The 56,263-nt window shown below is 74.8% G+C and carries 48 protein-coding genes (1 of these 48 cut by a window edge); 24 read left to right on the top strand and 24 right to left on the bottom strand.

Going from position 1 to position 56,263, the window contains the following annotated elements; all coding sequences use genetic code 11:
• The 4 genes from ACZ4VL_RS23515 to ACZ4VL_RS23500 form a co-directional block, all read right to left on the bottom strand.
• On the bottom strand, positions 1–408 hold the 5' end (the start) of the coding sequence (locus ACZ4VL_RS23515) for an acetyl/propionyl/methylcrotonyl-CoA carboxylase subunit alpha (RefSeq protein WP_468203189.1). It extends 1,677 nt beyond the left edge of the window; 408 of the gene's 2,085 nt are visible here — the first part of the coding sequence; it begins with the start codon at positions 406–408; its stop codon lies beyond the left edge, outside the window.
• A gap of 7 nt (positions 409–415) precedes the next feature.
• Positions 416–2,014, bottom strand: a complete 1,599-nt coding sequence (locus tag ACZ4VL_RS23510; protein WP_468203186.1) for an acyl-CoA carboxylase subunit beta — start codon at positions 2,012–2,014, stop codon at positions 416–418.
• Positions 2,011–3,702 carry an acyclic terpene utilization AtuA family protein gene (locus ACZ4VL_RS23505; protein ID WP_468203225.1) on the bottom strand — a complete coding sequence of 564 codons (1,692 nt, stop codon included), beginning with the start codon at positions 3,700–3,702 and terminating at the stop codon, positions 2,011–2,013. Before ACZ4VL_RS23505 ends, ACZ4VL_RS23510 begins: the two co-directional genes overlap by 4 nt.
• Positions 3,703–3,854: 152 nt before the next feature.
• The gene (locus ACZ4VL_RS23500; RefSeq protein WP_468203183.1) at positions 3,855–4,658 is read right to left on the bottom strand and encodes a TIGR03084 family metal-binding protein; all 804 of its coding nucleotides are present in this window, start codon (positions 4,656–4,658) and stop codon (positions 3,855–3,857) included.
• Positions 4,659–5,035: 377 nt separating this feature from the next.
• Here ACZ4VL_RS23500 and ACZ4VL_RS23495 point away from each other — a divergent pair, with 377 nt between their 5' ends.
• Positions 5,036–6,649 carry an alpha/beta fold hydrolase gene (locus tag ACZ4VL_RS23495; RefSeq protein WP_468203181.1) on the top strand — a complete coding sequence of 538 codons (1,614 nt, stop codon included), beginning with the start codon at positions 5,036–5,038 and terminating at the stop codon, positions 6,647–6,649.
• A 388-nt stretch (positions 6,650–7,037) separates the two neighbouring features.
• On the opposite strand, the gene ACZ4VL_RS23490 is transcribed toward ACZ4VL_RS23495, so the two are convergent.
• Both ACZ4VL_RS23490 and ACZ4VL_RS23485 read right to left on the bottom strand, forming a co-directional pair.
• Complete coding sequence (locus tag ACZ4VL_RS23490) at positions 7,038–7,982, bottom strand: EamA family transporter (protein ID WP_468203179.1); 945 nt, start codon at positions 7,980–7,982, stop codon at positions 7,038–7,040.
• A 57-nt stretch (positions 7,983–8,039) separates the two neighbouring features.
• Positions 8,040–10,847, bottom strand: a complete 2,808-nt coding sequence (locus ACZ4VL_RS23485; protein ID WP_468203176.1) for an FAD-binding and (Fe-S)-binding domain-containing protein — start codon at positions 10,845–10,847, stop codon at positions 8,040–8,042.
• Between the two features lie 84 nt (positions 10,848–10,931).
• On the opposite strand from ACZ4VL_RS23485, the gene serC reads away from it, so the two are divergent.
• Both serC and ACZ4VL_RS23475 read left to right on the top strand, forming a co-directional pair.
• Positions 10,932–12,050 carry a phosphoserine transaminase gene (gene serC / locus ACZ4VL_RS23480; protein ID WP_468203174.1) on the top strand — a complete coding sequence of 373 codons (1,119 nt, stop codon included), beginning with the start codon at positions 10,932–10,934 and terminating at the stop codon, positions 12,048–12,050.
• A 94-nt stretch (positions 12,051–12,144) separates the two neighbouring features.
• Positions 12,145–15,327 (top strand): sacsin N-terminal ATP-binding-like domain-containing protein, encoded by a 3,183-nt coding sequence (locus ACZ4VL_RS23475; protein WP_468203172.1) that lies wholly within the window; start codon positions 12,145–12,147, stop codon positions 15,325–15,327.
• 79 nt (positions 15,328–15,406) lie between these two features.
• Here ACZ4VL_RS23475 and ACZ4VL_RS23470 read toward each other — a convergent pair whose 3' ends face one another.
• Complete coding sequence (locus ACZ4VL_RS23470; RefSeq protein WP_468203170.1) at positions 15,407–17,839, bottom strand: HAD-IC family P-type ATPase; 2,433 nt, start codon at positions 17,837–17,839, stop codon at positions 15,407–15,409.
• 138 nt (positions 17,840–17,977) lie between these two features.
• Positions 17,978–18,262: a DUF2530 domain-containing protein gene (locus tag ACZ4VL_RS23465; protein WP_468203167.1), complete on the bottom strand. Its 285-nt coding sequence runs from the start codon at positions 18,260–18,262 to the stop codon at positions 17,978–17,980.
• A 160-nt stretch (positions 18,263–18,422) separates the two neighbouring features.
• On the opposite strand from ACZ4VL_RS23465, the gene ACZ4VL_RS23460 reads away from it, so the two are divergent.
• Positions 18,423–19,883: an NCS2 family permease gene (locus ACZ4VL_RS23460; protein WP_361095773.1), complete on the top strand. Its 1,461-nt coding sequence runs from the start codon at positions 18,423–18,425 to the stop codon at positions 19,881–19,883.
• Here the strand turns inward: ACZ4VL_RS23460 and ACZ4VL_RS23455 are convergent.
• Positions 19,876–20,058 carry a ribbon-helix-helix protein, CopG family gene (locus tag ACZ4VL_RS23455; protein ID WP_360634584.1) on the bottom strand — a complete coding sequence of 61 codons (183 nt, stop codon included), beginning with the start codon at positions 20,056–20,058 and terminating at the stop codon, positions 19,876–19,878. The genes ACZ4VL_RS23460 and ACZ4VL_RS23455 overlap by 8 nt on opposite strands.
• Positions 20,059–20,269: 211 nt before the next feature.
• On the opposite strand from ACZ4VL_RS23455, the gene ACZ4VL_RS23450 reads away from it, so the two are divergent.
• Together ACZ4VL_RS23450 and ACZ4VL_RS23445 are read left to right on the top strand one after the other, a co-directional pair.
• Positions 20,270–20,707 carry a MarR family winged helix-turn-helix transcriptional regulator gene (locus ACZ4VL_RS23450; RefSeq protein WP_385680965.1) on the top strand — a complete coding sequence of 146 codons (438 nt, stop codon included), beginning with the start codon at positions 20,270–20,272 and terminating at the stop codon, positions 20,705–20,707.
• Positions 20,708–20,732: 25 nt separating this feature from the next.
• Positions 20,733–22,109: an MFS transporter gene (locus tag ACZ4VL_RS23445; RefSeq protein ID WP_468203161.1), complete on the top strand. Its 1,377-nt coding sequence runs from the start codon at positions 20,733–20,735 to the stop codon at positions 22,107–22,109.
• A gap of 573 nt (positions 22,110–22,682) precedes the next feature.
• Here the strand turns inward: ACZ4VL_RS23445 and ACZ4VL_RS23440 are convergent.
• On the bottom strand, positions 22,683–23,750 hold the full coding sequence (locus ACZ4VL_RS23440; RefSeq protein WP_468203158.1) for a WD40 repeat domain-containing protein: 1,068 nt from the start codon (positions 23,748–23,750) through the stop codon (positions 22,683–22,685).
• 76 nt (positions 23,751–23,826) lie between these two features.
• Between ACZ4VL_RS23440 and ACZ4VL_RS23435 the strand changes: the two genes are divergently transcribed.
• Positions 23,827–24,519, top strand: a complete 693-nt coding sequence (locus tag ACZ4VL_RS23435) for a GDSL-type esterase/lipase family protein (protein ID WP_468203155.1) — start codon at positions 23,827–23,829, stop codon at positions 24,517–24,519.
• Between the two features lie 68 nt (positions 24,520–24,587).
• The gene (locus ACZ4VL_RS23430) at positions 24,588–25,577 is read left to right on the top strand and encodes an aldo/keto reductase (RefSeq protein ID WP_468203152.1); all 990 of its coding nucleotides are present in this window, start codon (positions 24,588–24,590) and stop codon (positions 25,575–25,577) included.
• A gap of 259 nt (positions 25,578–25,836) precedes the next feature.
• Here the strand turns inward: ACZ4VL_RS23430 and thpR are convergent, their stop codons facing one another.
• From thpR to ACZ4VL_RS23410, 4 genes are all read right to left on the bottom strand, one after another.
• Positions 25,837–26,412 carry an RNA 2',3'-cyclic phosphodiesterase gene (gene thpR / locus ACZ4VL_RS23425; RefSeq protein ID WP_468203149.1) on the bottom strand — a complete coding sequence of 192 codons (576 nt, stop codon included), beginning with the start codon at positions 26,410–26,412 and terminating at the stop codon, positions 25,837–25,839.
• 364 nt (positions 26,413–26,776) lie between these two features.
• Entirely contained in the window at positions 26,777–28,228 is a 1,452-nt protein-coding gene (locus tag ACZ4VL_RS23420) for a flotillin family protein (protein ID WP_468203146.1), read from the bottom strand.
• A gap of 157 nt (positions 28,229–28,385) precedes the next feature.
• Positions 28,386–28,589, bottom strand: coding sequence for a hypothetical protein (locus tag ACZ4VL_RS23415; RefSeq protein WP_468203221.1), 204 nt, complete (start codon positions 28,587–28,589; stop codon positions 28,386–28,388).
• 109 nt (positions 28,590–28,698) lie between these two features.
• Positions 28,699–29,607 carry a DUF3027 domain-containing protein gene (locus ACZ4VL_RS23410; protein WP_468203143.1) on the bottom strand — a complete coding sequence of 303 codons (909 nt, stop codon included), beginning with the start codon at positions 29,605–29,607 and terminating at the stop codon, positions 28,699–28,701.
• A 382-nt stretch (positions 29,608–29,989) separates the two neighbouring features.
• Here ACZ4VL_RS23410 and ACZ4VL_RS23405 point away from each other — a divergent pair, with 382 nt between their 5' ends.
• From ACZ4VL_RS23405 to ACZ4VL_RS23390, 4 genes are all read left to right on the top strand, one after another.
• Positions 29,990–31,360 (top strand): MFS transporter, encoded by a 1,371-nt coding sequence (locus ACZ4VL_RS23405; RefSeq protein WP_468203140.1) that lies wholly within the window; start codon positions 29,990–29,992, stop codon positions 31,358–31,360.
• 182 nt (positions 31,361–31,542) lie between these two features.
• A complete protein-coding gene (locus ACZ4VL_RS23400; RefSeq protein WP_468203138.1) occupies positions 31,543–32,028 on the top strand; it encodes a DUF2771 domain-containing protein in 486 nt (161 codons plus the stop codon).
• A 16-nt stretch (positions 32,029–32,044) separates the two neighbouring features.
• The gene (locus ACZ4VL_RS23395; protein ID WP_468203135.1) at positions 32,045–32,791 is read left to right on the top strand and encodes a futalosine hydrolase; all 747 of its coding nucleotides are present in this window, start codon (positions 32,045–32,047) and stop codon (positions 32,789–32,791) included.
• Positions 32,757–33,638, top strand: a complete 882-nt coding sequence (locus ACZ4VL_RS23390) for a 1,4-dihydroxy-6-naphthoate synthase (protein ID WP_468203132.1) — start codon at positions 32,757–32,759, stop codon at positions 33,636–33,638. The genes ACZ4VL_RS23395 and ACZ4VL_RS23390 overlap by 35 nt, the downstream gene beginning before the upstream one ends.
• A 68-nt stretch (positions 33,639–33,706) precedes the next feature.
• Here ACZ4VL_RS23390 and ACZ4VL_RS23385 read toward each other — a convergent pair whose 3' ends face one another.
• Positions 33,707–34,090 (bottom strand): cold-shock protein, encoded by a 384-nt coding sequence (locus ACZ4VL_RS23385; protein WP_125548056.1) that lies wholly within the window; start codon positions 34,088–34,090, stop codon positions 33,707–33,709.
• Between the two features lie 189 nt (positions 34,091–34,279).
• On the opposite strand from ACZ4VL_RS23385, the gene ACZ4VL_RS23380 reads away from it, so the two are divergent.
• Positions 34,280–34,573 carry a hypothetical protein gene (locus ACZ4VL_RS23380; protein WP_468203127.1) on the top strand — a complete coding sequence of 98 codons (294 nt, stop codon included), beginning with the start codon at positions 34,280–34,282 and terminating at the stop codon, positions 34,571–34,573.
• 22 nt (positions 34,574–34,595) lie between these two features.
• Here the strand turns inward: ACZ4VL_RS23380 and ACZ4VL_RS23375 are convergent, their stop codons facing one another.
• Positions 34,596–35,258: an HAD family hydrolase gene (locus ACZ4VL_RS23375; RefSeq protein WP_468203121.1), complete on the bottom strand. Its 663-nt coding sequence runs from the start codon at positions 35,256–35,258 to the stop codon at positions 34,596–34,598.
• 153 nt (positions 35,259–35,411) lie between these two features.
• Complete coding sequence (locus ACZ4VL_RS23370; RefSeq protein WP_468203118.1) at positions 35,412–36,386, bottom strand: hypothetical protein; 975 nt, start codon at positions 36,384–36,386, stop codon at positions 35,412–35,414.
• 96 nt (positions 36,387–36,482) lie between these two features.
• Here ACZ4VL_RS23370 and ACZ4VL_RS23365 point away from each other — a divergent pair, with 96 nt between their 5' ends.
• The 3 genes from ACZ4VL_RS23365 to ACZ4VL_RS23355 all read left to right on the top strand — a co-directional run bounded on the left by ACZ4VL_RS23365 (position 36,483) and on the right by ACZ4VL_RS23355 (position 41,351).
• Positions 36,483–38,990: a helicase-associated domain-containing protein gene (locus ACZ4VL_RS23365; RefSeq protein WP_468203115.1), complete on the top strand. Its 2,508-nt coding sequence runs from the start codon at positions 36,483–36,485 to the stop codon at positions 38,988–38,990.
• Positions 38,991–39,093: 103 nt separating this feature from the next.
• Positions 39,094–39,726 (top strand): DUF4291 domain-containing protein, encoded by a 633-nt coding sequence (locus tag ACZ4VL_RS23360; RefSeq protein ID WP_468203111.1) that lies wholly within the window; start codon positions 39,094–39,096, stop codon positions 39,724–39,726.
• A gap of 350 nt (positions 39,727–40,076) precedes the next feature.
• Entirely contained in the window at positions 40,077–41,351 is a 1,275-nt protein-coding gene (locus tag ACZ4VL_RS23355; RefSeq protein ID WP_468203107.1) for a hypothetical protein, read from the top strand.
• A gap of 91 nt (positions 41,352–41,442) precedes the next feature.
• Here ACZ4VL_RS23355 and ACZ4VL_RS23350 read toward each other — a convergent pair whose 3' ends face one another.
• The gene (locus ACZ4VL_RS23350) at positions 41,443–41,910 is read right to left on the bottom strand and encodes an N-acetyltransferase (RefSeq protein WP_468203102.1); all 468 of its coding nucleotides are present in this window, start codon (positions 41,908–41,910) and stop codon (positions 41,443–41,445) included.
• A gap of 162 nt (positions 41,911–42,072) precedes the next feature.
• On the opposite strand from ACZ4VL_RS23350, the gene ACZ4VL_RS23345 reads away from it, so the two are divergent.
• Complete coding sequence (locus ACZ4VL_RS23345; RefSeq protein ID WP_468203099.1) at positions 42,073–43,716, top strand: DNA repair helicase XPB; 1,644 nt, start codon at positions 42,073–42,075, stop codon at positions 43,714–43,716.
• On the opposite strand, the gene ACZ4VL_RS23340 is transcribed toward ACZ4VL_RS23345, so the two are convergent.
• Positions 43,674–44,594, bottom strand: coding sequence for a glycosyltransferase 87 family protein (locus ACZ4VL_RS23340; RefSeq protein WP_468203096.1), 921 nt, complete (start codon positions 44,592–44,594; stop codon positions 43,674–43,676). The genes ACZ4VL_RS23345 and ACZ4VL_RS23340 overlap by 43 nt on opposite strands.
• A gap of 153 nt (positions 44,595–44,747) precedes the next feature.
• The gene (locus ACZ4VL_RS23335; RefSeq protein WP_468203093.1) at positions 44,748–44,942 is read right to left on the bottom strand and encodes a hypothetical protein; all 195 of its coding nucleotides are present in this window, start codon (positions 44,940–44,942) and stop codon (positions 44,748–44,750) included.
• 500 nt (positions 44,943–45,442) lie between these two features.
• Between ACZ4VL_RS23335 and ACZ4VL_RS23330 the strand changes: the two genes are divergently transcribed.
• Positions 45,443–47,434 (top strand): HelD family protein, encoded by a 1,992-nt coding sequence (locus tag ACZ4VL_RS23330; protein WP_468203217.1) that lies wholly within the window; start codon positions 45,443–45,445, stop codon positions 47,432–47,434.
• 146 nt (positions 47,435–47,580) lie between these two features.
• On the opposite strand, the gene ACZ4VL_RS23325 is transcribed toward ACZ4VL_RS23330, so the two are convergent.
• Positions 47,581–48,276 carry a copper homeostasis protein CutC gene (locus tag ACZ4VL_RS23325; protein WP_468203091.1) on the bottom strand — a complete coding sequence of 232 codons (696 nt, stop codon included), beginning with the start codon at positions 48,274–48,276 and terminating at the stop codon, positions 47,581–47,583.
• Positions 48,277–48,396: 120 nt separating this feature from the next.
• Between ACZ4VL_RS23325 and ACZ4VL_RS23320 the strand changes: the two genes are divergently transcribed.
• Entirely contained in the window at positions 48,397–49,128 is a 732-nt protein-coding gene (locus tag ACZ4VL_RS23320) for an HD domain-containing protein (RefSeq protein ID WP_468203214.1), read from the top strand.
• A 98-nt stretch (positions 49,129–49,226) separates the two neighbouring features.
• Positions 49,227–50,477: a Cmx/CmrA family chloramphenicol efflux MFS transporter gene (locus ACZ4VL_RS23315; RefSeq protein ID WP_468203088.1), complete on the top strand. Its 1,251-nt coding sequence runs from the start codon at positions 49,227–49,229 to the stop codon at positions 50,475–50,477.
• A 64-nt stretch (positions 50,478–50,541) separates the two neighbouring features.
• On the opposite strand, the gene ACZ4VL_RS23310 is transcribed toward ACZ4VL_RS23315, so the two are convergent.
• Complete coding sequence (locus ACZ4VL_RS23310; RefSeq protein WP_452938946.1) at positions 50,542–50,808, bottom strand: DUF4031 domain-containing protein; 267 nt, start codon at positions 50,806–50,808, stop codon at positions 50,542–50,544.
• Positions 50,809–50,815: 7 nt separating this feature from the next.
• Positions 50,816–51,208: a hypothetical protein gene (locus ACZ4VL_RS23305; protein ID WP_361094827.1), complete on the bottom strand. Its 393-nt coding sequence runs from the start codon at positions 51,206–51,208 to the stop codon at positions 50,816–50,818.
• Between the two features lie 230 nt (positions 51,209–51,438).
• Here ACZ4VL_RS23305 and murQ point away from each other — a divergent pair, with 230 nt between their 5' ends.
• The 3 genes from murQ (at position 51,439) to ACZ4VL_RS23290 (ending at position 54,430) form a co-directional block, all read left to right on the top strand.
• A complete protein-coding gene (gene murQ, locus ACZ4VL_RS23300; RefSeq protein WP_468203084.1) occupies positions 51,439–52,401 on the top strand; it encodes an N-acetylmuramic acid 6-phosphate etherase in 963 nt (320 codons plus the stop codon).
• A 117-nt stretch (positions 52,402–52,518) separates the two neighbouring features.
• Positions 52,519–54,027 (top strand): PTS transporter subunit EIIC, encoded by a 1,509-nt coding sequence (locus ACZ4VL_RS23295; RefSeq protein WP_468203081.1) that lies wholly within the window; start codon positions 52,519–52,521, stop codon positions 54,025–54,027.
• Between the two features lie 28 nt (positions 54,028–54,055).
• Positions 54,056–54,430, top strand: coding sequence for a hypothetical protein (locus ACZ4VL_RS23290; RefSeq protein WP_468203074.1), 375 nt, complete (start codon positions 54,056–54,058; stop codon positions 54,428–54,430).
• 357 nt (positions 54,431–54,787) lie between these two features.
• Here the strand turns inward: ACZ4VL_RS23290 and ACZ4VL_RS23285 are convergent, their stop codons facing one another.
• Positions 54,788–55,387 (bottom strand): phosphoribosylanthranilate isomerase, encoded by a 600-nt coding sequence (locus tag ACZ4VL_RS23285; protein ID WP_468203071.1) that lies wholly within the window; start codon positions 55,385–55,387, stop codon positions 54,788–54,790.
• Positions 55,388–55,577: 190 nt separating this feature from the next.
• On the opposite strand from ACZ4VL_RS23285, the gene ACZ4VL_RS23280 reads away from it, so the two are divergent.
• Positions 55,578–56,153 (top strand): Uma2 family endonuclease, encoded by a 576-nt coding sequence (locus ACZ4VL_RS23280; protein WP_468203067.1) that lies wholly within the window; start codon positions 55,578–55,580, stop codon positions 56,151–56,153.
• The last annotated feature ends 110 nt before the right edge of the window (positions 56,154–56,263 follow it).

Genomic DNA, 56,263 nt, shown 5'->3' with positions numbered 1-56,263 from the left:
CTTGGAGGCCATGGCCTCGATGGCCGCGGGCGGCGGCCCGATCCACGCCAGGCCGGCGGCGAGGACGTCCCGGGCGAAGTCGGCGTTCTCGGAGAGGAAGCCATAGCCGGGGTGGACCGCGTCCGCCCCGGCGGCCAGGGCGGCCTCGATGACGAGGTCGCCGCGCAGGTACGTGTCCGCGGGGGCCGCACCGGGCAGGCGTACGGCCGCGTCGGCCTCGCGGACGTGCAGCGCGTCGGCGTCGGGGTCGGAGTGGACGGCGACGGTGGCCAGGCCCAGGGCACGGGCCGTACGGAAGACGCGGACGGCGATCTCCCCGCGGTTGGCCACCAGGACCGAAGTGATCGAGGGGGGCGGGGAGCCGGCCGGGGTGGGGGCGGTGGACGGTGTGGAAGCGGTCGTGGTCATGGCGGGCTCACATCCGGAAGACGCCGAAGCCGCCGCGGGCGCCCTCGACGGGGGCGTTGTGGACGGCCGAGAGGCACAGGCCGAGGACGGTGCGGGTGTCGCGGGGGTCGATGACCCCGTCGTCGTACAGCCGCCCGGACAGGAACATCGGCAGGGATTCGGACTCGATCTGCGCCTCGACGAAGGCGCGCATCCCGGCGTCCGCCTCCTCGTCGTACGGCCGGCCCTTCGCGGCGGCGGACTGGCGGGCCACGATCGACAGCACGCCGGCCAGCTGCTGGGGGCCCATGACCGCGGACTTGGCGCTGGGCCAGGCGAACAGGAACCGGGGCTCGTAGGCGCGGCCGCACATGCCGTAGTGGCCGGCCCCGTAGCTGGCGCCGATGAGCACGGACAGGTGCGGTACGCGGGAGTTGGAGACCGCGTTGATCATCATCGAGCCGTGTTTGACGATGCCGCCCTGCTCGTACTCCTTGCCGACCATGTAGCCGGTGGTGTTGTGGAGGAACAGCAGCGGGATGTCACGCTGGTTGGCGAGCTGGATGAACTGGGCGGCCTTCTGCGACTCCTCGCTGAACAGCACGCCCTGGGCGTTGGCGAGGATGCCGACCGGATGGCCGTGCAGGGCGGCCCAGCCGGTGACCAGGCTGGGTCCGTAGAGGGGCTTGAACTCGTCGAAGTCGGAGCCGTCGACGATCCGGGCGATGACCTCGCGCGGGTCGAAGGGGGTCTTGAGGTCCTCGGGGACGATGCCGAGGAGCTCCTCCGGGTCGTACAGGGGCTCCGGCGCGCGGGGCGGGGCGGGAAGGGCGCGGCGGTGGCCGAGTCGGGCCACGATCCGGCGGGCCTGGCGGACCGCGTCGTACTCGTCGACGGCGTGGTGGTCGGCGAGGCCGGAGGTGCGGGCGTGCATGTCGGCGCCGCCGAGGGACTCGTCGTCGCTCTCCTCGCCGGTGGCCATCTTGACCAGCGGCGGGCCGCCGAGGAACACCTTCGACCGGTCCTTGATCATGACGGTGTGGTCGGACATCCCGGGGATGTACGCGCCTCCGGCGGTGGAGTTGCCGAAGACGACGGCGACGGTCGGGATACCGGCGGCCGAGAGCCGGGTCAGGTCGCGGAAGACCGCACCGCCCGGGATGAAGATCTCCTTCTGCGAGGGCAGGTCGGCGCCGCCGGACTCGACGAGGCTGACGAGGGGCAGGCGGTTCTGCCGGGCGATCTCGTTGGCCCGCAGGGCCTTCTTCAGCGTCCAGGGGTTGGATGCGCCGCCGCGGACCGTCGGGTCGTTGGCGGTGATCACGCATTCGACGCCCTCGACGGTGCCGATGCCGGTGACGATCGACGCGCCGACGGGGTAGTCGCTGCCCCATGCGGCGAGCGGGGACAGCTCCAGGAACGGGGTGTCCGGGTCGAGGAGCAGCTCGACCCGTTCCCGGGCGAGGAGTTTGCCGCGGGCACGGTGGCGGGCCGTGTACTTCTCGCCGCCGCCGAGGAGGGCCTTGGCGTGCTCCGCGTCGACGGCGGCGAGGCGTTCGAGGGCGGCCGTGCGGGCGGCCCCGTATGCGGGGGAGCGGGGGTCGAGGGCGGTGCCGAGACGGGTCATGGGCCGGTCTCCTCCGGGGTGGGCAGGAGGTGGGCGGGGATGTCGAGGTGCCGGGCGCGCAGCCATTCGCCGAGGGCCTTGGCCTGCGGGTCGAAGCGGTGGGCGGAGGCGACGCCGGCGCCGAGGATGCCGGTGACGGTGAAGTTGAGGGCGCGGAGGTTCGGCAGCACGTGCCGGGCGAGGGGCAGACCGCGGGTCTCGGGGAGCAGTTCCCGGAACCGCTCCACGGTGAGGGTGGTGTGCAGCCAGTCCCAGGCGGCGTCGGACTCCGCCCAGACGCCGACGTTGGCGTCGCCGCCCTTGTCGCCGCTGCGGGCTCCGGCGACCAGGCCGAGCGGGGCCCGGCGGGTGGGCCCGGCCGGGCTGCCGACCGCCCCGCCGCTCCCGGGATCCGGGGGGCCCGCATCCGGGGGGCCGGGGTCCGGGGCTCCTGCCCCGGCTGCCGCGTCCGGGGCGGGGCCCGGCGGGCCGCCCGGCGGGACCGGGGTGCGGGAGCCGTCCGGGAGGACCGCGACCGCGGCCACCGCCTCCGCCGGTACGGAGGCCGACTCGAAAACCCCGTACGGCTGGGCGGGGCCCGGCGGGGCGGTCACGTGGAAACCGGGGTAGCTGGCGAGGGCGAGTTCCACGGCCCGTGCGGTCAGGGCGCGGCCGACCCGGTCGGCGGACGGGTCGCGCACCACCAGCCGCAGCAGGGCGCTGGCGGTCTCCTCGGTGTCGGCGTCCGCGTGGTCGGTGCGGGCCAGGGTCCACTCGGCGGCGGCCACACCGGCGAGGGCGTCGGCCATCTGCGCCCGCACCAGGGCGGCCTTGGCCTCGACGTCCAGGCCGGTCAGGACGAACACCACCTCGTTGCGCCAGCCGCCGATCCGGGTGACGCCCGCCTTGAGCGTGTCCGGGGGCGGCTCGCCCACGACCCCGGTGACGGCGACGCGGTCGGGCCCGGCAGCGGCCAGGCGGACGGTGTCCAGGCGGGCGGTCACGTCGGGGCCGAGGTAGCGCGCGCCCTGGGTCTCGTACAGCAGTTGGGCCGTGACCGTGCCGACAGTGACGGCGCCGCCCGTCCCCGGATGCTTGGTGATCACCGACGAGCCGTCCTCCGCCACCTCCGCCAGCGGGAAGCCGGGGCGGCGGACGTCGTGCGCGGTGAAGAAGGCGTAGTTGCCGCCGGTGGCCTGGGTCCCGCACTCCAGGACGTGACCCGCGACGACGGCCCCCGCCAGCCGGTCGAGGTCGTCGGGCGCCCAGTCGAACCACCAGGCGGCCGGCCCGCTGACCAGGGCCGCGTCCGTCACACGGCCGGTGACCACCACGTCCGCGCCCGCCCGCAGGCAGGCGGTGATGCCGGCGCCGCCCAGGTAGGCGTTGGCCGTGAGGGCCCCGTCGGCCCCGTCGCCGTACGGCATCAGGTCGTCGCCCTCGACGTGGGCGACCGAGACCGGGAGTCCCGCCTTCGCGGCCAGTTCGCGGATCTCGCCCGCGAGGCCCGCCGGGTTCAGGCCGCCGGCGTTCGCGACGATCCGCACGCCCTTCTCGTGGGCGAGGCCGAGGCAGTCCTCCAACTGGCGCAGGAACGTCCGCGCATACCCGGCGGCCGGGTCCTTCAGACGGTCCCGGCCGAGGATCAGCATGGTCAGCTCGGCCAGGTAGTCACCGGTCAGCACGTCCAGTGGGCCGCCGACCAGCATCTCCCGCACCGCGTCGAAGCGGTCCCCGTAGAACCCGGACGCGTTGCCGATGCGCAGCGGCCGGCGCGGCGGTGCCGGTACGCCCGCCCCGCCCGGTACGCCCGCCCCGCCCGGTACGCCCGGCTCGCTCACCCCGCCCGCTCCGTCGGCGCTCATCGGGCCGTCCCGGGGGCGCGGCCGGGGCCCGCCGGGCCCGCGAAGGCCTGTGCGATGTCCAGCCAGCGGTCGGCGTCCGGGCCGACGGCCGTCAGGGCCAGGTCGGCGCGGTGGGCGCGCTGGGTGACCAGCAGGCAGAAGTCGAGGGCCGGGCCGGTGACCCGCTGGGCCGCGTCCTGAGGCCCGTACGCCCACGGCTCCCCGCCGCCCGGGGGCTCCAGCTCGACCCTGAACCCGTCGGCGGGCGCGGGCAGTCCCCGCACCCCGAACGCGTAGTCGCGGGCCCGCACGCCGATCCGGGCCACGTGCCGCAGCCGTGCCGTCGGGGTGCGGCGCACGCCCAGCGCGTCGGCGACGTCCTGACCGTGGGCCCAGGTCTCCATCAGCCGGGCGCTCGCCATGGAGGCGGCCTTCATCGGCGGCCCGTACCAGGGGAACCTGGCCTCGGGTGCGGCGGCGGCGAGCGCGGCGTCGAGTGTGGCGCGGCCGGCCCGCCAGCGGGCCAGCAGTTCGGCGGGCGGCAGGGCCGCGCCCTCCTCGGCGCCCTCGTCGACGAAGGAGTCGGGGGCCCTGACGGCCTCCTCCACCATGCGGGCGAAGCCGGCGGCATCGGTGAGGGAGAGCAGTGCGGCCCGGTCGGTCCAGTGCAGGTGGGCGATCTGGTGGGCGATGGTCCAGCGGGGCGCGGGCGTGGGCTTCGCCCAGGCGGGGGCGGGCAGTTCGGACACCAGGGATTCGAGGTCCTGCCCCTCCTCCCGCAGGTCGAGGAAGACGGCGGACACGGCGGACGGATCGAGCACGGCGGGGCTCCCCTCTCGGCGTGGGGGGAAGACTGGCAGCCCCGCCCAAAACAATCAAGCATGCTTGCATCATTTGGCCGAGGAGCGCCGCCTTCCCGCCAGGCATGCCAACCCGCTTGCAGGGCAGGGCATTTGGGGCGAAGGGGCGACCGGGCTGGTACGGACCTGCGCGGCCCGCCCGCCGGGCAGGGGGTGGTTCAGGCCGTACGCGGCGAACCCGCGAACGCCGCCGCGGACCGCGCCGATACTGAACGCTTCGGCCCCCCGCTCCGGGTCCCGGCCGGGTCCCGGCACCGCACTGCACCGACGTTCAGATCACTCGACGCACTCGACGCACTCGAAGTAATCGACGTACTCGACGCAGAGGATGAACCGCCGTGGACTCAGCAGCCTCCTCCCTCTATCCCGAACTCGACGCACCCGCCCTCACCGCCTTCGTCGCCGCCCTGGAGAGCGGCGACACCGGCCGCCTCGCCCCCGCCCGCGCCGCACAGGTCGCCGAGGCCCGCTCCGTCGCCGTGTTCTCCCGCACCAAGGTCGCCGGAGCCGAGGGCGACCTGATCGACGCCGCGCTGTGGCGGCACACCCGCCCCGACCCGCGGCCGGTGATCGTGATGCCCTCGCCGTGGACGGACTTCGGCTGGCTCCCGTACGCCGTCCAGGCCAGCGTCTTCGCGGCCCGCGGCTACAACGTCCTCGCCTACAGCGCCCGCGGGTTCGGCGGCTCCGAGGGCGAGGTCGACGTGGCGGGCCCGCTCGACGTCGCCGACGGCAGCCGGGCCCTGGACCACCTCATCGAGCGGACCACCGGCCCGGTGACCAGGATCGGCTTCCTCGGCGACAGCTACGGGTCCGGAATCAGCCAGCTCGTCGCCGCGCACGACGCCCGCGTCGACGCGGTGGTCGCGCTCAGCACCTGGGGCGACCTCGGGGAGGCCTTCCTGGAGAACCGCACCCGGCACGTCGGCGCCGTCGAAGCGCTGCTCAGGGCGGCCGGCCGGGCGCGGCTGAGCCCGCAGACGCAGAGCGTCTTCGAGAACGTCCTGGCGAACCGCGACATCGAGGCCGCCCTGCGGTGGGCCGGGCCGCGGTCGCCGTTCACCCACGTCAAGGAGCTCAGCCGGCGCCAGGTGCCGGTGTACTTCTCCCACGCCTGGCACGAGACGCTGTTCCCCACCAACCAGACGCTGAAGATGTTCAACGAGCTCGCCGGGCCCAAACGGCTCGACCTGTCCGTCGGCGACCACTCCGGCCCCGAGACGTCCGGGATGACCGGCCTGCCCAACCGGATCTGGACCACCGCCCACCGCTGGTTCGACCACCACCTCAAGGGCGACGACAACGGCATCGCCGACGAGGGCCAGGTCCTCGGCGAGATCATGTGGAGCCGCACCCTGGAACCCCGCCCCACCTGGCAGTCGGTCACCGAACACGTCCGCCGGCTCTACCTGGTCGCCGGCGGGGAACTGGCCGACACGCCCGAAGCCGGCTGGAGCACGCGCGTGCTGTGCGGGGTGGACACGCCGGCGACCGTCGCCGACGCGATCGTGCGGTCCGGGTACGACGAGATGGCCGGCCGGCCGAAGGCCTACCGGACCGGCGACATCGACCGCACCGTGGCCGCGGTGTGGGTCGCGGACCCGGAGCCGGAGACGGCGCGGCTGCGGGGCGTCCCGCGGCTGCGGGTCACCTACCGGGCGGCCAACTCGAAGTCCGCGTTCGTCGCGTACCTGCTGGACGTGGCGCCCGACGGGACGGGCCGGATCATCACGCACGCCCCGTACACCGACCTCGCCTCGCCGCCGGACAGCCTGGTCCGCGCGGACATCGAGCTCCAGGCCACCGGGTACGACGTGCCGCGCGGGCACCGGCTGATGCTGGTCGTGGACGGCCGTGACCCGTTCTACGGAGACGCGAACCTGCCGCGGGCCACGCTGGGGTTCACCTCGCCGGAGGCCACGCCGTCCTGCCTGGACCTCCCGCTGGGCTGACGGCCGGCCGCCGGCCCCGCCCGGTCGCCGGCCGACCCCGGCCGGGCGGGGTTCCGGCGCCGCGACGCCGCGGGCGGTGTGCCGTCTGCGGCCCGGGGGCTGGGGATCCCGGCTCCGCCGGGCACCGGGCTCTGCCCGGACCCGCGCCTCAAACGCCGGCGGGGCTGGATCGTGCCGGCCCCCGGCTCCGACAGCCCGCGTAGGCGTATGGCCCGCGGGGCGGGTGGGGCAGGCCTCGCTGCCCGGGTCGGCGGGGCGGGATTCGGTCGGACCCGGTTCCGGCAGCCCCGCGGGGGCGGATCGGCTGGATTCGCCCCCGGCTCCGACCCCCCGCGGGGGCGAACAGCCCGCGGGGCGGGTGGGTCCGCGGGGGTGGCGGGCGGGGTGGTCAGGGGTGGGGTTGGGAGCGGACCGCGCCCATGCTGGCTGCGATGACCAGGGCGATGGCCAGCGCGTCCTGGGCCGACAGGGCCTGGCCTAGGACGAGGAAGCCCGCCGTGGCCGCGATCGCCGGCTCCAGGCTCATCAGGATCGCGAAGGTCGGCGCGGGGAGCCTGCGCAGCGCCAGCAGTTCCAGGGTGTACGGCAGGACGGAGGACAGGACCGCCACGGCCACGCCGAGCGCCAGCGTCCCGGGCACCAGCAGCGCGGAGCCGGCCTCGGCCACGCCCAGCGGCAGCGAGATCACCGCCGCGACGGCCATGGCCAGGGCCAGCCCGTCCGCCTGCGGGAAGCGGCGGCCGGTCCGTGCGCTGAAGACGATGTACGCCGCCCACATCACGCCCGCTCCGAGCGCGAAGGCCGCGCCCAGCGGGTCGAGGCCGCCGAAGCCGCCCCCGCCGTGCCCGGCCAGCAGGGCGACCCCGGCCAGGGCGAGGACCGCCCACAGCAGGTTCACCAGCCGGCGCGAGACGACGACCGACAGGACGAGCGGGCCGAGCACCTCCAGGGTGACGGCCGGGCCGAGCGGGATCCGGTCGACGGCCTGGTAGAACAGCCCGTTCATGCCGGCCATCGCCACGCCGAAGGCCACGACGGTGCCCCAGTCGCCCCGCGAGTAGCCGCGGATCCTGGGGCGGCACAGGAGCAGCAGCACGAGCGCGGCGGCCGCCAGCCGCAGGGTGACCACGCCGGCCGCACCCGCCCTCGGCATGATCAGGACCGCGAGGGCGGCGCCGAACTGCACCGAGATCCCGGCCGTGATCACCAGCGCGACCGGGCCGAGGCGCGCTCGCCGACCGGCCGCTGCGGTGGGCGGGGCCGTCTGCGAGGGCTTCGACGCGGCAGACTCGGCCGAGACGGCAGGGGGCGTGTTGGCGGGTGGTGCGGGCATTTATCCAGACTAAGCCGTGCGTAAGGAGCGTCGCAGCGCGTGCTGCCTTACCTCTGCTTACGGCCCCTTACCCCCGCTGCTCCCGCAGGGCCGCCGCAGGGCCTCCGCCAGGACCTCCGCCAGGTGCCGGGCCCGGACCCCGGCCAGCTCCGCGATCTGGGTCCGGCACGAGAACCCGTCCGCCAGGACCACCGCCCCCTCCGGGGCCCGGCGCAGCGACGGCAGCAGCTGCTCCTCGGCACAGGCCACCGACACCTCGTGGTGGCCCGGCTCGAAACCGAAGTTGCCGGCGAGACCGCAGCAGCCGCCGCTGAGCCCGCCGGTCAGCCCGGCCCGCTCGCGCAGCCGCCGGTCGGCCGCGTCGCCGAGGACCGCGTGCTGGTGGCAGTGGGTCTGCCCGGCCGCCGGCCGGTCCAGCCGGGGCGGCCGCCAGTGCGGGGCGTACTCCTCCAGGGCCTCGGCGAAGGTGCGCACGGCCGCGGCGAGCCGGGCCGCGCGGGGGTCGTCGGGCAGCAGCGCGGGCAGGTCGGTGCGCAGGGCCGCGGCGCAGCTGGGTTCGAGGACGACGACCGGCTCCGGGGCGTCGCCGACGGCGTCCAGGGTGCGGCGCAGCACGCCGCGGGCCCGGTCGAGGCGGCCGGTGGACAGGTACGTCAGCCCGCAGCACACCCGCCCCACCCGCCGTGGCAGCCCCGCCCGCCCGGTACCGGCCAGGTCCACCCGCAGCCCCGCCGCCTCCAGCACCTCCACCGCCGCCCGCCCCGCCCCCGGGGCCAGGTACTCGGTGAACGTGTCGGGCCACAGCAGCACCCCGCCCCCGGCCGCCCGCCCGGCCGGGGTGCGCCGCCCCCGCCACCAGCGGGTGAACGGCTGCGCGACCGGGGCCGGCAGGCTGCGGCGCGGCTCCAGGCCGGCCAGGCGGGCCGCGCCGGGGAGCCGGGCCAGGGCGCCGACGGCCCGGGTCAGGCGCAGCCGGTCGAGCAGCCGGAGCCAGTCCGGCAGGCCGCCCAGCGTGTAGTGGGCCAGGGGCCGGATGCGGCCCGTCCAGTGGCGGTGCAGGAACTCCGCCTTGTACGCGGCCATGTCCACGCCCACGGGGCAGTCGCTGCGGCAGCCCTTGCAGCCCAGGCACAGGTCCAGCGCCCCGGCGACCTCCGCGGAGCGCCAGCCGTCGGTCAGCAGCTCGCCGGCCAGCATCTCGTGCAGCAGCCGGGCCCGGCCGCGGGTGGAGTGCTGCTCCTCGCCCGTGACCCGGTACGAGGGGCACATCACCGCGGGGCCGCCGGGCTGCACCGTCCGGCACTTGGCGACGCCGACGCAGCGGGCGACCTCCGCGGCGAACTCCCCCGCGGGTCCGGTCCGGGGCAGCACCTCGAAGCGCAGGTTCTCGTCCAGCCGGGCCGGGCGGACCAGGATCCCCGGGTTCATCCCGCCGCGCGGGTCCCACACGTCCTTGTACGCGCCGAACAGGTCGATCACCCGCGGCCCGTACATCCGCGGCAGCAGCTCCGCCCGCGCCTGCCCGTCCCCGTGCTCCCCGGACAGCGAGCCGCCGTGCGCGACGACCAGGTCGGCGAGCTCCCCCGAGAAGGCCCGGAAGCGCCCCACCCCCGTCGGCGTGACCAGGTCGAAGTCGATCCGCACGTGCACGCAGCCCTCGCCGAAGTGCCCGTACGGGGTACCGCGCAGCCCGTGGGCGGCGAGCAGGGTGCGGAACTCCCGCAGGTACGCGCCCAGCCGGGCCGGCGGCACCGCGCAGTCCTCCCAGCCCGGCCACGCCATCCCGCCCCCGGGCGTCCGGGTCGCGGTGCCGGCCGCGTCCTCACGGATCCGCCACAGCGCGCGCTGCACCGCCGGGTCGGTGACGACCACCGCGTCCAGCGCGTCCGCCGCCCGTACGAGCTCCCGGGCCGCCCCCTCGTCCCAGGCCTCCGCGAACAGCCAGGCCCGGCCCCGCGGCAGGCCCGCCGCGGCCGCACCGGGCACCAGGTCCTCGGCCATCCCCTCGACCGTCAGCGGCCGGTGCGGCAGCAGTCCGGCCGCGGCGTCGGCGGCCGCGCCCTCGTCCGCGTACCCGAGGACCGCGAGCGCGGGTGCGGGCGGCAGCTCCACCAGGCGGACCACCGCTTCGGTGACCACACCGAGGGTGCCCTCGCTGCCGCAGAAGGCGCGGGCGAGCTGCACGCCGCGCTCGGGCAGCAGCGCGTCGAGGCCCCCGTAGCCGGAGATCCGCCGCGCGAACCCGGGCCCGGTCGCCATCCCCGTCCGCAGCACCTCCAGGTTCCCCGCGACCAGCTCGCCCAGCCCCGCCGGGGCCCCCGCCCAGCCGGTGCCGATCCGGTGCACGGCTCCCCCGTACGCGACCACCTCCAGCTCGGCCACGTTGTCCGCGGTGGTGCCCCGGGCCACCGAGTGGGCCCCGCACGCGTTGTTGCCGATCATGCCGCCGAGGGTGCAGCGGGAGTACGTGGACGGGTCGGGCCCGAACGTCAGCCCGTACGGGCGCACCGCCTCCCGCAGCCGCCCGAGCACGAGGCCCGGCCGGACGACCGCCGTACGGGCCTCGGGGTCCACCGACACCAGGGCGTCCATGTGGCGGGTCAGGTCCAGCACCACCCCCGTCCCCGTGGCCTGGCCGGCGATCGAGGTGCCCCCGCCGCGCGGTACGACCGGAACGCCGGCCGCGGCGCAGATCCGCAGCGCGGCCGCCACGTCGGCGGTGTCCCGCGGGGCGACCACACCGAGCGGTACGCGCCGGTAGTTGGAGGCGTCCATGGTCACCAGGGCCCGTGCGGCGGCCCCGAAGTCGACCTCCCCGCTCAGTCCGTCCCGCAATGTCCGTTCGAGTTCCGCGGAGTCACTCATCCGCACACCTTCCCACCAGGCCCGTCCGTCTCATCGGGTGGACGCGCCTCCGGCGCACGGTCCCCGACCCGATACGCTCCGCTCGTGGCTGAGATCCAGATTCCCGCTGACATCAAGCCCGCCGACGGACGCTTCGGCGCGGGCCCCTCCAAGGTGCGGATCGAGGCGCTGGACGCCCTCGCCGCCACCGGTACCTCCCTGCTCGGCACCTCCCACCGCCAGGCGCCGGTCAAGAACCTGGTCGGCTCCGTCCGCCAGGGCATCCGCGACCTGTTCTCGCTGCCCGAGGGCTACGAGGTGGTCCTGGGCAACGGCGGCTCCACCGCCTTCTGGGACGTCGCGACCGCCGGCCTCATCGAGCGGAAGTCGCAGCACCTCACGTTCGGCGAGTTCTCGTCCAAGTTCGCCAAGGCCGCCAAGCTCGCGCCGTGGCTGGACGAGCCGTCCGTGATCTCCTCCGAGCCGGGCACGCACCCCGACCCGGTCGCCGAGGCGGGCGTTGACGTGTACGCGTACACCCACAACGAGACCTCGACGGGTGTCGCGGCGCCGATCAAGCGCGTCACGGGCGCCGACGCCGGCTCTCTGGTGCTGGTGGACGCGACTTCGGGCGCCGGCGGCCTGCCCGTCGACATCACCGAGACCGACGTCTACTACTTCGCCCCGCAGAAGTCCTTCGCCTCCGAAGGCGGCCTGTGGCTGGCGGCGTTCTCCCCGGCGGCCCTGGAGCGGGCGGCGCGCGTCCACGCCTCCGGCCGGCACATCCCGGAGTTCTTCTCGCTGCCGACCGCGATCGACAACTCGCTGAAGAACCAGACGTACAACACCCCGTCGCTGTCGACGCTCTTCCTGCTGAACCAGCAGCTGGAGTGGATCAACGGCCAGGGCGGCCTGGAGTGGGCGACCGCCCGTACCGCGGCCAGCGCCCGCACCCTGTACGGCTGGGCGGAGGCGTCGAAGTACGCGACGCCGTTCGTCGTGGACGCCGACAAGCGGTCCGCGGTCATCGGCACGATCGACTTCTCGGACGACATCGACGCGGCCGCCGTCGCCAAGGTGCTGCGCGCCAACGGCATCGTGGACACCGAGCCGTACCGCAAGCTCGGCCGCAACCAGCTGCGCGTCGCGATGTTCCCGGCGGTCGACCCGGCGGACGTGCAGGCGCTGACCACCTGCATCGACCACGTCATCGAGAACCTCTGACGTCACGGCGCCCGCCGTCCCCCGACAACACCGGGAGAGGGCGGGCGCCGCACGCGATACCTTCAAGACCTCGGCAATTCTTGGAGGAAGCGGCGTGAGCGTGCGAGTGACGGCGGCGCAGGACGGCACGGACCCCTTCGGCACGGCCCGGCTCCGGCGCGGGGTCATCGATTCCTGGGCGGCGGGCCCGTCCCGCTTCCGCGAGGACGCCAACGCCGAGGAGGACCTGGCCCTCGGCGGCTACCGCGACCGCCTCGTCGTCGAACTGGCCCAGAACGCCGCCGACGCGGCCGCCCGCGCGGGCGTGCCCGGCCGGCTGCGGCTGACCCTGCACGCCGGGAACGGCGAACCGCCCGTCCTCGCCGCCGCCAACACGGGCGCCCCGCTCGACGCGACCGGCGTCGAATCGCTGAGCACCCTGCGCGCCTCCGCCAAGCGGGAGTCCACCGCCTCCGGCGACACCGTCGGCCGCTTCGGCGTCGGCTTCGCCGCCGTCCTCGCCGTGTCCGACGAGCCCGCCGTCCTCGGCCGGCACGGCGGTGTCCGCTGGTCCCTGGCCGAGGCCCGCGAGCTGGCCCGGGAGGCCGCCGCCTTCAGCCCCGGCCTCGGCGACGAACTGCGCCGCCGCGACGGCCACGTGCCCCTGCTGCGCCTGCCGCTGCCCGCCGAGGGCACCGCGCCCGAGGGCTACGACACCGTCGTCGTCCTCCCGCTGCGCGACGCCGCCGCCGAGGACCTGGTGCAGCGGCTGCTGGCCGGCATCGACGACGCCCTGCTCCTCACCCTGCCCGGCCTGCACGAGATCACCGTCGACACCCCGGCCGGGGGCACCCGCACGCTGCGCCGCACCGCCGAGGGCCCGTACACCGTCATCGAGGACTCCCGCGACGCCGCCGGCACCCCCGCCGCCGCAGGCACCACCGGGCAGACCCGCCGCTGGCGCACCGTCCGCCACACCGGCCCCATCGAGCCCGCCCTGCTCGCCGACCGGCCGGTCGAGGAGCGGCTGCGGCCCTCCTGGACCGTGTCCTGGGCCGTACCCGTCGACCCCGCCGGCGCACCCGTACGCCCCGCCACCGCGCCCGTCTTCCACGCCCCGACCCCGACCGACGAACCCCTCGGCATCCCCGCCCTGCTCATCGCGACCCTGCCGCTGGACACCGCCCGCCGCCACCCCGCGCCCGGCCCGCTGACCGACTTCCTCGTGGAGCGCGCCGCCGACGCGTACGCCGAACTGCTGGGCGGCTGGGAGCCGGTGACCCCCGAACTGGTGGACCTCGTCCCCGGACCGCTCGGCAAGGGCCTGCTGGACGGGGCCCTGCGCTCCGCCGTCCTCCAGCGGCTCCCCCGCACCGCCTTCCTCGCCCCGGCCGCACCGGCCGCACCCGCCGAGGACTCCGCCGAGGCCGGGGAACGGGCCGCGCTGCGCCCCTTCGAGGCCGAGGTCGTCGAGGGCGCGGGCGCCGACACCGTACGGGTCCTCGCCGAGGTGCTGCCGACCCTGCTGCCCGCCGGGCTGGAGCGGCGCCCCGAACTGCGCACCCTCGGCGTGGGCCGGCTGCCGCTGGGCGACGCCATCGAGCGGATCGCCGGCATCGAGCGCACCCCCGCGTGGTGGCACCGGCTGTACGACAGCCTCGCCGGCGTCGACCCGGACCGGCTCTCCGGCCTGCCCGTGCCGCTCGCCGACGGCCGCACCACCATCGGCCCGCGCCACGTGCTGCTCCCCGAGGCGGACACCCCGAAGGACCTGGCCCGGCTGGGCCTGAAGGTGGCCCACCCCGACGCGGCGCACCCGCTGCTGGAGAAGCTGGGCGCCCTCCCGGCCACGCCCCGCGCGATCCTGACCACCCCGCAGGTACGGGCCGCGGTGGCCGCCTCCCTCGACGCCGGCGAGGTCTGGGACGAGGACGAGGCCGCCCTGGACGCCGACGAACTGGCCGAGGTGGTCCTCGGCCTGGTCCGCGACGCCGACCTGGCCCCCGGCGACGAGCCGTGGCTGGGCGCGCTCGCCCTGCCCGACGAGGACGGGGAACTCGCCCCGGCCGGCGAGCTGCTGCTGCCCGGCTCGCCGCTGGCCGCGGTCATCCGCGAGGACGAGGTGCCGTACGTCGACGCCGACCTCGCCGCCCGCTGGGGTGACCAGCCGCTCACCGCCTGCGGGGTGCTCGCCGGCTTCCAGCTGGTCCGCGCCACCGACGTGGTCCTCGACCCGGACGAGCTGGAACCCCGCGACGGCGACTTCGCCGAGCCCGACGACGTCGGCCTGCTCGATGCCGTCGACGTGTGGTGCGAGGACGTCCTCGACCAGCTCCCCGACACCCCGCTGCCGCCGGTCGCCACCGAGATCGTCGCCGTGCGCGACCTCGACCTCGTCGACGACGACTGCTGGCCGCAGGCCCTCGCCATGCTGGCGCAGCCGCCGCTGCGGGACGCCCTGACCCAGCCGATGCGGATCCTGCTGCCCGACGGCACCACCCGGTCGGTGCGCCCGTACACCGCCTGGTGGCTGCGCGGCCACCCGGTCCTCGACGGCCGCCGCCCGGCCGGGCTGCGCGCGGCGGGCACCGACCCGCTGCTCGCCGGCCTGTACACCTCGGCGGACGCCACCGGATTCCAGGACGAGCAGGTCCTGCGGGCCCTCGGCGTCCGCACCTCCGTGGCCGCCCTGCTCGACGAGCCCGGCGGCGCCGCCGAGCTGCTGGGCCGGCTCGCCGATCCCGAGCGGTCCGTCACCGACCGGCAGCTGCACGCCCTGTACGGGGCCCTGGCCGACCTGGAGCCCGAGCAGGTCACGCTGCCCGACGAGCTGCGCGCCGTGGCCGACGGGGAGCCGGTGGTCGTCGACGCCTCCGACGCGGTCATCGCCGACGCTCCGGACCTGCTGCCGCTGACGGCGGGCCTGCCGCTGCTGCCGGTGGCCCCGGCCCGGGCGGCCGACCTGGCGGACCTGCTCCAGGTGCGCCGGCTGTCGGAGACGGTCCCGGCGGAGGTGAGCACGCCGGGCGAGGAGCACGAGGTACCGGAGTCGGTACGGGTCCTGCTGGGCCCGGCGACCCCGCGGACGTACCTGGAGCACGAGGAGCTGGTGGCGGGCGGCGTCGAGCTCGACTGGCGGCTCACCCGGGACGGGGTGCTGCACGCCTCCACCCTGGAGGGCGTGGCGGCGGGCCTGGCCTGGTCGGCGGGCCAGTGGCCGCGCCGCTTCGAGGTCGCGGCCCTGCTGGAGGACCCGTCGCGCACGGCGGAACTCGCCCGGGACCGGTGGTTCGACTAGGGCCCGGCGATCGGGTCGGGTCGGAGCCGGGCCGCGGCCGGTCGGGGCCGGCGGGGACCGGTCGGGCCCCGGCCCCCGGTCACGCCGGGAAGCGGCGGTCCACCCAGCGGAAGGTGACCTCGATCAGGGCGGCCGCCACCACGGCGATGCCGACCGCGGTCCACGGCATCTGCGTGCCGACCAGCTTCAGCTGGAAGAAGTCCTGCAGCCAGGGGACGACCAGCACCAGCACGAAGGCCCCGCCCATCGACCCGACCAGGGCGATCCGCCACCACGAGTACGGGCGGGCGACGATCGCCAGGACCCACATGGAGGTCAGGAACAGGGTCATCGTCGCCGCACTCGTCTCGGCGTCCAGGGCCTCCGCGCCCGTGTAGTGGTGGCGGGCCACCAGGTACGTGACGAAGGTGGCCACCGCCGCGATCACCCCGCCCGGGATCGCGTACCGCATCACGCGTCGCACGAAGTGCGGTTTGGCGCGCTCCTTGTTCGGGGCGAGGGCCAGGAAGAACGCGGGGACGCCGATGGTGAGCGTCGACAGCAGGGTCAGGTGCCGCGGCAGGAAGGGGTACTCCACCTGCCAGCAGACCACCAGGATCGCCAGCAGCACCGAGTAGACGGTCTTGGTCAGGAAGAGGGTGGCGACGCGGGTGATGTTGCCGATGACCCGGCGGCCCTCGGCGACCACCGACGGCAGGGTGGCGAAGCTGTTGTTGAGCAGGACGATCTGGGCGACGGCCCGGGTGGCCTCGGAGCCCGAGCCCATGCTGACGCCGATGTCGGCGTCCTTCAGGGCGAGCACGTCGTTGACTCCGTCGCCGGTCATGGCGACCGTGTGGCCGCGGGACTGCAGCGCACCGACCATGTCCCGCTTCTGCTGCGGGGTGACCCGCCCGAAGACCGTGCTCCGGTCCAGCTCCTCGGCCATCGCGGCCGGCTCGGCGGGCAGCCGGCGCGCGTCGACGGTGTCCTGCGCGCCGGGCAGGCCCAGCTTGCCGGCAACCGCGCCGACCGACACCGCGTTGTCACCGGAGATCACCTTCGCGCGGACGCTCTGCTCCTCGAAGTAGCGCAGGGTCTCCGCGGCGTCGGCGCGCAGCCGCTGCTCCAGGACGACCAGGGCGGTCGGTCTGGCGCCGACGGCGACGGCGTCGTCGTCGAGCTCGCGGGCGGCCCGGGCGAGCAGCAGGACGCGCAGGCCCCGCTCGTTCAACGCGTTGACCTCGTCGAGGGCGGGGTCGCCGGTGGGCAGCAGGACGTCGGGGGCGCCGAGCAGCCAGGTGGAGCTCTCGCCGTCTCCTTCGCTGAAGCTCGCCCCGCTGTACTTGCGGGCCGAGGAGAACGGCAGCGACTCCGTGCACCGCCAGTCCGCGCTGTCCGGGTAGGCGTCGATGATCGCCTGGAGGCTGGCGTTGGGGCGCGGGTCGGACTCGCCGAGGGCGCCGAGGACGCTCCTGACGTACGTGGTCTCCGCGCCGCCGAGCGGGCGGAGCTCCGTGACGTCCATGCCGCCTTCGGTGAGGGTGCCGGTCTTGTCGAGGCACACCACGTCGACCCGGGCGAGGCCCTCGATGGCGGGCAGCTCCTGCACCAGGCACTGCTGGCGGCCGAGCCGGATGACGCCGATCGCGAAGGCCACCGAGGTCAGCAGGACCAGGCCCTCGGGGATCATCGGGACGATGCCGCCGACGGTCCGGGCGATGGAGTCCTTGAGGTTGGTGTCCTTGACGACCAGCTGGCTGACGATGAGGCCGATGGAGGTCGGGATCATCATCCAGGTGACGTACTTGAGGATGGTGGAGATGCCGGAACGCAGCTCGGAGTGGACCAGGGTGAAGCGGGTGGCCTCCTCGGCCAGCTGCGCGGCGTAGGCCTCGCGGCCGACCCTGGTGGCGGTGAAGGCGCCGCCGCCGGCGACGACGAAGGACCCGGACATGACGGGGTCGCCCGGCTTCTTGAGGACCGGGTCGGCCTCGCCGGTGAGCAGCGACTCGTCGATCTCCAGGCCGTCGGCCTCGCCGACGACCCCGTCGACGACGACCTTGTCGCCGGGTCCGAGCTCGATGACGTCGTCCAGGACGATCTCGGAGGTGGAGACCTCGGCGGTGCGTCCGTCGCGGCGGACGCTGGGTTTGGCCTCGCCGATCACCGCGAGGCCGTCGAGGGTCTTCTTGGCGCGGAGCTCCTGGATGATGCCGATGCCGGTGTTCGCCAGGATGACGTAGCCGAAGAGGCTGTCCTGGAACGGGGCGACGATCAGCATGACCACCCACAGGACGCCGATGATCGCGTTGAAGCGGGTGAAGACGTTCGCCCGGACGATGTCGACGGTGGAGCGGGACGAGCGGACGGGGACGTCGTTGACGGCTCCGCGCGCGACGCGCTCGGCCACCTCGGCGGTGGTGAGGCCGCCCGGCTTGAACGGGGGCGCGGGCGGGCCGGCCGGGGGTACCGGGGTCGTCCCGGCGCCCGGCTCGGGACCGTTCGAATCGATCTTCGCCCGCTGCGTCATGTTTTCGACGGTAAAGGCGGACCCTGTGGTTCACCCGCCGAGAAGGGTGAAGATCCGACGTCGGGATGAGGGAAATCGTCCTCTGGTCGGCCCGCCTCATCCGGCGAGCAGGCCGCCCCTATCCGGCGAGCGGCCGCCCTATCCGACGTGCGGCGCGGCCTCGGCCCGCTCGGCGGCCTCGGCGGCGTGCCGCCTGAGCGCGGCGTCGCGGCCGCGGACGTACCAGATGCCGATCAGGCCGAGGCCGCCGCCCGCGGCGCAGCACCAGACCCACCACAACAGGTCGCGGTCGGCGAACCACCCGTAGAAGGGCAGCTGGACGAGGAAGAGGACGAACCACACGATCGTGCCACCGGTGATGGTCGCGACGACCGGGCCCTCAAGGGGCTCGGGAGCCTCGTGCTTCGCAGTCCATTTCGCCATGCCCACAAGTCTAGGCGTCGGAATTCGGGGTCTACGCGCGGAGATGGACGGGCTTTCGTTCATGTGTTCATACTGAAACGGTTCCGGGCCAGGCCCTTTTTGATCGTTTGATCATACGAACACCACCCCCGCCACCGATGCCCCGCATTTCGAGGACCGCATGAGCACGTCGGCCCCCGCCCCGGCCTCCACGCCGGACGCGCAGCCCCAGGCCCCCGGCCCCCAGTCGGGCCTGGACCGCTTCTTCAAGATCACCGAGCGCGGCTCGACCGTCGCACGCGAGGTCCGCGGCGGTTTCGCCACCTTCTTCGCGATGGCCTACATCATCGTGCTGAACCCGATCATCCTGGGCAGCGCGAAGGACATGTACGGCCACCAGCTCGACGGCGGGCAGCTGGTCACCGCCACCGTCCTGACGGCCGCCTTCACCACCCTCCTCATGGGCGTCATCGGCAACGTCCCGATCGCCCTCGCGGCCGGCCTCGGCGTCAACACCGTCGTCGCCCTGCAGCTGGCCCCGCGCATGAGCTGGCCCGACGCCATGGGCATGGTGGTCCTGGCCGGCTTCGTGGTGATGCTGCTGGTCGCGACCGGCCTGCGCGAGCGGGTCATGAACGCCGTCCCGCTCGGCCTGCGCAAGGGCATCGCGATCGGCATCGGCCTGTTCATCATGCTGATCGGCCTGGTCGACTCGGGCTTCGTCACCCGCATCCCGGACGCGGCGCACACCACCGTGCCGCTCCAGCTCGGCACCGGCGGCCAGCTGCACGGCTGGCCCGTGCTGGTCTTCGCCGTCGGCGTGCTGCTGACCCTCGCGCTGCTGATCCGCAAGACGCCCGGCGCGATCCTGATCTCCATCGTGGCGATGACCGTGGTCGCCGCCGTCGTCCAGGCCGTACTGCAGCTGCCGGCCACCGGCTGGGGCCTGACCGTCCCGGAGTGGCCCGGCAACCCCGTGGCCGCCCCCGACTTCGGGCTCGTCGGCCAGGTCAGCCTGTTCGGCGGCTTCGGCAAGGTCGGCCTGCTCACCGGCTGCCTGTTCGTCTTCACCGTGCTGCTGTCCTGCTTCTTCGACGCGATGGGCACGATCCTCGGCGTCGGCGACGAGGCCAAGCTGATCGACGAGGACGGCACCTTCCCCGGCATCAACAAGGTCCTGCTCGTGGACGGCCTGGCCGTCGCCTCCGGCGGCGCGACCTCCTCCTCGGCCACCACCTGCTTCGTGGAGTCCACGGCCGGTGTCGGCGAGGGAGCCCGTACGGGCCTGGCCAACGTGGTGACGGGCGGCCTCTTCGCCGTGGCCCTGTTCCTCACCCCGATCGCCACGATGGTGCCGTCCCAGGCGGCCACGCCCGCCCTGGTGGCGGTCGGCTTCCTGATCCTCGCGGGCTCGGTGAAGGACATCGACTGGAGCGACTTCACCATCGCCGTCCCGGCCTTCCTGGCCATGGTGACCATGCCGTTCACCTACTCGATCACCAACGGCATCGGCATCGGCTTCATCAGCTTCAGCGTGCTGCGGCTGGCGACCGGCCGGGGCCGCGACGTACCGGTGGCCATGTACGTGGTCTCGGCGGTGTTCGTCTTCTACTACGCGATGCCCGCCCTCGGCCTCACGTGACCCCGTAGAACTTCTCCGTCTCGTCGACCGCTGCCTTGAAGCGCTCGTCGAAGTCATCGCGAATGAGCGTCCGGACGACATAGTCCTGGACGCTCATTCCGCGTTTGGCGGCGTGGATGCGGAGGCGGTCGAGCAGCTCCCCGTCTATGCGCATGCTGAGCACCTGTGTCCCCATGCGGACAGAGTCCTGGCACGGGACGTGGACGCGCGTCGCTTTTCCCGGCCCGCTCACCCGTATGAGTGAGGGGCGGATGACGCGTACGAGTGACGGACGCGCGACGCGGCCGCGACGCGGGGCGTGCCGTGGGGCGTGCCGTGGGGCGTGCCGTGGGGCGTGCCGGCAAACCCGGTGTTACTTAGCCAGGGTAATGAGTTATTCTAAAGACATGCTTGACCTCAACCATGGCGACGACGCCGCCGCCGTGAACGACCTGCGCTCCGCCGTCATGCGGCTGGGCCGACGCCTGAAGCACCAGCGCGTCGACGAATCGCTGAGCCCGACCGAGATGTCGGTCCTCGGCACCCTCGCCCGGTGCGGCCGGGCCACCCCGGGCGAACTCGCCCGCCGTGAGCACGTCCAACCGCCGTCGATGACCCGCATCGTCGCGCTGCTGGAGGCCAAGGGCCTGGTCAAGCTGGAACCGCACCCCGAGGACCGCCGCCAGAAGGTGGTCAGCCAGACGGAAGAGGCCGAGGCGATGCTCGAAGAGAGCCGCCGCAAGCGCAACGCCTTCCTGGCCGGGCTCGCGGCAGAGCTGACCGAGGACGAATGGGCCAAGCTGCGCGCAGCCGCGCCCGTCCTGGAGAAGCTCGCCCACCTGTAGGAACAACACCAGGAGGCGAACGCCTTTGAGTACGGGAAACGGAGCATCCTCCGCACCCGGCCATACACCCACCCCTACCACTCGCACCGCGAGTGACACGCGCACCGCGAGCCGGACACCGAGAACCTCACGGAACTCGATGTTCAGCTCGCTGAGGATCCGGAACTACCGGCTCTTCGCCACGGGACAGGCCGTCTCGAACACCGGCACCTGGATGCAGCGCATCGCCCAGGACTGGCTGGTCCTGTCCCTGACCGGCTCGGCCTCCGCCGTCGGCATCACCATCGCGCTGCAGTTCCTGCCGATGCTGGTCCTCGGCCTCTACGGGGGCGTCCTCGCGGACCGGCTGCCGAAGCGGCCGCTGCTGGTCACCACCCAGAGCCTGATGGGGCTGACAGGCGTCGCACTGGCCGTGCTCACCCTCGCCGGACACGTCCAGGTCTGGCACGTGTACCTGGCCGCGCTCCTGCTCGGCCTGATCACCGTCGTGGACAACCCCGCCCGGCAGACCTTCGTCTCCGAGATGGTCGGCCCCGCGCAGCTCGCCAACGCCGTCAGCCTGAACTCGGCGAACTTCCAGTCCGCGCGGCTGGTCGGCCCGGCGCTCGCCGGTGTGCTGATCACCGCCGTCGGCTCCGGCTGGGCCTTCCTGCTGAACGGGCTGTCCTTCGCCGCACCCGTCGCCGGGCTGCTGCTGATGCGGACGGCCGAACTGCACCCGGTCCGGCCGCAGCCGCGCGCCAAGGGCCAGCTGCGGGAGGGCCTGCGCTACGTCGCCGGGCGGCCCGAGCTGGTCTGGCCGATCGTGCTGGTCGGGTTCATCGGGACCTTCGGCTTCAACTTCCCGATCTGGCTGTCGGCCTTCGTCGGGGACGTCTTCCACGAGGGCGCGGGCACGTACGGGTTCCTCAACACCCTGCTCGCCGCCGGCTCCCTGGCCGGCGCCCTGCTGGCGGCACGGCGCGGGGCCTCGCGGCTGCGGCTGCTGGTCGCGGCGGCGGTGCTGTTCTCCGCGCTGGAGGTCGTGGCCGCGTTCGCGCCCGGCTTCTCGCTGTTCGCGGCGCTGCTCGTACCGATCGGGATGTTCGGGCTGACGGTCAACGTCACCGCCAACGCGAGCGTCCAGACCGCCACCGATCCCGAGATGCGGGGCCGGGTGATGGCCCTGTACATGATGGTGTTCACCGGCGGCACCCCGCTGGGCGCGCCGGTGGTCGGCTGGATCACCGACACGTACGGGCCGCGGGTCGGCATGGCCGCCGGTGGCGCCGTGTCGCTGGTCGCGGCCGCCGGTATCGCGGTGGTCCTGTCCCGGGTCGGCAACCTCCGGCTGAGCGTCAGCCGCCACGGGGTGACGTTCGTCCCGTCGCGGCCCGGCACCGTCCTGGTCAAGGCGGCGTAACCGCCGCCGCCCGACCAAGGCAGCCCCGCCGGGCCGCCGGAGGCCGGGCCCCGCCGCCCGCCGGGGTCGGGGCCGCGGCCCTCCGGCCCGCCCCGGGCGGGGCGCCCTGCCGGGCCCGCCCGCCGCCGAACGACCGCGGACCGTGCGTGGCCGCTCGCGCAGTTCCCCGCGCCCCTGGCCCCCCGGGCGGCCGGCCCTGCCCGCCAGCAGACGCCAAGGCCGCCGCAAAGGGGCCGTCCCCGCCGCTGCCCCCTCCACCCGGTGGACGGCTGAGCGCGCAGTTCCCCGCGCCCCTGAGCCGGATCCCCGGGGCGGCAGAGCACTGCAGCGCCAGGGCCCGGCCGGGCAGAGCCCCCAGGGGCACGAGGCACTGCGCGCCCGAGCACACCCACCCCGCACCCCGCAGGGGCGCGGGGAACTGCGCGAGCAACCCCACACAGCCCGCACCCACCCACCTGTGGCCAGGAACCCAGGGGCGCGGGGAACTGCGCGAGCAGGCGGGCGCGGCCCGCAGCCGCCCGGCGGTGGGCGGGAGCACAGGGGCGCGGGGAACTGCGCGAGCAGGCCGCCGGGTCAGGAGGGCGGGCGGCGGCGGAGCAGGCGCTTGGCCGCCAGGACCCCGAGCCCGCCCAGCAACAGGACCGCCGCACCCTTGGTCAGGCCACCACCCCCCTGCGGCTGCGGGGCCGCCGCGGCACCCGGCGGGGTCCCCGGGGCGGTCGGCCCCGGGGACCCGGCCGGACCGCCCGCCGCCGACTTCACCGGCACCGCCACCACCCGGCTCCCCTCCCCCTCCGCCCCGAACAGCAGCGCCGACCCGTCCGGCGCGTACGTCACCGACTCCGCCTGGCCCTGCCACGGCGCGTCCACCCGCTCTCCCTCGCCCTCCGGCCGCCCGTCCTTCCACGGGTAGGTCCGTGCGAAGAAGTAGCCCCGCAGCGTGAGCCGGTTCCCGTCCGGCGAGAACGCCCCGTCCGTCACCCACGGCACGTCCGCCACCCGCCGGAACACGTTCGTCCCCGACCCGGTCAGCCGTTCCGGGCCCTCGTACAGCCCGCCCTTGTCCTCGCTCTTGCTCGCGATGTACACCCGGCCCGTCACCGGATGCACCATCAGCGCCTCCGCGTTGCGCGGCCCGTCGGCGTACTGCACCGTGAACTGCTCCGCCTCCACCGTGGCGTCCGCCAGTTGCTTCGGCTCCGGGAAGCGGTAGATCCACACGTGGTCCCAGGTGCCGTTGCGGTTGTCGCCGATGTCGCCGACGTACACCTTCCCGTCCGGCCCCACCGAGATCGCCTCGACGTCGCGCGGCCTGCCGATGCCGGTCAGCGTCAGCCGCGCGACGGTCTTGCCCGTCGCCGAGTCGACCGCGTACACGTACGGGCCGTCGTCGCTGTCGTTGTGCGTCCAGTACACGCCGGGATGGCTCCGGCTCGCCGCCAGCCCGCTCGACTCCTTGATCCGCGGATCGGCGAGGGTGAACCCGGTCGGCGCGGGCGCGGGCGTCGGGGTGGGCGCGGCGGCCGCGCCGGACGGTGCCAGGGCGAGGACGACGGCGGCCGCGACACCGGCGGCGGAGCGGGCGAACGGCGGCGGCAGCGGGAGCGGCGGCGGCAGCGGCGACGGCAACGGGAGGCGCATGACCCCAGCCTGCCAAAGCCGCCCGCGTGTCCGGCATCACAGGGGCGCGCGGCGCGTGATCCGCGATGATGACCGGATGCGTTTCATGTTCGTCGGCGACTCCATGACCATCGGACGCGCCGGCGACTACACCTGGCGCTACCGCATGTGGCAGCACCTCAACGCCACCTTCGGCGGCCCCTACCGGATCGTCGGCCCCCGCTGCGAGGTGTACGACACCGCCGCCGACGCGCCGACCAGCCACGCGTACGCCGACCCCGGCTTCCCCGACCGCGCCCGCCGCCACCTCGCCGGCTGGGGCGAGGGCTGGCAGCACATGGCCCCCGTCATCGGCCCCGCCGTCGCCGCCGGCCGGGCCGACGTCCTGCTCGTCTCCCTCGGCCTCATCGACCTCGGCTTCTACACCGGCGCCGAGGAAACCGCCGCGAACATGCGCCGGTTCGTCGCCGAGGCGCGCGCCGCCCGCCCCGGCATACGGATGGTCCTGCTGCCGGTCATACCGAACAGCCGGGCCGACGAGGACGAGCTCTTCGCCGCCGAGGTCGCCCGGTTCAACGAGCTCCTCGCCAAGGCCGTCGCCGACCTGTCCACCGACGCCTCGCCGATCCTGCTGGGCGCGCGCCCGGACGCGTACGACATCCACCGCGACACCTACGACGGCACCCACCCCAACGCCTCCGGCGAACACCGCCTGGCCGGTGAGTTCGCGGCCGTCCTGCACCAGGCCTGGGGCATCGGCGGCCCCTACCGACACGCCGACGCGGCCTGACGGCCCGTAACACGCCCTACGCCCGGGGCCCTTGCCTGGAGTGCACTCCACCCAGTTGGCTGGTGCCCATGAAGTACACACAGCTCGGGCGCACCGGCCTCAAGGTCAGCCGACTTGTACTCGGCACGATGAACTTCGGCCCCCAGACCGGGGAGCCCGAGAGCCACGCCATCATGGACGCCGCGCACGACGCCGGCATCAACTTCTTCGACACCGCAAACGTGTACGGCTGGGGCGAGAACAAAGGCCGCACCGAGGAGATCCTCGGCACCTGGTTCGCGCAGGGCGACCGCCGCCGCGAGAAGACCGTCCTCGCCACCAAGGTCTACGCCAGCATGGCCCCCGAGGGCGCGCCGTGGCCCAACTACGACCGGCTGTCGGCGCTGAACATCCGGCGGGCCGTCGACGCCAGCCTCAAGCGGCTGAACACCGACTACATCGACGTCTACCAGTTCCACCACGTGGACCGGCAGACCCCCTTCGAGGAGATCTGGCAGGCCGTCGAGGTCCTCGTCCAGCAGGGCAAGATCCTCTACGCCGGCTCCTCGAACTTCCCCGGCTGGAAGATCGCCCAGGCCAACGAGACCGCCGCCCGGCACGGCCGGCTCGGCCTCGTCAGCGAGCAGTGCCTGTACAACCTGGCCGAGCGGCGCGCCGAGATGGAGGTCATCCCGGCGGCGCAGGAGTACGGCCTCGGGGTCATCCCGTGGTCCCCGCTGCACGGCGGACTGCTCGGCGGAGCCATCCGCAAGGCGGCCTCCTCCGGGCGGAGCGCCTCCGGACGGTCGGCGGACGCGCTGGCCAACACGGCCGTGCGGGCGCAGGTGCAGGCGTACGAGGACCTGCTGGACAAGCACGGGCTGGAGCCGGGCGAGACGGCCCTGGCATGGCTGCTGACCCGGCCCGGCGTCACGGGGCCGATCGTCGGCCCGCGGACGCCGGAGCAGCTCGCCTCCGCGGTGCGGGCGGTGGAGCTGGAGCTGTCGCAGGAGGTCCTGGACGGGCTCGACGAGGTGTTCCCGGGCCCGGGAACCTCCCCGGAGGCCTTCGCCTGGTAGCGGCCGCTGCAGGGCCTGTCGGGTCGCTGTCGGGGCCGGCTGCGGCTACTGCCCGACGGCGGCCGCCACGGCCACGACGACGAACATCAGCACGAGCACACCGGCCATCACACGGTTACGGGTCTTGGGATCCACCCGTCGAGCCTAACGCGACCGCCGCCGCTCCCCGTACGGAGGGGCGCGGTGGCGGGCGGTGGGTGGGGTGCATCGGCGTGGTCGGCCGGCGGTCCGGCCGGCCGGCCGGGTCAGTCGGCCCGGGTCAGTCGGCGGGGTCGGTCGGCGGGGCGCCGCCCAGGGCCCACGCGCCCACCACCTCGTAGCGGGGACGCTCCCCGGGCACGCCGCCCGCGGGCAGGTTGCTGCGGACCAGGCTCAGCTCGGTGACCTGCCAGGGGCTGCCCTCGAAGCCGGCGAGGGCGTCCAGGTAGGGGCGCATCGGGGTGCCGCCCTGGCCGCGGGCCAGGGTGAGGTGGGCGGTGTACCGGCGGTGCTCCTCCATCGGCACCCCCGCCCGGCGGGCCGCGGCGTCGGCCCGCTCGGCCAGCAGCCGCATCGTGTCCAGCCCGCCGGCGGCGCCGGTCCACAGGGTGCGGTTGCCGAAGTGGCCGATGCCGTGGAGGCGGAGCGGGAAGGGATCCGTGCGGTGGGCTGCGCGGGCCAGGCGGGCGCGGAGGTCCGGGAGCAGCTCGTCCCGGACCTCGCCCATGAAGGCGAGGGTGAAGTGCCAGCCCGGCTCCGAGGTCCAGCGGAGCCGGCGGTCCCGGACGGGGTCCACGGCCCGGCGGAGCTCTTCGAGGGCCGCGGGGGGAGGCAGGACGGCGGCGAATAGCCTCATGCCGCCGAGCCTAGGCGCTCCGCCGGGCCGCGACCCCTCCGGCGCGGTTCCCCGCGCCCCTGCGCAGCCGATCCCCGGCCGGGGCCACCGGCCAGGACCCCCGCCCGCCGCTCGCGCAGTTCCCCGCGCCCCTGGGCTCCCGCCCCTCGACGAGCAGGTACCGGTCGGCTGTGGCTGGGCGCGCAGTTCCCCGCGCCCCTGACGGGGCCTGCCCCTGGGCGAGTGAGTGCCGGTCGGGTGTGGCTGGGCGCGCAGTTCCCCGCGCCCCTGGGCGCTCGGCCGGGGTCAGGGGCGCGGGGAACTGCGAGAGGACCACGCACGGCCCGCAGCCGACTACGTGCTCGGCCACGGGCGGCGCCGCGGGTCAGGGTTCCGTGAGGGGGATCGGGGTCGGCTCCGGCTGCGGCTGCGGCTGCGGCGGGGACATCGTGGACAGGAGCTGGCGGGCCAGGCCCAGGCCCGCGCCCCCCATGGTCAGGGCCTTCGTGAACATCTCCGACATGCCCTCGGCCCCGTTCAGCAGGACCATGTGGTCCACGTTCTCGAACGCTCCGGCCCCCGCCCGGACGATCGCCGGCCAGTTCTCGGCCAGCTGCTGCGCGACGACCGCCTCCTGGTTCTCCGCCAGCGCGGCGGCCCGCGCCTTGATCCCCTCGGCCTCCGCGAGGCCCCTCGCCCGGGCCGACGCCGCCTCCGCGAGGCCCTTCGCCTCCGTGGCGGCGGCCTCCGCCTCACCGGTGACGCGGGTCGCCGTCGCCGCGGCCGTACCCCGCGCCTCGGTCGCCGCCGCGTCCGCCGTGGCGGCGGTCGTGACCCGCGTCGCCTCCGCGGCCGCCGCCAGCTCGGTCTCCCGCGCCAGCGCCTCGGCGGCGGAGATCCGGGCGTCGCGTTCCGCCTCGGCGCGGGTCCGGATCTCGTACGCCGCCGCGTCCGCCGGCTTGCGGACGTCGGCCTGGAGCTGCTGCTCGCGCCGGTACGCCTCCAGTTCCGCGACCCGCGTCTCCTGGACGACGACCTCCTGCCGGGCGGCCGCCTCGGACAGCGGTCCGGCCTGCCGGGCGGTGGCCGCGGCCTTGTCCCGTTCGGCCTGGTAGCCGGCCTGGAGGATCTCGCTGTCGCGGGTGGCTTCGGCCATCCTCGCGGACGCGGTCTGCTCGGCCTCGGTCGCGAGCCGGTTGGCCTCGGCCTGGGCGATGCGCGCGTCCCGCTGCACGGCGGCGGCGTGCGGCATGGCCAGGTTCTTGATGTAGCCGGTCGGGTCCTCGATCTCGTGGATCTGCAGCGAGTCGACGATCAGGCCGAGCTTCTCCATCTCCGTACCGCAGGCGGCCCGGGTCTGCCCGGTCAGCTTCTCCCGGTCGCGGATCATGTCCTCGACCGTCAACCCGCCGACGATGGCCCGCAGATGGCCGGCGAAGACGATGTGCACCCGCTCCGGCATGATCTTCTGCTGGTCCAGGAAGCGGCGCGCGGCGTTGGCGATCGACACCATGTCGTCGCCGATCTTGAAGATGACGACGCCCTTCACCCGCAGCGGGATGCCCTGGTGGGTGACGCAGTCCACCGACAGCTGGGTCTCGTTCAGGTCCAGCGACAGCTTCCGCACCGCCTGGACGCCCGGGACGACCAGCGTTCCGCGCCCGGTGACGATCCGGAACCCCATGCCGTCGCCCAGGCCCTCGGTCTTGTGCGCCGAACCGGAGATGACCAGCGCCTCGTTGGGTTCGGCCACCCGCCACATGAGCTTGAACAGGCCGATCAGGGCAAGGACCGCAGCGAGAACGATTCCCGCGATGACGCCGACGTCCATCGGCAACTCCCCCCTCCGCGCAGCGCCGTTCGGCACTGACGAGGGTGCGAGTGTGCGCCCGCTCCGGCGCCGCGCAGAAGACGTCTGCGCGGTGTTGTCGCCGTCTTGGTACGGAGTCACAAAGGGGCGCTGCCAGGTTTACCGGCGTCACCCTGTCGTGGGATCAGTTCCCGTACGCCGCCATCACGTACACGGTGCGCGGCGGCTGGTACTCGATGACCGTGACCACCGTCCCGACCGGCAGCCGGCGGGTCCCGGGCGCCGGGTACGCGAGGAAGTGCTCGGCGCCGCCCCGGATCCGCACGATGACCTCGCCCACCAGGCCCGGCCCGACGGTGCCGGTGACCCGGCCCTCGCGCCCGACCATGCCGCGCTCCCCGTCCCCGGCCGCGTTCCCCACGATGCCCCCCATGCGCCGAGGGTACGCCGTGCGGGCCGGTGGGCCGAGGGGCTGCGGTGCGCGCCCCGGGCGGGGGTTACGAGTGCCCGAGGTCCGCGGCGGGCAGGTCCGCCGACGGCACCGATCCGGTGTCGGGGGCGGGGCGCAGCGGGAACTCGTCCGCGGCCATCGAGTCGAGGACGGGCGGTGCGGGCCGCAGCGGCTTCGGCATGACCGCGGCCTCGGAGTGGCCGCCGCAGCCGTACGAGAGGGAGACCAGGTGGCCGTCGGCGGGGCCGAACTCGTTGGCGCAGATGCCGAAGGCCTGGCCGAGGGAGCCGCCGATCGCGACGAGGAAGCCGCAGGAGACGCAGGAGGCGGGTGCGGCCTGGGCCATCGGGGTCTTGGCGCCGTAGCCCTCGTCCCAGCGGTCGGCGGCGGTGTGCAGGCCGTAGCGGGACAGGACGCGGGCGCGCCGCATGCCGAGTTCCTCCGCGACGGCGGTGATCGAACCGCGGGCGGGGACGACGGCGCGGTCGGTGACGTCGGCGTCCTCGGCCTCGACCAGTTCGGCCATCTCGTGGGAGACGGCGGAGTTCGGCGGCGGGGCGTCCTCGCCGGAGTAGCCGGGCTCCAGCCGCAGGTCGTCGGCGTCGGTGGGCAGCAGGTCGCCGGGGCCGAGGTCGCCGGGGCGCAGCCGCTCGCTCCACGGCACCCACTCGGGGGCGAGGAGGGCGTCGGAGCCGGGCAGGAGCACCGTTTCGTCGAGGGTGACGTTCTTCGCGCGGGAGGCGCGGGTGACGGTGACGGCCCACCGCCAGCCCCGGTAGCCGGGGTCCTTGCACTCGAAGAAGTGCGTGACGACGCGGTCACCCTCCGCGATCAGGGCCACGTGCTCGCCCACGACTCCGGGCGCGGCAAGCTCCTCGGCCGCCCCGCGGGCGAGGTCCACCGCCTCGGCGCACAGGCGGTCGGGGGTACGGCTTCGCGTCGTCGCAGCACTCACAGGTCTCGTTCTCTCCTACGCCGTCTCACGAGTGCGCCGTCCGTACTGTCGTCCACAACGACCCGTCGGTCCTGTCCGTACGTGGCGCGAGCGGAGCGGACCTGAGGGCCGCGTCGACGTCCGCGCCCGATCGGCCTCGGGCACACCCACCTGCAATCCATTCTGCGGGATCGCGAAGAGGCGCGCGGCCAAGAGCAACCGCCGGTGGCGCGCTACGCACGCTACCTCCTTCGACGCCCGTGGCCCACATGCAAGGTCCGATTCGCGGACAACCCTGCGACGCGACCGTAACCGGAACGCGGTTCCGGGCTCCTTCCGGGGCCGGCCGGGCCGCGGCCGCGGAGCGCGCCGGGACGGGACCGCGGCAGGCGTGTGGGGCACTATGTCGAGTGTGGCACCCGCACGGTCGTCGCGTGACGGCTCGGGACCGGCCAAACGGGCCGGCCGGGCGGTGGGGCGTGCCCTGCACCTCCCCGTCACCGGTACGGCGCGCGGGATCCGACGGGCGACGCACGCGCACGGGGCGGGCGAGTCGGGCCTCGGCAAGCTGATCGAACTGCACGCCGTGAACGGCGCCGGCGATGTGATGATCACCGTGGCGCTGGCGTCCACGGTGTTCTTCTCGGTACCCACGGACGAGGCACGCGGCCGGGTCGCCCTCTACCTGGCCATCACGATGGCCCCGTTCGCCGTGCTGGCCCCGGTGATCGGGCCGCTGCTGGACCGGCTGCCGCACGGGCGGCGCGCGGCGATGGCCGCGGCGATGCTGGCGCGGGCGGTGCTCGCGCTGCTGATGTCGGGCGCGGTGGCCACGGGCAGCCTGGAGCTCTACCCGGAGGCGCTGGGCGTACTGGTGGCCTCGAAGGCGTACGGGGTGGTGCGCAGCGCGGTGGTGCCGCGGCTGCTGCCGCCGTCCTTCTCCCTGGTGAAGGCCAACTCGCGGGTGACGCTGGCGGGGCTGCTCGCGACGGGCGCGGCGGCACCGGTCGCGGCCGGGCTGAACACGGTCGGGCCGCAGTGGCCGCTGTACGGGGCCTGCCTGATCTTCCTGGGAGGTACGTTCGCGGCGTTCACGCTGCCGCACGAGGTGGACGACGCCAAGGGCGAGCGGCGGGCCCGGCTGTCCACGCACGAGCCGCACTCGAAGAAGCCGGGGCTGCGCACGGTCAGCCGGTCGGTGCTGTGCGGCCTGCTGGCCAACGCGGCGATGCGCGGCCTGTCCGGGTTCCTGATCTTCTTCCTGGCGTTCCTGCTGCGGGAGCACCCGCTGTCCGGGCAGAGCGCGGCGGTGTCGCTGGGCATCGTCGGCGTCTGCGCGGGGCTCGGGAACGCAAGCGGAACGGCGGTGGGCGCCTGGTTGAAGGCGCGCGCCCCGGAGGGCATCGTCGCGGCGGTGCTCGTGCTGACCCTCGGGGTCGCGGTCCTCTCGGCGGTGTTCTACAGCGGGGTGATGGTGGCGGTGCTGGGGACCACGGCCGGGTTCTGCCAGGCGCTGGCGAAGCTGTCGCTGGACGCGATGATCCAGCGGGACGTGCCGGAGGCGGTGCGGAACTCGGCGTTCGCCCGGTCCGAGACGCTGCTGCAGGTGGCGTGGGTGCTGGGCGGGGCGATCGGCATCGTGCTGCCGCTGAACGGGGTGCTGGGCATGGCGGTGGCCGCCGCGATCGTCGCCGCGGGCACCACCATGGCCGTACGCGGCCTGCTGTCGGCCCCCCGCCACCACTCGGGCTCCCCGCGGCCCCGCGTGGCCTGACCGGGGCGGTGGACGGGGCGGGGCGGTTGACCGGGCGGGGCGGTGGAGGGGCGGTGGAGGGGCCCTGGGACGGGCTTCGGGGGTGTCGGGCGGGCCTGGCCGGGTGGGCCCGCGGCGGCGCGCCGCAGGTCGGCGGGACCCCGTGCGGCGGGGGAGCGCACGGGCCCGATAGCCTTCGGCTCATGACCGCACCGCTTATCTCGGGTAAGGGCCGCCGCAGCGTCGCGGCCCTCGCTGCCGTGTCCGCCGGCCTCCTCGTCCTCTCCGCCTGCGACAAGCCGACCCCGCTGGCGACCGTGACGGTCGGCACCTCGTCGGTGTCCTCCGAAGCCGTCTGCCAGGACGGCGGGGAGCTGTCCATCGAAAAGGTCCAGGAGTGCCTGACCGAGGCGAAGGACGCCAAGTCCATCGAGTACGGCCGCGGTGACACCCTGCGGCTGGGCGTCGAACCCGAGGTCGTCGAGGACGGCAACCGCTGGCAGGCCGTCCTGGACGGGCAGCCCATCACCGAGCCGTCGTCCAACACCTACCGCAGCTTCCCGGGCGCCGACATCTTCGCCACCGGCGGCCAGGGCGAGGCCCCGTCCTCGAAGAAGCTGAACATCGTCCAGGTCAGCGAGGAAGGCAAGCCGCTCGCCGTCTGGGCCTTCAACATCAAGCTCAAGTAGCACCGCGCAGGCGACCGTGCGCGCGCTCATCGTGACCGCGGTGGCGGCGGAGGCCGACTCCGTCGCCACCGGACTCACGCCCCACCCGGATCCCGCCACGCCGGAGCCGCGCGCGCTCCCGGGCGGCTGGCTCCTGGCCCGCCGCGACCTGCCGGGCCTCGCCGCCGACGTGCTCGTCGCCGGTGTCGGTCCGGCCGCGGCCGCCGCCGCCACGGCCACCGCCCTCGCGCTGGCCGACTACGGCCTCGTCGTCTCCGCCGGCATCGGCGGGGGCTTCCAGCCCGCCGCACCGCCCGGCTCCCTCGTCGTCGCCGACGCGATCGTCGCCGCCGACCTCGGGGCCGAGACCCCGGACGGCTTCCAGGACGTGCAGGAGCTCGGCTTCGGCCGCAGCGCACACCTGCCGCCGGTCGAGCTCGCCGCCCGCGCCGCCGAGGCCACCGGGGCGCTGCTCGCGCCCGTGCTGACCGTCTCCACCGTCACCGGCAGCGCCGCCCGCGCCGCCGAACTCGCCGCCCGGCACCCGCTGGCCGGGGCCGAGGCCATGGAGGGCTTCGGGGTCGCCGAGGCGGCCGCGGCGCACGGCCTGCCCGTCCTGGAGATCCGCGCCGTGTCCAATGCCGTCGGGCCGCGGGACCGGGCCGCCTGGCGCATCGGCGACGCGCTGGCCGCCCTCACCGCGGGATTCCGCGCTCTGGGGCCCGTACTCGTCCACTGGGGAGAACGCCATGAGCACCGACCTGAGCACGGCCGCGCATCCTGACGGGGCGCACCCGCTCACGATCGCCTACTCGCCCTGCCCGAACGACACCTTCGTCTTCGACGCCTGGGCCCACGGACGGGTGCCCGGGGCTCCCGCCCTCGACGTCACCTTCGCCGACATCGACCTCACCAACGGCATGGCCGAGCGCGGCGAGCTGGACGTGCTGAAGGTGTCGTACGCCGTCCTGCCGTGGGTGCTCGGCGAGTACGCGCTGCTGCCGTGCGGCGGGGCGCTGGGGCGGGGCTGCGGGCCGCTGGTCCTGGCCCGGGAACCGGGGCTGGACCTGGCCGGGCGGACGGTCGCGGTGCCCAGCGAGCGGTCCACCGCCTACCTGCTGTTCCGGCTGTGGGCGGCCGACGTGCTGCCGGACGGCGTCGGCAAGGTGGTCGTGCTGCCGTTCCACGAGATCATGCCGGCGGTGCGGGACGGCCGGGTGGACGCCGGGCTCGTGATCCACGAGGCGCGGTTCACCTATCAGGAGTACGGGCTGCACTGCCTCGCCGACATGGGAGAGCACTGGGAGCACACCACCGGCCTGCCCATCCCGCTCGGCGCGATCATCGCCAAGCGGTCCCTGGGCGCCGAGACCCTGCGGGCGCTGGCCGAATCCGCCCGCACCTCGGTCCGCATGGCCTGGGACGACCCGGAGGCCTCCCGCCCGTACGTGCGCGCCCACGCGCAGGAGCTGGACCCGGCCGTCGCCGACCAGCACATCGGGCTGTACGTGAACGAGTTCACCGCCGACCTCGGTGACGACGGCTACGCGGCGGTGCGCGGGCTGCTCACGCGGGCGGCGGCGGAGGGGCTGGTCCCGGCCATCGCGCCGGACGCGCTGTCCTTCCCGTAACCGGGCCGCGAACGGCGGTGCCCCGCCACTCGGGAGAGCGGCGGGGCACCGTGGGACACGGGGGAACGTCAGACGTCGAGCTGGTCCGCGACCGCGCGCAGCAGGCCGGCGATCTTCGTGCCGTGGCCCTTGTCGGGGTAGCGGCCGCGCTCCAGCATCGGGGTGATGTTCTCCAGCAGCGTGGTCAGGTCCTGCACGATCGAAGCCAGCTCGTCGGGCTTGCGGCGCTGCGCGGCAGCCACGGAAGGAGCGGGGTCCAGCACCGTCACCGAAAGGGCCTGGTCCCCGCGCTGACCTGCGACGACACCGAATTCGACACGCTGGCCGGGCTTGAGCGCGTCGACCCCGGCCGGGAGTACCGACGAGTGGACGAAGACGTCACCGCCGTCGTCCCGGGAGAGAAAGCCGAAGCCCTTCTCACTGTTGAACCACTTGACCTTGCCGGTGGGCACGTCTGTCCTCTGTCCTTGCTCGTCGGGTCCGGTCGGCCGCCTCGGCGGCTCCGGATAACAGCGCAGCGGGCCATGGGTGACCCGCCGACTCCAGGCTAGTGGGCGATGGGCAGGTGACAAGACGATCCCCGGTCCTTCGCCGGCTCTTCTCGCTGTCGGCTGCTCAGGCCAGGGAACTACCCTGGTCGGGTGACTGTTACTCCTCACACCGACGAACCGCGGCCCGGCGACGGCCTCGTGCGGGCCGGTGGCATCGTCTTCGTCCTCGGCGCCGTGGCCACCCTCGCGACGATGGCCCCGCTGTTCCTCCACACCGAGCCGCTGCCGTCGTACGCATGGGCCGTGTGCATGCTGATGGGCGTCGGCTTCGCGATCTCCGCGGCCGGTGTGCTCCGCTCGGCGGCGGCCCAGCGCCGGGCCGCCCGCGCGGCGACGGCACCGTCGCAGGGGGCCTCGTCGCCGGCGGCCCCGTCGGAGCGCTGAGCGGCGGAGCGCCGAGCCCCGCTCAGCCCACCTGCGCCGCCACGGCCGCCCGCCCGTTGCCGACGTACTCCGCCAGCCAGTCCGGCAGCGTGGTGAGGTCCGGCAGCACCACGTCCGCGCCCGCCTCCCGCAGCTGCGGCTCCGGGCACGGGCCCGTGGGGACCGCGACCGACAGCGCGCCCGCGGTCCGGGCGCCGCGCACGTCGCCGACGTGGTCGCCGACGTACACCTGTGCCCCGTACGCCCGCAGCGCCTCCGCCTTGGCCTCGGCCCACAGCCAGCCGATCACCGCGTCGGCGCGGATGCCGAGGTGGTCAAGGTGGAGGCGGGCGTTCGGCTCGTGCTTGGCGGTGACGACGATCGCCCGGCCGCCGAGCGCCTGCACGGCCGCGACGGCCTCGCGGGCACCGGGCATCGGCAGCGTCGGCTCGATCGCGTACGCCGGGTACAGCTCCCGGTACCGGTCGGCCATGGCCTCGATCCGCGACTCCGGGAACCAGTGGGCGAGCTCCTGTTCGAGCGGCGGCCCGAGCCGGGTGACCGCCTCGTCGGCGTCGATGAACGTCCCCGTCTCGGCCGAAAGCGCCTGGTAGGCGGCACGGATGCCGGGGCGCGAGTCGATGAGCGTCATATCGAGGTCGAAGCCGACGGTCAGCGGGGCGGGCACGGAGGTCTCGGAGGTCATGCACCCCATTCTGCCGACCCGGCCCCGCCCGGAACTGAACCCCCCGCAACCCCACCCCGAACCCCGGGCGAACACCCCGCCCCGACCGGGAACGCGGGCCCCGCACGGCGACGGCCCCACCTGGCGCGAGGGGAGGCCGGGGCCGGGAGGGCGTCAGCGGCGGCGGGCGCGCCAGATCAGGTACGCGGCGGAGGCCAGGGCCGCGCCGCGGGCCAGCCAGGGCCACATGCCCTGGAAGACGCCGCCCAGCCCCTCGTCCGTCAGCGGCTCGCCCCAGCGCCCCTCCAGCCGGCCCCACAGCCAGACCACCGCCCCGGCGAACACCGCCCCCGGCAGCCCGAACACGACCGCCTTCCGCTCGGTCGGCCCGAGCACCCGGGACGCGTACGCCAGCACCCAGCCGCCGATCAGCAGCAGCCAGAAGCCGGTCACCACCCCGGCCACCAGGACGGCCGCGGCCAGGAGGAGGAGAGCGTGGGGCTTCGGACGCGGCGCCGCCGCCGGGGCCTTGGCCGGGGCCGCCTCCGGGGCCGCGGCGGCCTCCTTCTTCGCGCGCCGGCGCTCCCGCACGTAGCGGGCCAGGGTCTGCTTCGGCGCGGCCTCCCCGGCGGCCTCGGCGTCCTTGGTGTTCTTGGTGGCCCCGCCGGGCCGCTTCCCGTCCTCCGCCCCCGCTTCCGCTTCCTCGCGGCCCTCCGGGTGCGTCAACAGCTCCGGGATCTCGATCCCGCCCGTGAAGCCCTCCACCTGCGGCCCCCGCCCCTGCGCCGCACCGCCGTACGGGCTCGGGGTGACGCGCCACCAGTCGGGCTCGGCCCGGTCCGCCGCGGGCGCCCCCCGGCGCGGGGCCCGCTGGGCCGGGACCGCCCCCGCCTCCGCCCGGGACGCCCCGTCCTCGCCCGACGGCGCGCCGGCGCCGTCCAGGACGTCCTCCGGCGCGCCGATCCGCCGCAGGATGTGCCGGACCGCGTCCGGCGTCTCCGGCTCGTACTTGGCGCGCCGACGGTCGATCTCGTCCCGCAGCCCCGCCACCAGGCGCATCCGGTCACCGGACGGCATCTGCCGCTGCTGCGCCAAGTCCCCGACACGGCTCAGATATTCGTAGACGAGGTGGTCGCTCTCGATCCCCATGCCCGGCTCCTCCCGTACCGCCCCGTACCGCCCTTCCGAAAGGTAGCGCGTGCGGCCCGTGGAGCCGTCGAGGGCGCAGCGGATACCGTTGGCCGGATGGGGACCGGCCGACGCGACCAGGAGGCGACCGTGCCTGAGCCGAGCAGCGCCACAGCAAGCAGCAGCGCCCCGCGCTCCCTCGCCGAGGCGCTGCGCGCCCGCGACGACGCGGCGCTCGCAGCCCTGCTGCACGCCCGCCCGGACCTCCTCACCCCGGTGCCGGGCGACGTGACGCAGCTGGCGACGCGGGCCGGGACCCGCGCGTCGGTGGTGCGCGCCCTGGACCGGCTCGACCGGTTCGCGCTGCAGACCGCGGAGGCCCTGGCAGTGGCCCCGGACCCGTGCCCGTACGAGGTCCTGGAGTCGCTGCTGGCCGGCACCCACACCCCGGGCGACACCGGAGCCCCCGCACCCACGGACAACGGCACCCGCGCCGAGCTGCCCCGCGCCGTCGCCGCCCTGCGCGACCAGGCCCTGGTATGGGGCGACGACGACCGGCTGCGCCTGGTCCGCACCGCCCGCGAACTCCTCGCGCCCTCCGCCTCCCGCCCCTCGCCGACCGGCCTCGGGCCGACCGTCGCCGAGGCCACCGCCGGCATGTCCCCGACCCGGGTGCAGGAGATCGTCGCGGCGGTCGGGCTGCCCGCCACCCATGACCCGGTGTCGGCGGTAACGGCGCTGACCGGCCTGTTCACCGACCCGGCGCGGATGGCGGCCCTGCTGGCGGCGGCCCCGCCGGAGGCCCTGCAGGTGCTGGACCGGCTGGTGTGGGGGCCCCCGTACGGGGAGGTCACCCCGGACCCGGCGCCGCCGGTGCGCTGGCTGCGCGACCGCGGGCTGCTGCTGCCGGCGACGGCGCGGACGGTGGTGCTGCCGCGCGAGGTCGCCCTGTACCTGCGCGGCGGTCTGGCGCACCGCACCCCGGAGCCGCTCGCACCGCAGGTGACGGCGCAGCGCGAGCACCGTCCACAGCTTGTGGACGCCAACGCGGCCGGGCAGGCCCTGGCGGCCCTCGCCACCGTCGAGGAGCTGGTGAAGTCCTGGGAACACGCCGGCCCCCCGGTACTGCGCGCGGGCGGCCTGTCCGTACGCGACCTCAAGCGGACCGCGGCCACCCTGGACGCCGACGAGCCGACCGCCGCGTTCTGGGTCGAACTCGCCTACGCCGCCGGGCTGCTGGCCAGCGACGGCGAGGCCGACGAGCGGTACGCCCCCACCCCCGCCTTCGACGACTGGCTCGAACTCCCGCCCGCCGAGCGCTGGTCGACCCTCGCCACGGCCTGGCTGTCGGCCACCCGCACCGCCGGCACGGTCGGCGAACAGGACCCCAAGGGTCGCTCCCTCGCCGCCCTCGGACCCGGGCTCGACCGCTCCGGCGCCCCCGAGGTGCGCCGCCGGGTCCTCGACCTCCTCGCCGCCCTGCCCGAGGGCGGCGCCCCCGACCCGGAGGTCCTCCTCGAACGGCTCGCCTGGGAGCGGCCGGTCCGCGGCACCAGCGAACTGCGGGCCCGCCTCGCCCGGTTCACGCTCACCGAAGCCGAGGTGCTCGGCGTCACCGGCCGCGGCGCGCTCTCCACACCCGGCCGCGCCGTGCTGGAACACCGGGACCCGGCGCCACTGCTGGCCCCACTGCTGCCCGAACCGGTCGACCACGTGCTGCTCCAGGCCGACCTGACGGCGGTGGCGCCCGGGCCGCTGCGCCGGCCCCTCGGCGAGGTCCTGGCCGTGCTGGCCGAAGTGGAGTCCAAGGGCGGGGCGACGGTCTACCGGTTCACGCCCGGCTCGGTCCGGCGGGCCCTGGACGCCGGGCGAACCGCCTCCGACCTGCACGCCTTCCTTGTCGAGCACAGCATCACCCCGGTCCCGCAGCCGCTGACGTACCTGATCGACGACGTGGCCCGGCGCCACGGCCACCTGCGGGTGGGGGCCGCGTCCTCGTACGTGCGCTGCGACGACGACGGCATGCTGAACGAGATCCTGGCCGACAAGCGGTCCGCCGGGCTCGGCCTGCGGCGCCTCGCCCCGACCGTGCTGGCCGCGCAGGCCGACCCCACCGCCCTGCTCGACGGGCTGCGGGCGATGGGCTACGCCCCGGCCGCCGAGTCCCACACCGGCGACGTGCTCGTGGCCCGGGCCGATGCCCGCCGCACCCCGGCGCGCGCGAAGCCCGTACCGGTGCCGGAGGGGCCGCCGGTGCCGGACGAGACCCTGCTGGGGGCGGCCGTACGGGCCATCCGCGCGGGCGACCACGCGGCGACGGCGGTCCGCAAGGAGCCGGCGGGCGCGGCGGCGGGCGCGTGCGCGGACTCGGCCCCCGCGCCGGGCGAACTCCCGCGCACCAGCGCGGCGGAGACCCTGGCGACGGTGCAGGCGGCCGCGCTCACCGGATCGTCGGTGTGGATCGGCTACGTCAACGCGGAGGGCGCGGCGAGCCAGCGGGTCATCGCCCCGGTGCGGGTGGAGGGCGGCTTCGTCACCGGGTACGACCACACGGCCGACGAGGTGCGGACGTACGCCCTGCACCGCATCACCGGGGTCGCGGAACTGGAGGAGGAACACCTGTAGCCGGGGCCGGGCGCCGGGACGCGGGTCACGGTCGCGGTCGCGGTCGCGGCGGCCGGGGGAAAACCACTGGCCAACGCGCGTGCTTACGACGCAGGCTGATGCCATGTCCGACAGCACGCCCTCGCGGGCCCCGGAGGTACGGAAGGCGCAGACGGCGCCCCACCGGCAGGTCCGCGCCGCCCACACCGACACCACGGTCACCGTCTACCAGGCGTACGCGCCCCACCTCGGCCTCCCGGCGGCCCGCGACGGCCGGTTCCCGCCCGCCTGGAAGCGGGAGCGGATGACCTGGATCAAGCCGTCGTTCCTGTGGATGATGTACCGCTGCGGCTGGGCGACGAAGACCGACCAGGAGACCGTCCTGGCCGTCGAGATCACCCGCGCGGGCTTCGACGAGGCGCTGCGCCGCGCCTGCCTGTCGCACTACGAGCCCGGCCCGCACGCCGACCGCGAGACCTGGCAGCGGTCCCTGCGCGACTCCCCCGCGCGCGTCCAGTGGGACCCCGAGCGGGACCTGCACCTGAACCCGCTGCCGTACCGCTCGCTCCAACTGGGCCTGTCCGGGCCTGCGTCGCGGGCGTACGCGGACGAATGGACGGTCTCCATCCGCGATGTGACGCCGCTGGCCCGGGAGATCCACGCCCTGGTGCGGGCTGGCGACGATGCTGCGGCGCGGGCGCTCCTGCCTGCGGAAACGCCCTATCCGACGGGTCCGCTGACGCACCTCGGGGCGTAGCCGGACGGGCCGGAAAGCGGAGCCTCCCATACCTATTAGCACAGTTCAGAGGGGGTGGGGGATGTGCCCGGGGTACTGTTGCACAGCAGTGACACACGGGGGATGCGTCGCCCCTAGGCATTATGTGAAGATCAGTTGATCACAGCAGTGGCCGAGGGGAAGCGGGAGAAGCAGAGCAGACAGCAGCACCGGCCCGCGCTTGACACCCACCACCATCTGCACCAGCTGCATCGCCTTCTCCGACGGGCCCGGCATTCTGCCGCGCCCGTCACGCGCACTTCCCGTCGCCTTCCGCCGGCGCCCGTTCCACGCGGAGCGCCGGCCCGTCCGTTCCTTGGGGGGAATCCGCCATGTCCGCTCGCACCGCCGTCCGTCGCCCCGTCCGCGCCGCTGCCGCTGCCGCAGTGGTCGCCGCGGTCGCCGGCACCGCCCTCATGCCGCTGTCGGCGTTCGCCGCTCCGGCCGAGGACGGCGGCGACCTGAAGATCACGATGGGTGCCCCGGCGCCCAGCGGCCAGCTGAAGCCCGGCGGGACGCCGGGGACCTTCGAGCTGACGGTGACCAACCCCTCGGACAAGGTCCGCGCCTTCCACCCGTCGATCAGCGGTGTCCCCAAGGGGCCGAGCCCGCTCCAGCAGAACGACGTGACCTTCCAGGTCGAGGCGGTCGGCGACACCCCGGTGTCGGAGTCCGCCGTCCTCCAGAAGAACAGCCTCTGGCAGCGCGTGCTCCACCCGACCGGCAAGACCGGCGGCTTCGAGGTACCGGCGGGCGGCAAGCTGACCTGGAAGGTCACCGTCGGTCTCGGCGCGAGCTACCCGACCAACCTCGGCGACTTCGAGCTGCGCGCGTCGTCGACGTCCGACACCGAGCTGGCGAAGGACGGCGAGGCCTCCCTCACCTTCAAGAAGGACCCGGTGATCAAGGTGGGCGAGTTCAAGACCTGGATCGACGGCATCGGCGCCTGCGAGGGCAGCACGGCGCCCGACTGCCGCGAGCTGAACGTGAAGTACGTCGCCACCGGCGACGGCAAGTTCAACACCGCGCTGGGCTCCCGACTGGTGCTGGGCTCCCCGGAGCTCGACTCGGCCGACCTCCAGGTGCGGACGCAGGCCGACGGCAAGTGGCAGGACGCCAAGGCCGACTCCGGCAAGTTCACCCTGCCGGTCATCGCGAACGGCTTCGGCGCGGCCTCCGGCGAGCGCTCCACCCGCGTCCAGATCAAGCTCGGCCCGAAGTCGAAGCTGACGAAGGCCACCGCGTTCACCATGGCGACCGACGTCTTCCTCAACGAGGGCAACACCTACCCGTTCACCGGGATCCAGGGCGGGAAGATCGACCTCGCCCCGGCGCAGGGCACGTCGTCCCCGTCGCCGTCCCCGAGCACCTCCGCCTCCCCGTCGCCGTCCGCCTCCGCGTCGGCCTCGCCGTCGGCGTCCGCCTCGACGACCGTCGCTGCCGGGGGCACCACCACCGGCACCACGGGCTCCTCCGGCTCCCTCGCCAGCACCGGCGCCAACTCCAACACCGGCCTGTACTCCGCGCTGGCCGCGGCCCTGGTCACCGCCGGTGGCGCCGCGGTCTGGCTCGGCGCCCGCCGCCGCAAGGCCGCGGCCCAGGCCTGATCCGCACGGACACCCCGAAGGGGCCCCGCACGCCGTGGCGTGCCGGCCCCTTCGGCCGTACCGGACACCGCCCGGCCGTCTCCCCCACCGCTCAGCGGGCCGCGTACACCACCCGCCCCGGCTCGAACGGCCAGACCTCCGCGATCCAGCGGGAGACGGCCTCGTACAGCGGCCCGTCCAGCGCCGCCCGGTCAGCCCGCACCCAGGAGCTGACGTGCACCGGCCGCGGGCTGCCGCCCTCCTTCGCCGGGTAGACGTACACGCAGCCGATCACCTCGTCGCCGTCCAGGACGCTGTACGTGAACCCGGTCCGGGCCTCGAAGTCCCGCGCGTGCCGGGCCAGGTCCCGCCGGTTGTCCTCGGCGGACATCCCCGCCGGCGGCGGCCACCCCCGCCCCTCGAACCCCGGCGTGGCCCGCACGTGCTCGATGCTGCCGCCCCAGGCGGCCAGGTCCCGCTCGTTGTGCTGCTCCCCCAGCGGCTCCAGCCGGAACCCCTCCCCGACCAGCTCCAGGGGCACGTCGAAATCACCGGGCACGAACGCTTCTTGATCACTCATGTCCCGACCCTAGGCACCTGCTCGCCGCCTCCTGCCACCGAATTCCCGCCGGGCCGGGCAGCCGGCGGCCGGTGGAACCACCCCGGCCGCGCGGCGATGCGGCAGACTGGAGGTTTGGCCGTCCGCGCCCGGGCGGCCACCCGACGCCGGAAAGGGACGTGTGTGAACGGGCCCCTCATCGTCCAGAGCGACAAAACCCTCCTGCTGGAGGTCGACCACGAGCTCGCCGCGGCGGCGCGCCGTGCCATCGCGCCCTTCGCCGAGCTGGAGCGGGCGCCCGAGCACATCCACACCTACCGGATCACCCCGCTCGGCCTGTGGAACGCCCGGGCCGCCGGGCACGACGCCGAGCAGGTCGTCGACGCGCTCGTCGAGTACTCCCGCTACCCCGTCCCGCACGCCCTGCTCGTCGACGTCGCCGAGACCATGGCGCGCTACGGCCGCCTCACCCTCTCCAAGCACCCCGTGCACGGCCTGGTGCTGACGACCACCGACCGGCCCGTCCTGGAGGAGGTCCTGAAGTCCAAGCGGGTCGCCCCGCTCGTCGGCGCCCGCATCGACGCCGACACCGTGGCCGTGCACCCCTCCGAACGCGGCCAGATCAAGCAGACCCTCCTCAAGCTGGGCTGGCCCGCCGAGGACCTCGCCGGGTACGTGGACGGCGAGGCCCACCCCATCGAGCTGGAGGAGAACGGCTGGGCCCTGCGCCCCTACCAGCAGCAGGCGGTGGAGGGCTTCTGGCACGGCGGTTCGGGCGTGGTCGTGCTGCCCTGCGGCGCCGGCAAGACTCTGGTCGGCGCGGGCGCCATGGCCAAGGCCAAGGCGACCACGCTGATCCTGGTCACCAACACCGTCTCGGCCCGGCAGTGGAAGCACGAGCTGGTCCGGCGGACCTCGCTGACCGAGGACGAGATCGGCGAGTACTCCGGCACCCGCAAGGAGATCCGGCCCGTCACCATCGCCACCTACCAGGTCCTCACCACCAAGCGGAAGGGCGTCTACCCGCACCTGGAGCTGTTCGACTCCCGCGACTGGGGCCTGATCCTCTACGACGAGGTGCACCTGCTGCCCGCGCCGGTCTTCAAGTTCACCGCCGACCTGCAGGCCCGGCGGCGGCTCGGCCTGACCGCCACCCTGGTCCGCGAGGACGGCCGGGAGTCCGACGTGTTCTCGCTGATCGGGCCGAAGCGCTTCGACGCGCCGTGGAAGGAGATCGAGGCGCAGGGCTACATCGCCCCGGCGGACTGCGTCGAGGTCCGGGTGAACCTCACCGAGTCGGAGCGGCTCGCGTACGCGACCGCCGAGACGGAGGAGAAGTACCGCTTCTGTGCGACGACGGCCACCAAGCGGAAGGTGACCGAGGCCCTGGTGCGCAAGCACCGCGGCGAGCAGACCCTCGTCATCGGGCAGTACATCGACCAGCTCGACGAGCTCGGTGCGCACCTGGACGCGCCCGTCATCAAGGGCGAGACCTCCAACGCGCAGCGGGAGAAGCTCTTCGACGCCTTCCGCGAGGGCGAGATCAGCGTGCTGGTCGTGTCGAAGGTCGCGAACTTCTCCATCGACCTGCCCGAGGCGACCGTCGCCATCCAGGTGTCCGGCACCTTCGGCTCCCGCCAGGAGGAGGCCCAGCGCCTGGGCCGCGTGCTGCGGCCGAAGGCGGACGGCCACGAGGCCCGGTTCTACTCGGTCGTCGCGCGCGACACCATCGACCAGGACTTCGCCGCGCACCGGCAGCGGTTCCTGGCCGAACAGGGCTACGCCTACCGGATCATGGACGCCGACGAGCTGCTGGCCGGCGACTGACCCGGCGCCCGGACGGCCGGCGGCCGCACCGCCGGCCGGGCGGGCGGCCGCACACCGCCGCGCGCGGGCCCGCCCGTCCGGACGGGCCCGGCCGCCGGTCGTCCGGATACGGGCGCCGGACCCGGTACGGGCGCGGGCGCGCGGGTCGCCCGGAGCAGGAAGGCGAGCAGGGGGACGGCCCAGACCCACAGGTGCGGCCAGTACAGCAGCAGCGCCGGGCCCGCGCTGCCGAGCAGGCGGTCCCAGAACTCGGCGGATTCCTGCGGCAGCACCAGCAGCCCGAGCAGCCCGGTGCCGGTGAACGCGGCCAGCGCCGTCAGCCCCGCCCGGACCCGCCCGGTCAGCAGCAGGTACGGGACGAGCACCGCCGGAGCCAGGGTGATCCCGGCGGCCGTACCGAGCGCGAAGCCCTTGCCGAGGGCTGCCTCGCGGCGGCCCAGGTCCCACAGGACCAGGCAGGCGAGCCCCAGGTTGACCTGCCCGGGCAGCAGTCCCTGGAACAGCGGCTCCGCCCACAGCCCGACGATGGTGGCGGCCAGGACCGGGCCCGGCCGGGCCCGCAGCCCCGCGAGCCGGCAGGACAGCAGGACCAGCAGGGCGAGCAGGCCTGCGTTTCCGAGCACGAAGACGGCCTTGAGCACACCGGGCGGCAGCCACGCGGCCGGCGTGAACAGGATCGCAGCGAAGGGCGGGTAGACGGCGGGCGGGCGCCACTCGGTCCCCGGGATCCCGGCGACGGCGTCGCCGAGGGCATCGGCAACCGGAATGCGCAGGGCGATGCAGAGGGCACCCAGCGCGAGCAGCGAGCCCGTGGCCAGCACGCCGGCCAGGGGCGACGGCGAGCGGAGCGGAAGCAGGGGGTGCAGACGCCGGATCACGGGCGTGACCCTAATGGATCACCGGGCGGGGTCCACCGGTATCCGGCCAGCGGGGCGGCCTCGCGGGCCTGCCGGGCCGGGATGCCGGCCTGCGCCGAAACGGAACCGGCTCGGACGGCGGGCGCGGCAGCGGGGCCGGCCTCCGCCGTCCGGTCAGCGGCGTATGACGCCCGGGTCCTCGCCGTACTCGCCGTACTCGCCGAAGACGACGACGCTCACGGCCGCCGCGGCGAAGACCTTCACGGCGCGCAGGACGTTGCCGACGATGTGACGGTGGTGGTGTTCGGAAGTGGCAGTGGCGCCGCTCGGGCGGCCACCGTGGACCGGTGTGAAGGTTGCGGTGCTCATGTCTCCATGGTGCGTGCAGGACCCCCTCCGGCGCATCGCTCCCGGGGCGGAATCCCCGGGGCCCCCGCCTCCTCCTTGCGTCCCATGCCGTCCCCTAGGGCCCACTCCGAGGTCTGACACCTCCGGGTACGACACCCGGACGGTGCACGGCCCGCCCCGAACCTCCGGCCCGGGAAATCCGCTCGCGCCGCGCAGGGCCGCTGACTACAATCTCCGCTCTTGCCGCCTCCCGCCGCCGTATCGGGGAGAGCGCCCACCGGACGGAACCGGCGGGCACGCGTGGCCCGCCGGCCGCGCAACCGATCACGCAACCGACCCGCAGACCAGCCGCTGGAGGCAGTCCCGTGCCCGCGCACGCCCCCGAGCCCGCCGCCCCCGCCCCCGCCCCGGCCCCCGCGCAGGCAGCCGCGCACGCGCAGGCCCCCGCAGCGGCCACCGAGGCGAACCCCCTCGCCCGCGAGCAGGCCCACCTCGCCGCCTCCCGCGCCGCCCTGCGCGCCATGCGCGAGGACGTCGAGGCCCTCGACATCCGCGACGTCACCGCGAACTGGGTCAACGCGGTCGTCCTCCAGGCCCAGATCGACGACCGCATCAAGGCCCTCGCCGACCTCGCCCACACGCCCCTGTTCTTCGGCCGCCTCGACTACCAGCACGCCCCCGGCGCGGAACTCGCCGAGGGCGCCGAGGGCGAGCAGTTCTACATCGGCCGCCGCCACGTCCACGACGCCGACGGCGACCCCATGGTCATCGACTGGCGCGCCCCCGTCTCCCAGCCCTTCTACCGGGCCTCCAAGAAGGACCCGCAGGACGTCGCCCTGCGCCGCCGCTTCGGCTACACCGGCGGCGAGCTCACCGCCTACGAGGACGAGCACCTCTCCGACCCCGCCGAGGCGGCCGCCGTCAGCAAGCTGCTCCAGCAGGAGATCGAACGGCCGCGCGTCGGCCCGATGCGCGACATCGTCGCCACGATCCAGCCCGAGCAGGACGAGATCGTCCGCTCCGGCCTGTCCGGCTCCGTCTGCGTCCAGGGCGGCCCCGGCACCGGGAAGACCGCCGTCGGCCTGCACCGCGTCGCCTACCTGCTGTACGCGCACCGCGAGCGGCTCGCCCGCACCGGCACCCTCGTCATCGGCCCGAACCGTTCCTTCCTCCAGTACATCGAGCAGGTCCTGCCCGCGCTGGGCGAGCTGGAGGTCAAGCAGGCCACCGTGGAAGACCTGGTCACCCGCGACGGCCTGGAGGTCCGCGGCGCCGACGCCGCCGCCACCGCCGTCGTCAAGGGCGACGCCCGCATGGCCGAGGTGCTGCGCCGGGCGGTCCGCTCGCACGTCACCGAGCCCGCCGAACCCCTGATGGTGGTCCGCGGCTCGCGCCGGTGGCGGGTCCCCGCGTACGAGCTCCAGGAGATCGTGGCCGAGCTGCAGGCGCGGGACATGCGCTACGGCGCCGCCCACAACGCGCTGCCGCAGCGCGTCGCGCACGCCGTGCTCGTCCGGATGGAGCAGGCCGGCGAGGCCCCCGACGACCGGGTACAGGACGCGGTCGCACGCAACGCCGCCGTGAAGGCCCTGGTCAAATCCGTCTGGCCGGCCGTGGACCCCGCGAAGCTGGTGCTGCGGCTGCTGTCCGACGCGGAGTTCCTCGCCGCCCATGCGGACGGGATCCTGTCGGAGGAGGAGCAGCGGCTCCTGCTGTGGGCCAAGCCGGCGCGGAGCGTGAAGTCCGCGAAGTGGTCGCCCGCCGACCTGGTCCTGATCGACGAAGCCGCCGACCAGGTGGAGCGCACGCCCTCGCTGGGCCACGTCGTCCTCGACGAGGCCCAGGACCTGTCCCCCATGCAGTACCGGGCGGTCGGCCGCCGCTGCACCACCGGCTCCGCGACCGTCCTGGGCGACCTCGCGCAGGGCACCACGCCGTGGGCCACCCGCGACTGGGCCGAGGCCCTCGGCCACCTGGGCAAGCCGGAGGCGGCGCTGGAGGAGCTGACGGCGGGCTTCCGCGTGCCGCGCGAGGTGATCGCGTACGCCTCCCGGCTGCTGCCGTCGATCTCCCCGGGGCTGGCGGCCGTGTCGTCCGTCCGCGAGACACCGGGCTCGCTGGCCGTGACCCCGGTCCCGGAGGCCGCGGAACTGGCCACCGCGGTGGTGGAGGCCTGCCGGCGCTCGCTGGCACGGGAGGGCTCCATCGGCCTGATCGCCGCCGACGCCCGGATCCCGGAACTGGCCGGGGCCCTGGAGGCGGCCGGGCTGGCCTGGCTGTCACCGGGTGAGGAGACCACCGCCCGGACCCGCCTCACCCTGGTACCGGCGTCGCTCGCGAAGGGCCTGGAGTACGACTACGTCGTGCTGGACGAGCCCGCCGCGATCGTCGCGGGCGAACCGGACGAGCGGACCGGCCTGCGCCGCCTGTACGTGTGCCTCACCCGCGCCGTCTCCGGCCTGACCGCCCTCCACGCCACCCCACTGCCCCCGGCCCTGACCCTGGCCCCCTGACACCGGCACGTGCGGCGCGGCCCGGCACGTCCTCACCGCCGCGCCCTCAAGGCCGGGGCCGGCCGATCCAGCCCCGCCGGCGTGTGAGGCGCGGGTCCGGGCGGAGCCCGGTGCCCGGCGGAGCCGGGATCCCCGGGGCCGGTCGGTCAGGACAGGGCGGCACGCCACTCTGCGACGGCGGCCGCCGAGACCGGGCGGGCCCACCCCTGCGGCCGGGCCGCGCCCCCGATGTGGAAGCCGTCCACCCCGGCCCCGCGCAGCACCGGCAGGTGCTCCAGCGTCAGCCCCCCGCCGACCAGCAGCCGCGCCCCGTACCCCGGCTCGCCGCGCCGCGCCGCCTCGGCCAGCAGCACCGGCAGGCCCTCCTCGACGCCGGCCGCCGACCCGGCCGTCAGGTACGTGTCCAGCCCGGGCAGGTCCGCGAGCGCCTTGCGCAGCTGGTCGCGGTCGGCGGCCCGGTCGATGGCCCGGTGGAACGTCCACCGGCAGCCGGCCAGCTCGGCCGTGACCGCCTCGACGGCGGCCAGGTCCGGACCGCCGTCCGGGGCCAGGAATCCGAGGACGAACTCCTCGGCCCCCTCCGCCCGCAGGGCCCGCGCCTGCGCGGCGAGCCGGTCCAGGTCCTCGGCCGAGCCCGCCGAGAAGCCGTCCGCCGCCCGGAGCATCACGCGCAGGGGGATGTCGACCGCCGCCCTGATCGCGGCGAAGGTCTCCCGCGAGGGGGTGAGCCCGTCGGCGGCCATGTCGCTGACCAGTTCCAGTCGGTCCGCCCCACCGGCCCGGGCAGCGACCGCGTCCTCCACGTCGAGGGCGATCACCTCCAGGACTGCACGGTTGCTCATTGGGCCCACTCCTCGGGAAGACTGCTGATAGGAAAAATAGGTCTAGTCCAATATCCAGGGTACGGGCCGTTCCCACCCTTCACCAGCACCTTCACGCCACCCCACAATGTCCGCATGGACATGGACAGGGACACGCACCCGGGCAGGGACACGACCGCCGACACCGCCGCGGAGCCCCCCACGGCCGCCGCCCCCGCCACCGCCCGGCTGCGCGACCGCTGGCACGCCACCGCCGCCTCGGCCGGTGCCCCCGCCGACCGGGACCCCGCCCCCTACGCCGACCGCCTCCTCGCCGCCTGGGCGGAGCCTCAGCGCCGATACCACACCACCGCGCACCTGGCCGACGTACTCGAACGGATCGACGTCCTCGCCCCGCACGCCGCCGACCCCGCCGCCGTCGAGCTCGCCGCCTGGTTCCACGACGCCGTCTACCGTCCCGACCGCTCCGAGAACGAGGAGCGCAGCGCCGCCCTCGCCGAGCGCGCCCTGCACGAACTCGGCGTGCCCGGACCCCGCACCGCCGAGGTGGCCCGACTCGTCCGGCTCACCGTCACCCACGACCCCGCCCCCGGCGACACCAACGGCGAGGTGCTCTGCGACGCCGACCTCGCCGTCCTCGCCGGCGACCCCGGCGCGTACGCGGACTACGTCGCCGCCGTCCGCGAGGAGTACGGCTTCGTCCCCGAGGACGCCTTCCGCGCCGGCCGGGCCGCCGTCCTGCGCCAGCTCCTGGACCTGCCCCGGCTCTTCCGCACCCCGCACGGCACCGCGCAGTGGGAGGCCCGGGCCCGCCGCAACCTGGCCGCGGAACTCGCCGACCTGACAGGCCCGGTGCCCCCGCACGGGGAATGAGATCCACTTCGGCCGGGTTCGTGAAGGACATGCCCGAAGCCCCCACCCCCACCCCCACCGCCGCATCCGCACCCACACCCACACCCACAACCACCCGCATGCCGGTCGCCGTGTACGTCCTCGGCCTGTCCGTCTTCGCCCTCGGCACCAGCGAGTTCATGCTCTCGGGGCTCCTGCCGCCCATCGCCGAGGACATGGGCGTGACCATCCCGCAGGCCGGCCTGCTCATCTCCGCCTTCGCGATCGGCATGGTCGTCGGCGCGCCGCTGCTGGCCGTGGCCACCCTGCGGCTCCCCCGCCGCACCACCCTGATCTCGCTCATCGGCCTCTTCGGGCTCGGTCAGGTCGCGGGCGCACTCGCCCCCTCGTACGAGCTGCTCTTCGCCTCCCGCGTCGTCTCCGCCCTCGCCTGCGCCGGCTTCTGGGCGGTCGGCGCGGCCGTCGCCATCGCGATGGTCCGGCAGGACCAGCGGGCCCGCGCCATGGCCGTGATGATCGGCGGACTGTCCATCGCCAACGTCCTCGGCGTCCCGCTGGGCGCCTTCCTCGGCGAGCACCTGGGCTGGCGCTCCGCGTTCTGGGCGGTCGGCGGGGCCTCCGCGGTCGCCCTGGCCGGCATCCTCGCCCTGGTCCCGAGGATCCCGCTGCCCGCCGAACGGCCCGGCCTCCGGCGGGAGCTGCGCATCTACCGCGACCGCCAGGTGTGGCTGTCCATCGGCATCACGGCCCTGGCCGCCGGCGGCGTCTTCTGCGCCTTCAGCTACCTGTCCCCGCTGCTCACCGACGTCGCCGGCCTGGACTCCGGTTGGGTGCCGTGGGTGCTCGTCCTGTTCGGGCTGGGCGCCCTGGCCGGGACCACGGCCGGCGGACGCTACGCCGACGCGCACCTCTTCGGGGTGATGCTGTGGGGCGTCACCGCCTCGACCGCGTTCCTCGTCGCGCTGGCGCTGCTGGCCCCGGTGGCCGTGGCCGCCGTCACCCTGTCCTTCCTGATCGGCTTCTCGACCTTCTTCACCGCCCCCGCCCTCAACGCCCGCATGTTCAACGTCGCCGGCGCCGCCCCGACCCTGGCCGGTGCGACCACCACCGCCGCCTTCAACCTCGGCAACACGGGCGGCCCCTGGCTCGGCGGCACCGTCATCGACACCGGCCACGGCTTCGCCGCCACCGCCTGGGCGGGCGCCGCCATGACGGTCACCGCGATCGCCCTCACCCTGCTGGCCCTCCGCCTGGACCGCCGCACCCCACCCCGCCCCACCCGCGTCGTCGCCTCCTCGACCGCGCCCCGCCCGACCACCGCCCAGGCCCCCGCCGCAGGGGCAGCCGAACGCTCACCCACCGCGGGCTGACCGCCAGGGGTACGTGAACCACCGCCCGCCGGGCACATGACTGGCCGTCACCGTGGATCGGGAACTACGCCGGGCGGTGTTTCGGGCGGCGGAGGCCGGCCTTCACCAGGAGGCGGACGATCTCCTTGCTGCCGACCTCCACCGCGCCCGCCGCGACCGCGTCCGCGTACCGGGACTCGGGCAGGTCGTAGTGGTCGCCGTCGAAGGCCCTCGGCGGACAGCCGATCGAGGCCGCGAAGGCGTGCAGTTCCTCGTACGAGACGTCGCTGATCAGGTGCGACCACATGCGGCCGTGGCCCGGCCACGTCGGCGGGTCGATGTAGAGCGTCACCGGCCGCTCACAGGCTTCCGCCGAAGCCGCCCGGGCCGATGACCGGACCCAGGCCGCCCACCGCGGCGACCTTCACGCCCGCCTTGGCGCACACCCAGTGCGGGTCGGGCCCCAACTCCGGCTCCACGTCCAGCGCGTGCGGGTCGCCGTGCGAGCAGACCGGGCACAGCGGCCAGCGGCCGTACTTCTCCAGCAGCGCGTCCTGCACGTCCTGGGCCACGAGCCCGGCCAGGTAGTCGACGCCCTCGGGCCACTGTTCCACCCACCACCGGCGGTGCGTGACCGAGTCCTCGACGAGGGAGACGACATCGGCCTCGGCGACCTGGCCGGCGACGAGATCGGCGAGGACGAGGGCACGCGCGGCGTGCAACGCCTGCTCCAGGGGTGTTGCATGGTCCATGCGCCCATTGTGAACCCCGACCGGCCCGCTGGCGAAGACCCTCATTTGTTCTGGATTGTTTGGTTTTCCACTGGTTCAGGAGCCTTATGGCGTATTGACCCTGTTCCGGAGTCGAAAATACATTTCGGGGATGAGCGAGGCCGCGAAGTAGACCTTCAGCCCGGCCGCCGTGGCCGGCCGCACCGGGCAGCACCTCGTCGCCCACCGCCCGCCCGTCAGGAGAACGGCCTGTGACCGCCGACGCCGCCACCGACTCCGACCACCCCCGTACCGGGCTCCGTGCCCAGCTCGACGGGCTGACCACCGAGGCCTTCCGACCCGACCTCGCCGAGATCGACCGCCGGACCACCCTCGAGATCGCCCGCACCATGAACGCCGAGGACGCCGCCGTCCCGGCCGCCGTCGCCGCCCAGCTGCCCCGGATCGCCGCCGCGATCGACGCCATCGCCGCCCGCATGGCCCGCGGCGGCCGCCTGGTCTACGCCGGCGCCGGAACCGCCGGCCGGATCGGCGTCCTCGACGCCAGCGAGTGCCCGCCCACCTTCAACACCGCCCCCGGCCAGGTCGTCGGCCTGATCGCGGGCGGCCCCGCCGCCGTGCTCCGGTCCGTCGAGGGCGCCGAGGACTCCGCCGAGCTCGCCGCCGCCGACCTCACCGCCCTGGAGCTGACCAGGGACGACACCGTCATCGGCGTCTCCGCCTCCGGCCGCACCCCGTACGCGGTCGGCGCCGTCGACTTCGCCCGCGCCCGCGGCGCCCTCACCGTCGGCCTGTCCTGCAACCCCGGCTCCGCGCTCGCCGCGGCCGCCGAGCACGGCATCGAGGTCGTCGTCGGGCCGGAGCTGCTGACCGGCTCCACCCGGCTGAAGGCCGGCACCGCGCAGAAGCTCGTCCTGAACCTCATCTCGACCATCACGATGATCCGGCTCGGGAAGACGTACGGAAACCTCATGGTCGACCTGCGCGCCTCCAACGAGAAGCTGCGCGCCCGCTCCCGCCGCATCGTGGCCCTGGCCACCGGAGCCGGCGACGAGGAGATCGAGGCCGCGCTCACCGCCACCGGCGGCGAGGTGAAGGCCGCCATCCTCGTCATCCTCGGCGGCGTCGACGGCCCGGCCGCGGCCGGACTGCTGTCCGCCGCGCGCGGCCACCTCCGCGCGGCCCTCGCGGAGGCCGCCACCACCCGCCGCTGACCGCCCGCCGCTGAGCGTCTGCCGCCGCACGCTCGCCCTGCCGCTGAGCGTCTGCCGCCGACCGCCCGTCCCCGCCACCGCCGCCGTACCGCCCGCCCCCGACGAAGGCGACCGCCCATGCCCGAAGACAAGCACCGCGCCACAGCCGCCGCGATCCTGCCCCTGGTCGGCGGCCCGGACAACATCACCTCGATCGCGCACTGCATGACCCGCCTGCGCATCGGCCTGCGCGACCGCTCCCGCGTCGACGACGACGCCCTGAAGGCACTGCCCGCCGTCCTCGGCGTCGTCGAGGACGACACGTACCAGATCGTGCTCGGGCCGGGGGCCGTCGCCCGCATCACCCCGGAGTTCGAGGCGCTCGTGGCGCAGGCCCGCCGGGCCCGCCCGGCAACGGCCGCCGGGGCGGCGGCGGCAGGCAGCGCCGGGACCCCGGTGACCGCCGCGGAGCTCGCCGACCGGGGCGCCGCCCTCAAGCAGGCCCGGAAGGCCAAGAACAGCACCCCCGCCAAACTGGCCCTGCGCCGCATCGCGAACGTCTTCGTCCCGCTGATCCCGGCCCTCATCGGCTGCGGGATCATCGCCGGCCTGAACGGCCTGCTCACCAACACCGGCTGGCTGCCCGGCGCCGTCCCGGCGCTCGCCGCGATCGCGTCCGGCTTCATGTCCCTGATCGCCGTTTTCGTCGGCCACAACACGGCCAAGGAGTTCGGCGGCACGCCCGTCCTGGGCGGCGCCGTCGCCGCGATCATCGTCTTCCCCGGCGTCGCGAAGATCGACGCCTTCGGCCACCACCTCTCCCCCGGGCAGGGCGGCGTCCTCGGCGCCCTCGCCGCCGCCCTCCTCGCCGTCCAGATCGAGAAGTGGTGCCGCACCTGGGTCCCCGAAGCCCTCGACAACCTGGTCACCCCGACACTGACCGTCCTCATCGCCGGCCTGGTCGCCCTCTTCGGCCTGATGCTCGCCGCCGGGGAGGTCTCCGCCGGCATCGGCGCCTTCGCCACCTGGCTGCTGCGCACCGGCGGCTCCTTCGCCGGCCTCGTCCTGGGCGGCCTCTTCCTCCCGCTGGTCATGCTGGGCCTGCACCAGGCCCTGATCCCCATCCACACCACCCTCATCGAGCAGACCGGCTACACCGTCCTCCTCCCCATCCTCGCCATGGCCGGCGCGGGCCAGGTCGGCGCCGCCGTCGCCGTCTACTGCCGCCTCCCGCACAACCGCAGCCTGCGCACGACGATCAAGTCCGCGCTCCCGGCCGGCTTCCTCGGGGTCGGCGAACCACTGATCTACGGGGTCTCGCTGCCGCTCGGCCGGCCCTTCGTCACCGCCTGCGTCGGCGGAGCGGCCGGCGGGGCGTTCATCGGCCTGTTCAACCAACTCGGCGTCGCCTTCGGCTCCACCGCCATCGGACCGTCCGGGTGGGCCCTGTTCCCGCTGCTCGACGGCCGTTCCGGGATGGGCCTCACCATCGCCATCTACGCGGGCGGTCTGGCGGTCGGCTACCTGGTCGGGTTCCTGGCCACGTACTTCTTCGGCTTCACCCGACAGATGCTGACGGACCTGAACGCCGACCCGGGTGCAATTCCGGCCACGGCCCCGCCGGCCACGCAGCCGGCTATGGCGTAAATATGGATCCGGCGGTGAAACTGCCCCCATGCAGCTCCCCGCCGAAGCCGTCGCCGCCACCGCCGTCGTAGAAGTCGTGCGCCTCACCACCCGTCCCGAGCGCTACGGCGAACCCATGAGCGGCCCCGTCGTCACCCGCTGGACCGGCCGACAGGCCGCCGACTCCCTTGAGCTGATCTCGTCCATGCCTCCCGGCGACCCCCGCCTGTGCTTCGCGCCGGGCTGGGGCCTGCGGGCGTACGGCGCCACCCACGAGCCACTGTTCGAGCTGATCTTCTGCTTCAGCTGCCACCACGGCTGGCTGTGGGGCTCCGCCGTCCCCGAAGAGCTGGCCTTCGACACCATCTCCGGCAACACCGCAGAGGCGGACGCCCTGCTGGCCCACTTCCGCGACGCCGCCTGACCCCCACCCTCCCCTCCTCTCCTCTCCCCCACCTCCCCTCCTCTCCCCCACCTCCCCTCCTCTCCCCCACCTCCCCCTCGTCCCCCCACCCGCCGGGCCCGTCCGAACGACCAGTTCCGGGCCCGTACCTCCCCCTACTGCCCCGCCACTGCGCCCGGCAGCAGCCGCCCGCACGCTCGGGCGGAGCCGCCGTCGACCCCTCGACCGGGCGTCCGGTCGGCACGGCCGGACCATCGACTTTCAGCCAGCCGCGGACCGGCTTGTCAGCGAGCGTGAACCTGTGGGCGCGCGGGCGCCCGGCGTCGTCGAACACCCGGGACGCCGAGCCCCCCGGGGCGCCGGGCCCGCCCTGCCGCGCTAGCCGCGGGCCGCGGCCACGAAGGCGCGGATCAGGTCCGGGGACTTCACGCCGCGCTCCCGCTCCACACCGCTGGACACGTCCACGCCCCACGCCCCCGTGGTCTCCACGGCCTTGCGGACGTTGTCCGGGCTCAGGCCGCCGGCCAGCAGCCAGTGCCCGCGGGGGGCGGTGAACTCCGCGGCGGCCCAGTTCCACGGCTTGCCGGAGCCGGGGTCGGGGGCGTCGATCAGCAGGAGGTCCTCTCCGTACTCCCCGCACCGCTCCACCCGCCGCGCGGTGGCCCGCAGCAGGGTGCGGCCCTCGGCGCGCAGGGCCTCGTAGAACTCCGGGCCCTCGTCGCCGTGCAGCTGCACGCCCCGGACCCCGCTCTCCTGGGTGAGCCGCCGGACCTCCTCCACCGACTGGCCGCGGAACACGCCGACCGTGAGCACCCCGTCCGGGACCCGCGCGGCCAGCTCCCGGGCCTCGGCGGCGCCGATCGTACGGGGGCTGCCCGCGGCGAAGACGAAGCCGACGGCATCGGCGCCGGCGGCCACGGCCACGTCGACGTCGTGCGCGGTCTTCAGACCGCAGATCTTCACGAAGAGGTCGCTCATGCCCCCAGTGAAACAAATCGCGGCGCCCCGACCCGGGCGGTCCCGAAGACCGGGCGCCATGACCGCCACCGCACGGTCCGGAGCGCCGCCCCCCGCAAGGGTGGCGCTCCGCCCGTATCCGGGCACGGGGGCCGCTGCACCCCCAGCCTGGGCAGGGCACGCACACCCGGCCCGGCAAAGGACGACGGTGATGACCATGGCCGAGCGGGACGCCACCCCGGGGGGCTCGTCGCAGCCGGTGTTCGAGGACGTTCTGCGCACCGTCGAGGAGAGGGACACGCCGGACGGCTTCAAGGCCGAGCTCATCCGCGGGAAGATCATCGTGCCGCCGTGGCCCGAACTGCGTTCCGCGCGCTGTCTGCGTGCCATGCGCAGACAGCTCGAAGCCCACGCCCCGGACGGCCACGTCGCGGACGCCGCTCCGATCCTGTTCCGGTTCCCGTCGGCCGGCCGCGCCTACGGGCCCTCCCTCTTCGTGGCCGACGGGACGGCCTTCGCAGCCGAGGGCCGCAGCGCGGACGGGGCCGCCCTCTCCCTGGTCGCGGAGTTCACCTCCGTGTCGACCCGGGACGCGGACTGGCAGGAGAAGCTGGAGGTCTACGGCCGCCTGGTCGTGGACGTGCAGGGCGCGGAGTCCACCTGCTTCTCCGGCCCCTCGCCGCACGGCTACCGCGCCCGGCGGACGGTGTCCTTCGGCGAGCCCCTGGACCTCCCGGAGCCGTTCGGGTTCGCGCTCGACACCGCCGGTTTCGCGTCCGGGGCGTGAAACGCCCGAGGGCGGGGGGGGGGGGGGGGGGGGGGGGGGGGGGGGGGGGGGGGGGGGGGGAGGGGGGGGGGGGGGGGGGGGGGGGGGGAGGGGGGTGGCGGCGTGTTTTA

Source organism: Streptomyces sp. NPDC029014, assembly GCF_055564695.1.
This window is presented reverse-complemented; position numbering and strand designations above follow the sequence as displayed.

Bases quoted from the DNA above. Each gene is read 5' to 3' on its own strand.
- ACZ4VL_RS23350 (WP_468203102.1), bottom strand. From the start codon at position 41,910: ATGAGTGATCAAGAAGCGTTCGTGCCCGGTGATTTCGACGTGCCCCTG.
- ACZ4VL_RS23460 (WP_361095773.1), top strand. From the start codon at position 18,423: ATGAGCACGTCGGCCCCCGCCCCGGCCTCCACGCCGGACGCGCAGCCC.
- ACZ4VL_RS23490 (WP_468203179.1), bottom strand. From the start codon at position 7,982: ATGCCCGCACCACCCGCCAACACGCCCCCTGCCGTCTCGGCCGAGTCT.
- ACZ4VL_RS23485 (WP_468203176.1), bottom strand. From the start codon at position 10,847: ATGAGTGACTCCGCGGAACTCGAACGGACATTGCGGGACGGACTGAGC.
- ACZ4VL_RS23330 (WP_468203217.1), top strand. From the start codon at position 45,443: ATGCGCGAGGACGTCGAGGCCCTCGACATCCGCGACGTCACCGCGAAC.
- ACZ4VL_RS23470 (WP_468203170.1), bottom strand. From the start codon at position 17,839: ATGACGCAGCGGGCGAAGATCGATTCGAACGGTCCCGAGCCGGGCGCC.
- ACZ4VL_RS23510 (WP_468203186.1), bottom strand. From the start codon at position 2,014: ATGACCCGTCTCGGCACCGCCCTCGACCCCCGCTCCCCCGCATACGGG.
- ACZ4VL_RS23285 (WP_468203071.1), bottom strand. From the start codon at position 55,387: ATGAGCGACCTCTTCGTGAAGATCTGCGGTCTGAAGACCGCGCACGAC.
- ACZ4VL_RS23505 (WP_468203225.1), bottom strand. From the start codon at position 3,702: ATGCTGGTCGGCGGCCCACTGGACGTGCTGACCGGTGACTACCTGGCC.
- ACZ4VL_RS23375 (WP_468203121.1), bottom strand. From the start codon at position 35,258: ATGACCTCCGAGACCTCCGTGCCCGCCCCGCTGACCGTCGGCTTCGAC.
- ACZ4VL_RS23415 (WP_468203221.1), bottom strand. From the start codon at position 28,589: ATGGTCGGGCGCGAGGGCCGGGTCACCGGCACCGTCGGGCCGGGCCTG.
- ACZ4VL_RS23280 (WP_468203067.1), top strand. From the start codon at position 55,578: ATGACCATGGCCGAGCGGGACGCCACCCCGGGGGGCTCGTCGCAGCCG.
- ACZ4VL_RS23435 (WP_468203155.1), top strand. From the start codon at position 23,827: ATGCGTTTCATGTTCGTCGGCGACTCCATGACCATCGGACGCGCCGGC.
- ACZ4VL_RS23370 (WP_468203118.1), bottom strand. From the start codon at position 36,386: ATGGGGATCGAGAGCGACCACCTCGTCTACGAATATCTGAGCCGTGTC.
- ACZ4VL_RS23290 (WP_468203074.1), top strand. From the start codon at position 54,056: ATGCAGCTCCCCGCCGAAGCCGTCGCCGCCACCGCCGTCGTAGAAGTC.
- ACZ4VL_RS23465 (WP_468203167.1), bottom strand. From the start codon at position 18,262: ATGGCGAAATGGACTGCGAAGCACGAGGCTCCCGAGCCCCTTGAGGGC.
- ACZ4VL_RS23450 (WP_385680965.1), top strand. From the start codon at position 20,270: ATGCTTGACCTCAACCATGGCGACGACGCCGCCGCCGTGAACGACCTG.
- ACZ4VL_RS23365 (WP_468203115.1), top strand. From the start codon at position 36,483: ATGGGGACCGGCCGACGCGACCAGGAGGCGACCGTGCCTGAGCCGAGC.
- ACZ4VL_RS23355 (WP_468203107.1), top strand. From the start codon at position 40,077: ATGTCCGCTCGCACCGCCGTCCGTCGCCCCGTCCGCGCCGCTGCCGCT.
- ACZ4VL_RS23455 (WP_360634584.1), bottom strand. From the start codon at position 20,058: ATGGGGACACAGGTGCTCAGCATGCGCATAGACGGGGAGCTGCTCGAC.
- ACZ4VL_RS23360 (WP_468203111.1), top strand. From the start codon at position 39,094: ATGTCCGACAGCACGCCCTCGCGGGCCCCGGAGGTACGGAAGGCGCAG.
- ACZ4VL_RS23400 (WP_468203138.1), top strand. From the start codon at position 31,543: ATGACCGCACCGCTTATCTCGGGTAAGGGCCGCCGCAGCGTCGCGGCC.
- thpR (WP_468203149.1), bottom strand. From the start codon at position 26,412: ATGAGGCTATTCGCCGCCGTCCTGCCTCCCCCCGCGGCCCTCGAAGAG.
- ACZ4VL_RS23430 (WP_468203152.1), top strand. From the start codon at position 24,588: ATGAAGTACACACAGCTCGGGCGCACCGGCCTCAAGGTCAGCCGACTT.
- ACZ4VL_RS23335 (WP_468203093.1), bottom strand. From the start codon at position 44,942: ATGAGCACCGCAACCTTCACACCGGTCCACGGTGGCCGCCCGAGCGGC.
- ACZ4VL_RS23440 (WP_468203158.1), bottom strand. From the start codon at position 23,750: ATGCGCCTCCCGTTGCCGTCGCCGCTGCCGCCGCCGCTCCCGCTGCCG.
- ACZ4VL_RS23390 (WP_468203132.1), top strand. From the start codon at position 32,757: ATGAGCACCGACCTGAGCACGGCCGCGCATCCTGACGGGGCGCACCCG.
- ACZ4VL_RS23325 (WP_468203091.1), bottom strand. From the start codon at position 48,276: ATGAGCAACCGTGCAGTCCTGGAGGTGATCGCCCTCGACGTGGAGGAC.
- ACZ4VL_RS23320 (WP_468203214.1), top strand. From the start codon at position 48,397: ATGGACAGGGACACGCACCCGGGCAGGGACACGACCGCCGACACCGCC.
- ACZ4VL_RS23315 (WP_468203088.1), top strand. From the start codon at position 49,227: ATGCCGGTCGCCGTGTACGTCCTCGGCCTGTCCGTCTTCGCCCTCGGC.
- ACZ4VL_RS23405 (WP_468203140.1), top strand. From the start codon at position 29,990: ATGTCGAGTGTGGCACCCGCACGGTCGTCGCGTGACGGCTCGGGACCG.
- ACZ4VL_RS23295 (WP_468203081.1), top strand. From the start codon at position 52,519: ATGCCCGAAGACAAGCACCGCGCCACAGCCGCCGCGATCCTGCCCCTG.
- ACZ4VL_RS23305 (WP_361094827.1), bottom strand. From the start codon at position 51,208: ATGGACCATGCAACACCCCTGGAGCAGGCGTTGCACGCCGCGCGTGCC.